We start from the raw sequence: 57,671 nt of genomic DNA on the forward strand, positions 1-57,671 counted from the left end.
CTATATATATTTGCTTATGCATTAAATTGTGTTTATCATAATCCTTCAAAAATAATTGCAATGATTGATTGTCATGCTTTTTCTGTTGGTATTGTTGATAAAAGATTTCTTGTTCGTTATATTCTCTTAAATATTGCATCACTTCATGTTTTTCAAGTTTATCTTTTTCCATCTACATCCAAACCTCTAGTTTATTTACTGCAACCACCAGGGCCTTCACTGTTGCTTCTATAATATCTTTATCAATTCCAGCACCCCAATGCATTTTTCCTTGATATGAAATTCCAATCTGTGCACAGGCTTATGCTTGAGAATCCTTGCCCAAAGAATTCTGTTCATAGACTTCCAAAACATACTCGAGATGAAAATATGCTTTTAATGCATTACTGATTGCATCTAAACTTCCAGTGCCAGTTCCTTGTATTTCAATTTGTTGATCATCTCTCAGCAAAGTTAAGGTGACTTCCTGCTTCTCTCCTTTATGATATTGATAATCAAGCAGCTGGAAATGAGGGTGAAAATCAACATACTGTTCTTTAAAGACTTGATATATTTCTTCGACAGACAATTCCTTACTTGTCTGATCAGATACTTTCTTCGCTTCATATCCCATGGCTTCATTCATTTTATAAGGAAGTTGAATGCCATAATTTGTTTCTAGTATATAGCCTATGCCGCCTTTTCCAGACTGGCTATTGATTCGAATCACATCCGTTTGATAATTCCTTCCCAAGTCAACTGGATCTACTGGGATATACGGAACGTCCCATTTATCAACATGATTTTCCTTTCTATATTTCATACCTTTAGATATAGCATCTTGATGTGACCCAGAGAATGCGGTGAATACCATCTCGCCAGAATATGGCTGTCTCTCATGAACAGTAATTTTGGTTAGTTTTTCATATTTTTTACGAATAGCTTCTAGGTTATTGAAATTCAATTTTGGATTATAACCTTGTGAATACATATTCATCGCCAAAGTAATCAAGTCTACGTTCCCTGTACGTTCACCGATACCAAATAATGTACCTTCGACTCTTTCTGCGCCAGCTAGAACACCAAATTCTGCATCACTCACCCCAGTGCCACGGTCATTATGAGGATGAACAGATAATGTCACACTATCTCGGTAAGACAGATTTTTGTGTATATACTCAATCTGACTTGCGAAGATATGAGGCATTGAATATTCAACTGTTGTCGGAATATTGATGATCGCTTTATGATTTGGTGTTGGTTTCCAAATATCTAAAACACTCTTACAAATATCTAACGCATAATCCACTTCTGTTCCTGGAAAGCTTTCAGGACTATATTGAAAATAAATATCGCTTTCTGTTTTTTCGGCAAGTTCCTTTACTAAAATAGCTCCATCAATTGCAATTTGTTTAATTTCATCTTTTGATTTCTTAAATACTTGTCTGCGCTGCGCTTCTGAAGTCGAATTATATAAATGAACAATCGCTTTCGGTACCCCCTTAATTGCCTCGAAGGTTCGGCGGATAATATGCTCTCTCGCTTGCGTGATAACCATAATCGTTACATCGTCTGGAATCATATGATGATCAATCAGTGTCCGTAATAGCCTAAACTCCGTATCAGAAGCAGCTGGAAATGCGATTTCAATTTCTTTAAAACCTATCTCTACTAGTAACTGAAACATTTCCAATTTTTCTTCTAAGTTCATAGGAATAGGTAATGCTTGATTTCCATCCCGTAAGTCCACACTGCACCATATCGGAGCACTTTCTAAAGTTTCGTTCTTCACCCAATCATAAGTAAGGTTCGGTGGCAAAAAGTATTTCTTTTCGTATTTTTTGTGGTTAAACATAATCGATTCCTCCTGTAATTGGAATATAAAAAAAGCCTATCATCTCCAAGATTGAACTTGGAGACGAAAGACTTCTTCTTACGCGGTACCACCCCTGTTTCATGATAACCATACATTATCATGCCCTTATTCGGATACAGAGTGTTATATCTTATATCCTTCCCATATAACGGTGGGGTGCCGACCTTAACTACATCAATCCTTTTCATTTCACTAAGGCTACTCTAAGGTGAGTTCCCTGCCTTCTTGTTATTGCTTCTCATCAACCAGCAACTTTCTGAAAACATTTCGGCAAGTACTATTCCTTATCATCGCATTCTAATTTTTCTGATTTTTTCTATTATACCAAGATGACAAAAAAGAGATAGTGGTAGGGATATCTTTTTCAATTGATTTTTTTTGTCCTTATGAGGGATTAAAAATAAACAATCTTGTATTTATTCTACAATCATCAATTCTTCTATTAGCCCTCAAAATTTAAATTGACGGGTTCATCCTCTAAATCATCCACAGTATTTTGTTCTGTCACTGGCACACTTTCATCTACAATTTTAAAACTAAGTTCGTCCATCCAAATTTGACCTGGACCTTGTAGTAATATGCCAAACGCAATGACTTCACTTTTTACTGGAACATCTAGTACTACACTAAAATGATTCCATCCATTTGTTCCTGTAATTGGACGGTCCATCATGTTGTCAAACGCAAGAACTTCACCTGAAGAATGGTCAATTCTCATCCATAAACCAGCTGAGCCTTTCACATCTTCGCTTTTGACAAAAGTAGAAAATTGAAGGCGTTCTCCTCGGTAACGTTCTGACTTAATTTGCTGCATCAATGTTGCGAAACCTCCAGCTTTTTCATCTTTTGATTTCAAATAAGCGGAGTTAGTCCCACTGTGTACAATTCTGTTATCCAAACCTGTTTCATAGTCAGATGGGGTATCCCCCGTCATAATCCAGCCAGTAGGTGTGTTCTGATGATCAGCCATATTTGTTTCCTCCTCAATAATTACATTTCTTAATAATTTCCGATAACGTGCGGGTGACATGTCATATATCTTTTTAAAGGCTCTAGTGAAGGATTCCTGTGAACTAAAACGATACTGCAGTGCGATATCAATCGCCCTTTGGTCCGTATGAATTAAATCCTTCGCCGCTTGGGTCATTCGACGTTCCCGTATATAATCAACCACTGATTTCTTAATCACTTTTTTGAACATACGGTGAAAGTGAAACCTAGAATAACCAGCGTGTTTCGCTAGAGTTTGAAGCGGTAAATCATCTTTCAGATGCTGTTCAATATAATTTAATGTGTCTTGAATCGTTTTTTCATGTTCTTGATAGGACAACCGTGCACCTCCTTGCCTTACGAGTTTAGTATAGCGGAAATCATCTTTTAGAAACTTGACTTTTTGTGCTATGTTGTAATTTTAGAACGGAGCTTCTAGCCCTAGGTATCCGTGTACTGGGTGAAATTTCTGAAGAAAAACTAGAAATCGTCCGTGAATCGGATACGATTCTACGCAAAGAAATTGTTAGCTTCGGCCTTGAGCGCGACATCTGGAAAAGAACTAACGGTTCCCCCAGACATCCGCAGCGTAGGTGTCATGGATGAAACAAGAAAATACGATTATATATTCGGCATCCGTGCAAATTTTTTTATTGATAGTATGACGAGTGACTGGGCAAGAATCTCTTGAAGAAGTGCTTTAGAAGATCCCAACCCGTTTCGTGAATGAAGTGAAGTGTGTTAACCACAGGTATTATGATATTACATTACGAGTAAGCTACCTGCTACGACTTAGTGCGAATAATTTCAATAAGGATAAAAAATCTTAACCAATAAGAAAACCGAACTATTTAGGAACCACTTTAAAGTGTGTTTCCAATAGTTCGGATTCTTTTTTACATTGCTATGCTCATTTTAAATTTTTTCGATTTTATAATTTGTAAATAAGTAAAGAATTATGATTTTGATTTTAAAGATATATGTGACTAACTGATTTATTTAATTATTTTCCTCTTCATCCATTTCAAAAATGATTCATTATCAAGTTTATTTATATTGTTCTTGAGGATATCATTTTCTTTTTTTAATTCTCCAATTTGTTGTTCTTTTTGTTTCAATTTTGAGACTAATTCATTATTTTCTTGAGAAGCTAATAGTAATTCTTGATTAACTTCAACTTTTTCTTTGAGAGTGTATAAATCTTTGTTTAGCTTATGAATAATTTCAGATAAATGTAGCTTATGTTCTTCAGATTTCTGTATTTCTTCAGATAATTTCTTTTTTCTTTTTTTGTATTTATCTAGTTCAATTTCAGCTTGGGATAACAATAGATAATTCTCCTTATTTTCATCTTCTACTTTAGAGTTTACAATAAAGTCTCCAAATAAAGTCCAATTGTTTTTGCTATAAATTTTAGTTAGTTTGTCAATTTCTTTTTGTCTAAGCTTTTTATTCTTTAATATTTCGTGAGCTTTTGGAATCAATTTTTTAATAACATTAGGAACAGGCGCTTCGTAAGTTGAAATATTATTATCAAGTAATATACGCTTTTTCTTTGGATCAACAGCATGAGTTACTTTAATTTCAATTGCCAACTTTTTATTCCATAGATACTTGTAAGAGTATGGATCAGTTTGTTTGACGCACAATAAGATATCAATTAATATACCTTTTTTATCATTATATTTAATATAAGATTCTATTTCTGCTGATTCAATAGCTACTCTAATTCTCCCTTTTTCTTTGTCTTCAATATTGAATTGAGTAAGTTGTGAAAACATCATTTGAAAAAGGAAATGAGCATTTGTCATTTTTTTCGAATAAAGAATCTGTTTCATGTCTTCTTTATGATAATATCGAAAAAATGGGTCTTTAATCTTTTTTCCCCCTCTAAAAGTAGGGGAAACTGGTAATACTCCGCTTCGAATAGAGGGATTTTTGAAGTCGAAAAATGCAGGATTTTCTCGATTTATTTCAATTTCACCTTGATTTCTCAGCCAAAGAGCTTCCAATATATGTATTTGTCTATCCTGAAATGGAAAATAAGCAAAACTTTTTGTTTGTTCATTCATATGCAACCACCTAATAATCAATATTTTTTGAAGTTATGCTCGTTCATTGTTACTTTTAGACCATGCAAATTAATACAGTTATCTACTTCTCTTTAATGCGAATTTAGCAAAGTTACTAAATGAAATTTGTAAATGGACTTAATCTATTTGTTGTGTGACAGTCTCTACGTGCCACGACGTGTGTGAACTGCTTTTGGTTGATTTGACATGAAATAAAAGTTACTTTTTCTTTAGGTAATGAATCTATTAACATTAATCCATTAGAGTATTTAAAGACTTCTGGATTTTTTTGTTGATTTTCTTTTGGTGGTTTTTAATTTGTTCTTTCATTAAATTTGTAGTAAGCGGCGAAATCTCATTAAATATTTTATTGCACTTATTTGCGTATGTGATAAATGTTCCGAATTCTCTTTTCCTATAGTTATATTTTATGTCAGTTCTTTCTCCGAACTGATGATAATGTTGATATAATTTTCTCTTATAAGTTAAGCGTATTCGATCTTTAGTAAAGCCCTTTTTTCTTGAAACAATTTCACCTTTCTTTATTAACTTATAAACAGTTCTATAGTATTTATAAATGCTCTTTTCTCTTATTCTAACTTCATTACCATCAAAAATGAATCCTAGATAATCAATTTTAGAAAGTCTTTGAGATTTAATATCAAAAATTTTTCTCCCGTCAAATGTTAAGGTTTGCGTTTTTTGGGGATGAATTAATAATTTGTATTTTTTGATTTGATTCTCTATTTGATTTTTAATAGTGTGAAATTTTTTTTCGTTTATATTAGTTAAAACCAATATGAAATCATCAGAATATCTTCTATATAAACCTCCTATGCTAGCTAATAAATTAGTAATATATTCATCGATCTTTATCATATATATATTAGAGTAAATAGCGCTCATAGCTGTTCCTTGAGGGATACCTTTTATATCCGTATTTACTTTTAGAATTTTGCTGTTATCATTTGTAATTAAGCTTCTATCATTTTTGAATTTTCTAAACTCTTTAAATGAAGTGAAATAACAGGTTTGGTTAGTTCTAAATATTTCTTTATCTTCACCTAATCTTAAATTGATCTCTTTTTTATTAATGTATGAATATTTAGTGAGACTCTTGAAGATTTTATATTGATGCGTTGGCATTTCACTTCCGTAAATCAAGTTAATCATTTCTTTAAGTAATTTATGATCTAAAGTGTCGAAAAAGTTTTGGTAATCTCCTATGTATATATAGCAATCTGGATTCTTCGCAATGAAGTTAATTACTTCAGCTGCGAAATGTATATTGTTTTGCCTTTTTTTGTTGTTTCTATAAGCAGTAACAGATTCATCAATTTGTTTATCTTTAGCATACCTATTATATAAGTCATTTAACTCTAAACTGTAATGTTTGTATATAAAGTTATCAATATGAGCAGCATACATAATCGGTCTTTTTTTTTCTTTAATAGGTACTAATTGACCGTTTCTCTTCATAGCAGTTTCATCTTTAATATCGTTAAATTTCTCAAAGGTTAACTCACTAAAAATTAAAGGTAGAAAACTATGTGATGGGTTTTGTTTAAAACCCAGGACGTAGTTTTCTACCTTTTTATTAAAAGACGCAATTTTATCAAAATGCAAGTAAGGTTTAGATGGATATTTATGTACCATTTAAAACTCACATCCCTTTTTTATTGTTGGAGCAAGTACAGACCTAGTCCCGCTACTATATTTCTTCTGACTTGCACTCTGCCTAAAGCGCCGCGATCCTTAGGCTCTACTATACCACGCGGCATACTATATGGTATGGCGGGGTGAGTTTAATACTCACAAATACAAATAATGTATAATATAACAAGAAGACAAGTTCTGATGGTGAGGTGTTCTATGATGATAGATATAACTTTGGTATGCTACTTATCTAGTATGCTGATCTTAAGATTAGCATACGGTATACAAGTTTCAACTTTCACAGTAATATCTCTTGACATTGTTATACAACATACCCAGTACTCTAATAAATGATAATAGTACTAGCAATATAATATTAACATAAATTACTTTGGAAGGAAAACAATAACTTTCTTGGTCCATTAACTTGTAATTAAGAAAAGTAATAGTCTATTTTTTCTCGTAATCCCTCTTCAAAATCGAATACATAAACACATCATCAAACCCATTCTGACCAAGATCATACTCCCGCAATAAACCTTCTCTTACAAAATTAAAGTTCTCCAATAATTGAACAGAAGACGTGTTTGTTGGATCAATAATCGCTTCAATCCGGTTCAGACTCATCTCCTGAAACCCATATCGTAACACCGCAGCGATCGCTTCACTCATAATGCCTTTTCTCCAATGATCGTGATGCAATTCATAGCCAATTTCCGTGCGGCAGTGCTGTTTTTCCAAATGAAAAAATCCACAGCTGCCGATGATCGCAGGATCATCTTTTAAAGAAATGCCCCACCGGATGCCTGTTTGTTCTTTGAAGATATTGTCATACCACTTGATTTCTCCTCTTGTGTCTTCGATGGATTCATGTGCATCAATGCCCATGTAGCGGCACACGGTTTCATTGGATAAGTAGATGTGCATATCCTCAGCATCTTCGATTGTTGCTTGTTTTAAGATTAGTCTTTCGGTATGTATTGTTGGAAATGATTTTGGATAGGTGATTTTGTTCATTTTTTATCCTCCATGTGATGTCTTTTGTTCTGTACATGCCTGACAATAAAAAACCCCTTCATTCCTCAGCCAAGCCTTCACCTCTGTCATTCCTCGTCTCTTTGGATAGACCAGCTTGACGTACACTTCTTCGTTTCCTTCTATCTTTTTCTGACAGCTAGCACATGTAGGTTCTTCAAATCGAAACAATCGACATACTCCTTTTTGTACATATTTCTTCCATTATATCAAATGTTCAACTTATTCTTTCGACTCTATTCTTCACTTTCTCTATTTTTATCCGACATATGCTAAGTAAAATAAATTTTCATTTGTTGAAACCGTTTGAGAGAAAGCTTGCTCTAACAGGTGTAGGAGGTGTGAGTGAGATGAAGCAAGTGCGTCTAATTAAAAAAGCACAAAAAGGGAATGTCCTGGCATTTGAGAAATTAATGCTGATGTATCAGGAGCGTTTATATAAAACGGCTTTTCTCTACACAAGAAATAAAGAGGATTCATTAGATGCTGTTCAAGAAACGGTCATTAAAGCGTTTAAGCATCTATCTGGATTAAAAGAACCAGCTTATTTTTCTAGCTGGCTGACTCGGATTTTGATCAATACAATTTTTGCGATGAAGAAAAAGCAGCAAGATGTTGTTCCGTTTGAACAGCATCATGAGAGCGTTGAACGACATGATTTTTTAGAAGACAAGCTTGATTTAAAAAATGCACTTGAAGTGTTAGATGAGCAATATCAGCTCGTGATTCAGCTATTTTATTTTCAAGATTATTCGATTTCAATGATTTCTCAGCAGATGGGTGTGCCTGAAGGAACGGTTAAAACTCATTTGTATCGAGCAAGAAAGCTATTAAAGCAAACATTGGAGAAGGAGGAGAGTGTCGATGGAACGAAAAGAAATGAAAAAGCTTTATGATGAGATTGATGTACCAACGGTTGAAGTAACCTCTGCGATTCGCCAAGCAATAGGAGATGTGAAAGCGGAAAAGAAAAGACTTTTGTTCACATGGAATTGGAGAACGCCAATATATTCTGTCATCATACTAATCGTTCTTTATTTTTCATCAGGCTTTCTTTTTCCTTCTCTTAATACAGCGATGGCACGTGTCCCGATTATTGGACAGTTTTATATGATGTTTCACGATAAAGTAGGAATGTCTCTTTTTCAGAGTGATTTGGTGAAGCATGTCAATGAGGGGGCTGAATCAAGAGGGGTTACTGTGAAAGTAAATAGTGTGTATTATGATGCCGGGCGGCTTGTTTATACGTTTACTGTGGAGAATTTCCATACAAACGAAGATGTTGTATCGTTTAGAGTGAATCCAGAAAAAATCGATGGAAACTTTCAACTGAATTTTGATAAAACAGAGTTGAAAAAATTAAAAGATGGCCGCTATGTTGGGCAGACGGAAGTCTATACAAATGGACAAACGATCAAACAAGGTCAGCAAGTGCCACTTGTTATTTCGAAGATTGGGGATATTGTAGGGAATTGGCGCTTCAAGTTACCTGTGGTCAAGCAAAAAACCACTTTATTAGCGGGACAAAAAGACGTGTCTATTTTAAATGGACGGTATCAAATAAGAAACGTAAAGGTAGAAAATGGAGTGAATGGCTCTGCTATTCAATATGCCATTGATTACAATGGTTTTGCCAAAGATGATAGAGTTAGTATTGATGGAATGAAGGATAATTTAGGGAATGAGTATGAGCTTGAGATTGGAACCGTTTTAAGAAAAAAACAACTGACTTCTGACAAAACTAGAAAAGATCATTTGACAATTTTGAATCAGCCGATCAATCCAAAGGCGACTGAATTGACATTTTACACGAATGTGAGAAACGAACGAGAATACAGCCACATTATTCCTCTTCAGACAAAGCTGCCTGTTCAGTTCAAAACAAAACACCATGGCATCGGAATCAAAATCAATAAGATAGAGCAAAAAGACCGATCTGTGATTGTTGATTATCAATTTACTGGAGTAGATCAAAAAGAATTAGATCAGGATGTGATGGAGAATATAGGTGAATTCATTGGATTAGGCGATGTTGAAAAGATGAAATCATGGCCCGATCCACAAGCAGACTATGAAAGCGGATATTACTTGAAGGGGAACCATGCGAAGATGACGAATGTAAAGACAGCTTCCATGCAATCCACCTTTGAATTTGATGATAAGAATCTAGAGACTTTATCATTAAACCATTTTTCTTTTAAAGATTATGGGCTTTATCTTGATTTGTCAGAACTGAATATGTTGGCACCACAGAAAGCGATAAAGGTAACCATTCCAGTCAAAAAAGAAACTTCAAAAGCTAGTCAATAAATAAGAGAGCGAACATGATTATACATGTTCGCTTTTTGTCTGCTTTTGGACCAGTCGATTACGATGGAACGAGTACCAAATCAACATGAATGCAACAAAACTGGCTAAACCGCCAATCCAGCTTAAGTTCATGACATTTGTATATTGTATAATCACGCCGCCCATTGACGATCCAAGCATCATGCCGATGTTCATTATCGCTGTATTAAAGCTCAGCACGGTTTCTGATGCTTGGGGTTTAAGGGAGATCAGATAAAATTGCTTCGCTGGTGTTGTTGTCCATGTAGCAATGCCCCAAATGGCGAGTGTAATTAAGACCCCGATAGCGGAGAATTGCGTAAAGAAGAGCATAAATAAAGACAACATCTGGATCATGATGCTGATCGAGATGGTTCGGTTTGGTCCCCATTGATCAACGGCGAAGCCGCCAAATCGTGAGCCTATAAAAGCAGCGATTCCTAAAATGAGCAAGGCGATACTTGTCATTTCAAGAGAGAAGCCAGCAGTCTGTCGTAATAAAGGCGAGATATAGGCGAATACCATTGTGTAGCCTAAGATCCAAAAGACGGTTGTGGCTAAGCCGCTGATCACTCTGCTATCTTGAAGGAGATGTAATTGCTGCTTCAATGGCAGGTGTGAATGTCCCTCCATGCGTGGCAGTAATTGATAAAGCAGTAGTAAAAGACAAGCAGTACCTAGTGCAATGATGAGAAAAATATAGTGCCAATCCACATGACCTGATAAAAATGTGCCAATCGGGACACCAAGTACGAGTGAAACGGTAAAACCAGTAATGACCGTTGCCATCGCGCTGCCCTTTTTTTCTGGAGGGGCGATCTGCGCTGCATAATTCGTGGCAACGACAATATATAAGCCGCCACTCATCGCCATGATGACTCGGGATAGCAGGAGTAGCACAAAGTGATGGCTAAAAAAGGCGACCACATTGCCTAAAATAAACACAAAAATCGCCGATAACAGAACCTTTTTTCGGTTCAATTTCGATGTTGCCATCACTAAAAAGAGAGCACCTACTGCATAAAAGAGAGAGTAAACGGTAATAAGCTGCCCGGCAGCAGGAATGGAGATGTTTAAATCAACAGAAATCATATCTAGAATGCCTGACACGACGAATTCTGACGTGCCTGTGACGAATGAACCGACAGCTAAAAGAATAATCAATAACTGATGTGATGTGTTTTTCATTTTTGAACCCTTCCTTCAATTTGATACGTTGTATTTAGTTTAAATTCCGTGCTAACATAAGTAAAATTGATGTTTTTCATGAAGGAGATGAGTGAATACTCATGAGCTTTGTTCGCTTTGATATTGTTGCAAAAGTGGTCGAGCTTGGTAGTTTTACCGCAGCAGCTGAAGCATTAAATATGACGCAGTCTGCGGTCAGTCATGCGGTGGCGAGTTTAGAAACGGAGTGGGGTGTGTCTTTATTCATTCGTGATCGAAAAAAGGGTATTATGCTGACAGATATCGGTCAAACGCTTCTCCCGCATATTAGAGAAGTGTTAAATAGGGTGGAGAAGATCCAGCAAGAAATTGCGTTAACGAAAAATATCGAAACGGGCTTAATTCGTATCGGAACTTTTGCCAGTGCATCAGCTTGTTTATTGCCTAAGCTGCTTGTGAGCTATCAGAAAAAGCATCCGAAAATCGAATTTAAATTTTATGAGGGAACGTATGAAGAAATATTGGAGTGGCTGGATTCTGGCATCATTGATGTTGGTTTTGTTGTGAAAGGCCATGCAGATGAAGCCTTTGATTTACTGCCGCTGATCAAAGATGAGATGGTGGTCGCCTATCATCCAAATCATCGCTTTCACCAGCAGTCCATTGTAGATATCACAGATTTGGCGGATGAACCATTTATTATGCCGACTGGCATGTATCAATCACATGTAGAGGATATTTTTGCTGAGGCTCAATTGAAGCCAGCTACTTTATTTGAAGTACACGATTGTACGACCATTGCTCGTATGGTTGGGGAAGGGCTTGGTGTCACGATAGGTCCTGAGCTGTTTTTAAAAACGCAGCAGCTTGTGCACATTCGAAAGTTGAATGTGTCTCATCACCGCGAGGTTGCGCTCGCCTGTCCGTCTCTCTCCCAAGCTTCTCCGGCAGTGAAAGAGTTTTTCTATGTAGCCGAGGCAGTTTTTGCAAAAGAGAAGGATTTGGATAAGGGTGTATAAAGAACTACATGCGATTTTCCAAATTCGTGTAATAAGACGAATGAAGCGGACATTTCTTTGAAAAATGTTCGCTTTTCGTATTGTGTTTTAAAAATGAAGTTGGTACAATAGACACAGAAATCAAATAGATAGAAGTCGTATAATAGCGGGGATATGGCCCGCAAGTTTCTACCAAGCTACCGTAAATAGCTTGACTACGTCAATTCACACTCGTTTGATATAAATCATGCATTGTTCTTGTTTTATGTCACCGTCTGAATTCACATATGTAGTCAAGCGTCCCAAAACTGTTGGGGCGTTTTTTATTTGACTTGTGAATGGGGCAGACTAAAGCAAAAGGACATGAAGGGAGTCAGTTGGCTTGAAACAGTTTTTTCAGTTTGATGAATTAGGAACGAATTACCGCAGAGAAATCATCGGTGGTTTAACCACATTTTTGGCGATGGCTTACATTTTGTTTGTCAATCCGATCACACTTGCTTTAGTGTCGGTACCGGATTTTCCAGATAAATTACGAATTGATCAAGGCGCTGTCTTTACAGCGACGGCGCTAGCCTCTGCCGCAGGGTGTATTCTGATGGGGCTAATTGCTAGGTATCCGATTGCGATTGCTCCAGGTATGGGCTTGAATGCCTTTTTCGCCTTCTCGGTTGTTCTTGGCATGGGCATTACATGGGAAGCAGCGCTTTCTGGTGTATTTGTTTCAGGATTGATTTTCGTTGCTCTTTCTTTAACAGGTTTCCGTGAAAAAATTATCAATGCCATTCCGGCTGAGCTAAAGCTAGCGGTTGGTGCAGGTATTGGCCTATTCATTACGTTTGTCGGTCTGCAAGGCTCTGGCATTATTGCCAATAACGATAATACGCTCGTTTCGATTGGAAACATTCATAGTGGTCCTGTCTTATTAACGGTGTTTGGTATCGTGGTGACTGTTATTTTAATGGTTCTGCGAGTGAATGCAGGTGTCTTCATTGGGATGCTTGTGACAGCTATTGCAGGAATGATTGTTGGTCTTGTTCCAGTACCGACGCAAATTGTGGGAAGTATTCCAAGCTTATCTCCAACCTTTGGACAAGCCTTGATTCACTTGCCAGACATCTTCTCGATTCAAATGCTTGTCGTGATTTTAACGTTCTTATTCGTTGGGTTCTTTGATACAGCAGGAACGCTTGTGGCTGTTGCAACCCAAGCTGGTCTAATGAAAAATAATGAGCTGCCGCGTGCAGGAAGAGCACTTCTAGCGGATTCATCTTCAATTGTTGTAGGTTCTATTCTTGGAACATCGACGACAACATCTTATGTTGAATCTAGCTCAGGTGTTGCTGCTGGTGCACGTTCTGGATTTGCATCTGTCGTGACAGGTATTTTCTTCTTGCTTGCGATGTTCTTCTCGCCGCTTTTATCCATCGTTACAAAGAATGTGACAGCACCTGCTTTAATCATTGTGGGGGCACTGATGGTCGCTCCGCTTGCGAAGATTGCATGGGATCGTTTTGAAATTGCCGTACCAGCGTTCTTAACGATGATTATGATGCCACTCACATACAGTATTGCAACAGGGATTGCGGTTGGCTTTATTTTCTACCCGATTACGATGATCTTTAAAGGGAAAGCCAAAGAAATACATCCGATTATGTATGGATTGTTTGTGATCTTTATTCTCTACTTTGCTTTCTTAAATCATTAATTGTTGACAAAGGGTTAAAATGATCTTTATTTTAGCCCTTTGTCTTCTTTCAGCGTGATAGAAAACCTTTGAAGTCTATGAAGGACGGCTACTTTTGCGGAGCGAATTTGATATTCGTGAGCACCAGCGCGCAGGACTGACAACGAATGCGAGGGTTTGTCTACACGCTGAAACAGCAGCTCATGGAAGCTGCTGTTTTTTAATTTTCTTGGCATTTTAAAACCTCTGCTGCCCTTTATCCGTCTATTCGTATGAACGTCAAGGAATCTTGACTGAACAGAGAGACTCCGCTACTTTAAGAGGAGTCATCCGAATAGGTCATTCGTATGAGCCTATAAGGATTGTGCTGGATAGGAGTTGATATGAGATGTTAGAAAAAGATGAAGAGCAAAGTACATCAGACTTAAAAAATGAAGAGCCATCAATAGATCAAGAAACGAGGCAGTCCCGCCTTAGCAGAAGCGCCGCAAAACGTGGAAGAACGTCGAAAGCAAAAGCAGCGGATGATGAGCGTTCTGCCATTCAGCGTATGCTGCAAGGTGTAGGAGGCGCGTTTAAGCGCTATGGCTCATATGGACTTGCGATGTTAAAATCACCGAGCCGGGCCATCAATCAAGCGGAAACATTACGGATGAAGTACGCCTGGATCTCGATTGTGTTATTCAGCGTGTTTTTTGCTTTAGGCAACTATGTTCAATTAAAGGCGTCCAAGACTCGTTTATTAGGCTTTGGCATTCATTACTCTTTTGGTGACGCCTTTTTGAGGGTAGCGGTCTTTACACTCATTCTGCTCACATTGATGATGCTGACCGTCTGGTTACTCGGAAAGTACATGCTAAAAGGAAACATATCACTGAAAGAAGTGATCATGAAGTTTGGTGCCGCACTTGTACCGGTTTTGGTTTTATCCATCCTTTGGCTTGTATTTGCCATGCTGAATATTCCATATGTGACGGTCATTTTATCTGTGATGATGTTTTTTGGTCTCCAGTTGATTGCGGTCGTGCTGTTTCGTTCGATTCAATCGGAGCATGAAGCGGTGCGCGGTGATTTAATGTATGCCAGCTGGATCTTTTTATTGGTGGAGCTTGTCATCATTGCACTGCTTTGGAGCATCGTCGGAGAGTATTTGATTCCATCACTTGTGCCTGTTCGATTTGGATAATACACACACTGAAAACCTCCTTTTTTGAAAAAGGAGGTTTTCATGTTGAGAAGAGAAAAAAACGGGTAAACTCTTGGTAACAAAGACCACCCTTGTTGTCGAAAGATATATGTGTTTTTCTCGCGCAAATTTGATTGTATCAAGGTTTGTTCTCTAGTAGAATATGGGGTGCTTTATTTGATTTTTAGTGCAGGGGGTTCGAATCGTGCTTCAACAACTTTTATCCAATGCGTTCACCATGGTTTTGATCATTTTAGTCATTAATATTGTCTATGTCTCTTTTTCCACCATGCGTTTGATTTTAACAATGAAAGGAAGACGGTACGCAGCTGCATTTGCTGGTACGATTGAAATGCTTATTTATGTGATTGGATTAAGTATCGTACTTGATAACTTAGATCAAATCCAAAATGTCATTGCGTATGCGCTAGGTTATGGGATGGGGATCATTGTCGGGATGAAAATTGAAGAGAAGCTGGCACTTGGCTACACAACTGTTAACGTGATCACAAAAGAATTAGATGTCGATCTCCCAAGACAATTGAGAGAAAAAGGATATGGTGTCACCACCTGGGCAGCAGGCGGCCTTGAAGGAGACCGGTCAGCAATGCAAATTTTAACACCGAGAAAATATGAACTGCAATTATATGAAACGATTAAAACGCTTGATTCAAAGGCGTTTATCATTTCTTATGAGCCCAAATCAATTCACGGCGGTTTCTGGGTGAAGGCTGTGAAGAAAAGGAGAATTAAAGAATGACCGCAAAACCAAAGAAGAAAAAATTCTATGTGGAAGACAACATGTCGATCGATCAAGTGTTGTCCCAGATGGCAACGGAAGGCTACTCGCCTGTCCGACGAATGGAGGAGCCGATTTTTCAAGAAAAGAAGGAAAATGGGTCGATTCAGATCATTCCGGTTGGGAAAAAAATCGTATTTGAAGGAAAAATAGTCTAAATCCGAACATTAAAACGACGACTTCATAGATTGTTCGATAAATCCGTTGACATCATGAACATCCGTTGTTAAGATAAACATGAATTCAAAACACGAACCTCATATAATCTTGGGAATATGGCCCATAAGTTTCTACCCAGTTACCGTAAATGACTGGACTATGCAGGATAGTGAACAAAACTGACATGGCGTTTCAAAAGCGAACAGCGCTTACCATGGCCCGGTTTGTGTTGCTTCCTAACAATGCAATGCAAATCGGGTCTTTTTGTTCGGCGTTTGACAAGCTACTTAGGTTTGGGAAGCGTGTCAAACGATACAAAATCGAATATCAGCTTAAAGGTGGGGACAAAATGAAGCCGCTTGTAGGTGTCATCATGGGAAGTACATCTGATTGGGAAACAATGAAAAATGCGTGCGATATCTTAGAGGAATTAGACATTTCGTATGAAAAACAGGTAGTATCCGCACACCGGACACCTGACTTGATGTTTGAATATGCGACAGAAGCAAGAGGTAAAGGACTAAAAGTCATCATTGCCGGTGCTGGAGGCGCAGCACATTTACCGGGGATGGTCGCAGCGAAAACGACACTGCCGGTCATTGGTGTGCCCGTACAATCAAAAGCACTAAATGGACTGGATTCCTTATTATCCATCGTTCAAATGCCAGGCGGTGTACCAGTTGCGACAGTGGCGATTGGCAAAGCTGGTGCAACAAATGCAGGCCTTCTAGCCGCACAAATGATTTCAGCATTTGATGAAACAATCGCTGCTCGCCTTGAAGAAAGAAGAGAGCAAACAAAACAGACTGTACTAGAAAGCAGTGATCAGCTTGGCTAAGCAGACCATTTTTCCAAACGCAACCATCGGTATTATCGGCGGAGGACAGCTTGGCAGATATATGGCCGTCAGCGCAAAGCAAATGGGATACCGGGCAGCTGTCTTAGACCCAGTCGCACAATCTCCTTGTGGACAGGTTGCTGATACAGAAATTACAGCTGCATATAGTGACCTGGATGGAATCAGACAGCTCGCAGAAATCAGCGATGTCGTGACATATGAATTTGAAAATATTGATTATGATGCACTTAATCAATTGAAGGAAGAAGCCAATTTACCGCAAGGAAGTGAACTTCTTCTTTTAACTCAAAATCGTGAAACGGAGAAAAAAGGGATTGTAGATGCAGGCTGTGAAGTCGCGCCTTATCGCATCATTCATGATGAAAAAGAGCTGGAAGACGCAGTAACCGTACTTGGTTTGCCAGCCGTTCTGAAAACATGCAGAGGCGGCTACGATGGAAAAGGGCAGTATGTGATCAAGGAAATAGGACAGCTTCATGAAGCAGCTGCATTGCTTACACATGGGACATGTATTTTAGAAAGCTGGGTCCCATTTCAAATGGAGCTCTCGGTCATCGTCACTCGTTCTATTCATGGGGAGATTGCGGTATTCCCTGTCGCTGAGAACATTCATAAGCACAACATTTTGTTCCAAAGCATCGTGCCTGCAAGGGTAGATAAAAGCATTCAGGAGAAGGCAAAAGTGTTGGCAACGACACTGGCTGAAAAGCTGGGGCTAGTGGGTACACTTGCTGTAGAACTGTTCCTGACAAACGAAGGAGAGCTGCTCGTCAATGAACTGGCGCCTCGCCCGCATAATTCTGGTCATTATACGCTCGATTTATGTGAGACGAGTCAGTTTGAACAGCATATTCGCGCGATATGTGGTTTGCCGCTTGGCGGTACAGCCCTTTTATCAGAGGGCATGATGGTGAACTTATTAGGCGATGAAGTAGACATCCCAAAAGAGCATCCTGAGCTTCTCAAAGAAGCGAAGCTTTATCTATATGGAAAGCATGAAGTGAAAACCGGCCGCAAAATGGGGCATATGACTTTTATGAAACAGCTTGATAATGAATGGATGACAAACATCACAAAGATATGGACTGAAAGAGATGGAGGAAACGGGAAATGATCGAACGTTACGCACGACCAGAAATGTCAGCAATCTGGACAGAGGAAAACAAATTTAATGCATGGCTTGAAGTAGAAATTCTCGCTTGTGAAGCTTGGGCAGAGCTTGGTGTTATTCCAAAAGAAGACGTTGTGACCATGCGTAAGAATGCAAGCTTTGATATTGATCGTATTCTAGAGATTGAACAAGACACGCGCCATGACGTGGTTGCCTTTACGCGTGCTGTATCTGAATCTCTAGGAGAAGAAAGAAAGTGGGTTCATTACGGGTTAACCTCTACAGACGTAGTGGATACGGCACTTTCATATCTATTAAAGCAGGCGAACGATATCTTGCTCAAGGACATTGAGAGATTTGTTGACATCCTAAAAGAAAAAGCAAAAGAGCACAAATATACCGTCATGATGGGCCGTACACACGGTGTACACGCTGAACCGACAACATTTGGCTTGAAGCTTGGTCTTTGGTACGAAGAAATGAAGCGTAACCTAGAACGTTTTAAACAAGCAAAAGCTGGCATCGAATACGGTAAAATTTCTGGAGCTGTTGGCACATATGCGAACATCGACCCGTTTGTTGAGCAATATGTATGTGAGAAGCTTGGCATCAAAGCTGCACCAATCTCCACCCAAACCTTGCAGCGTGATCGTCATGCAGATTACATGGCAACTCTTGCACTCGTCGCAACAAGCATTGAGAAATTTGCTGTTGAAATTCGTGGACTTCAAAAGAGTGAAACACGTGAAGTAGAAGAGTTCTTTGCAAAAGGACAAAAAGGATCATCAGCAATGCCGCATAAACGCAACCCAATCGGCTCTGAAAATATGACGGGAATTGCCCGCGTCATCCGTGGATATATGCTGACAGCTTATGAGAATGTACCACTTTGGCATGAGCGTGATATTTCTCATTCGTCTGCTGAGCGCATCATTTTACCAGACGCAACGATTGCACTGAACTATATGCTAAACCGTTTCTCAAACATTGTGAAAAACTTGACGGTCTTCCCTGAGAACATGAAACGCAACATGGACCGCACACTTGGCTTGATTTACTCACAGCGCGTTCTTCTTGCATTAATCGATACAGGCATGGCACGTGAAGAGGCATATGATACGGTTCAGCCGAAGGCAATGGAAGCGTGGGAAAAGCAAGTCCATTTCCGTTCATTAGTAGAAGCGGAAGAAAAAATCACATCACGCTTAACACCTGAACAAATCGCTGACTGCTTCGATTACAACTATCACTTGAAAAATGTCGATATGATTTTCGAACGTCTAGGTCTTGCGTAAGAAAAGGGCCACCTGCTTGTCAGGTGCCCAATCCTGAAAATTGCCAACATTCAAATTAGGAGGCCAACCTGAATGATTGTGAAACAAGAACTTCTCTACGAAGGCAAAGCGAAAAAAATCTATCAGACCGATGACGAGCAAATTTTATATGTCGAATATAAAGACTCAGCGACAGCATTTAACGGCGAAAAGAAAGCTGAAATCGAAGGCAAGGGCAGACTGAATAACGAAATTTCAAGCTTAATCTTTCAAATGCTACATGAGAAAGGGATCAACAATCACTTTGTGAAACGACTTTCTGAAACAGAACAGCTCATTCAAAAGGTGCAGATTGTGCCGCTTGAAGTCGTTGTACGAAATGTGGTGGCAGGCAGTATGTCAAAGCGCCTTGGCATTCCAGAGGGAACAAAACTGGATACACCATTGATCGAGTTTTACTACAAAGATGATGCACTCGGCGATCCGCTCATTACAGAAGATCATATTCGCATTTTAGATGCAGCGACACCAGAGCAGGTCGAGGAAATGAAGCAGATCACAAGACAAGTAAATGAAGAGTTAAAGCAAATCTTCTCAGACTGCCATGTGAATTTAATTGATTTCAAGCTTGAATTCGGAATAGATCACGAGAATCGTATTTTGCTAGCTGATGAGATTTCACCTGATACGTGCAGGCTTTGGGACAAAGATACAAACGAAAAGCTTGATAAAGACGTGTTCAGACGAAACCTGGGCGGCTTAACAAATGCATACGAAGAAATTTTCAAAAGACTTGGAGGCCATAAACATGTATAAAGTGAAAATTTTTGTCAGCTTAAAAGAGAGCGTTCTTGATCCACAAGGAAGTGCCGTGCAGCACGCCTTGCACAGCATGTCTTATCAGGAAGTAAAGGATGTCCGTATCGGGAAATACATGGAGCTTGTCATTGAAAAATCAGATCGTGATTTAGACACAGTCGTCAAAGAAATGTGTGAAAAATTACTGGCCAACACGGTGATTGAAGATTACCGCTATGAGGTGGAGGAGGTTGTCGCACAGTGAAGTTTGCAGTGATCGTCTTGCCTGGCTCTAACTGTGATATCGATATGTACCATGCGATTCAAGATGAGTTAGGTGAACAAGTTGAATATGTATGGCACGACGAAACAAATCTTGACCGATTTGACGGTGTACTCATACCAGGCGGTTTCTCTTATGGGGATTACTTAAGATGCGGTGCGATTGCTCGCTTTTCAAACATCATGCCGGCGGTGAAAAAAGCAGCTGCGGATGGAAAACCTGTTCTCGGTGTTTGTAACGGGTTTCAAATTCTTCAGGAGCTTGGTATTCTTCCAGGTGCGATGAGACGAAATAAAGACTTAAAATTTATCTGTCGTCCAGTTGAACTCATTGTAGAGAACAACGAAACGCAATTTACAAGCGGCTATCAAAAAGGCGAATCCATTTCGGTTCCTGTAGCGCACGGTGAAGGCAACTTCTACTGTGATGAAGACACTTTAGCGAAGCTGATTGAAAATAACCAAATCGCTTTCACTTACGGAGACGATATTAACGGCAGTGTCAATCGAATTGCAGGTATAACGAATGAAGAGGGCAATGTACTCGGCATGATGCCGCACCCTGAGCGCGCGGTTGATACATTACTAGGCAGCGCAGACGGACTTAAATTGTTTCAATCTATCGTGAAAAATTGGAGGGACACTCATGTCACTACTGCTTGAACCAAGTCACAAGCAAATTAAAGAAGAGAAATTGTATCAGCAAATGGGATTGAGTGATGAAGAATTCGCTTTAATCGAATCCATTATTGGCAGGCTGCCAAACTACACAGAAATAGGCATTTTTTCTGTCATGTGGTCAGAGCATTGCAGTTATAAAAACTCAAAGCCTGTTTTAAGCAAATTCCCGACAAAAGGAGAGCATGTTCTTCAAGGTCCTGGGGAAGGCGCTGGAATCGTTGATATTGGAGACAACCAAGCGGTTGTATTTAAAATCGAATCACATAACCATCCATCTGCGATTGAACCGTATCAAGGAGCAGCTACTGGTGTCGGCGGAATTATCCGTGATGTATTCTCCATGGGTGCGCGTCCAATTGCTGTACTAAACTCTCTTCGTTTTGGTGAACTGACTTCACCGCGCGTGAAGTACTTGTTTGAAGAAGTAGTGGCAGGGATCGCAGGCTATGGAAACTGTATCGGAATTCCTACAGTCGGCGGAGAAGTTCATTTTGATCAAAGCTATGAAGGCAATCCGCTCGTGAATGCGATGTGTGTTGGATTAATCAACCATGAAGACATCAAAAAAGGGCAGGCAAAAGGTGTTGGCAACACGGTGATGTACGTTGGTGCTAAAACGGGACGTGACGGTATTCACGGTGCAACATTTGCGTCTGAAGAATTTTCTGATGAATCAGAAGAAAAACGTTCAGCGGTTCAAGTCGGTGATCCATTCATGGAAAAACTGCTGCTTGAAGCATGCCTTGAAGTCATCAAAAACGATGCGCTCGTTGGGATTCAAGATATGGGAGCGGCTGGTTTAACAAGCTCAAGTGCGGAAATGGCGAGTAAAGCAGGTTCTGGTATTGAGATGAATCTAGACCTCATTCCGCAGCGTGAAACAGGCATGTCCGCATACGAAATGATGCTGTCTGAATCGCAAGAGAGAATGCTTCTGGTCATTGAAAAAGGCCGTGAGCAAGAAATCATTGATATTTTCGAAAAATACGATCTTGAAGCAGTATCAGTCGGTCATGTGACAGACGATAAAATGCTTCGTTTACTCCATCAAGGCGAAATGGTTTGTGAGCTTCCTGTTGATGCACTAGCGGAGGAAGCACCGGTTTATCACAAGCCGTCAAGTGAGCCTGCATACTATCGTGAGTTTTTAGAAACAAAAGTGGAAGCTCCAGCGATCAAAGATGCAGCAGAGACATTAAAGCAGCTCCTTCAGCAGCCAACGATTGCAAGTAAAGAATGGGTCTATGATCAGTATGACTACATGGTTCGGACAAATACCGTCGTTGCACCGGGCTCTGATGCGGGTGTACTAAGAATCCGTGGAACGAAAAAAGCTCTAGCGATGACAACAGATTGTAACGCACGTTATCTCTACCTTGATCCAGAGGTCGGTGGGAAAATCGCCGTCGCAGAAGCAGCACGTAACATTGTCTGCTCAGGCGCTCGTCCACTTGCAGTGACAGATAACCTGAACTTCGGTAACCCGGAGAAACCAGAAATTTTCTGGCAAATTGAAAAGTCTGCTGACGGGATTAGCGAAGCATGCCGCACGCTAAGCACACCAGTTATCGGTGGGAACGTCTCTTTATATAACGAATCAAATGGAACAGCGATTTACCCAACACCAGTCATTGGGATGGTTGGTTTGGTCGAAGATACTGCTCATATTACGACTCAATCGTTCCAGCAGGCTGGCGATGTCATTTTCGTCATTGGTGAGACGAAGGAAGAATTTGCAGGCAGTGAGCTTCAAAAGATGACAGAAGGTCGTATTTACGGAAAAACACCGGAAATTGATTTGAACGTAGAGCTTTCGCGTCAAGAAGCCCTGCTAGCCGCGATTCAAAACGGTCTCGTTCAATCAGCACACGATGTGTCTGAAGGCGGACTTGGTGTAGCACTTGCTGAAAGTACATTTGGAACTGACGGGCTTGGTGCAGATATCCAAATCGATTTAAACAGCGAAGCTTCATTATTCAGTGAAACACAGTCACGTTTTGTCGTCACAGTCAAACTGGAGCACCGCGAAGCGTTTGCTGCGGCTGTCAAAGATGCGAAAGAAGTCGGAACGGTTACAAATGATGGTGTGTTTACTGTCAAAAATCAAGAAGGACAACAATGGATTCATGCAGCGGTCAACGAGCTTGAACGTGCATGGAAAGGAGCGATCCCATGCTTGCTGAAATCAGAGGCTTAAATGAAGAGTGTGGTGTCTTTGGGGTTTGGGGACACGAAGAAGCCCCGCAAATCACATATTACGGATTGCATAGCCTTCAGCACCGAGGACAAGAAGGTGCGGGAATCATTGCAACAGATGGTGAGAACCTCACATCACACAAAGGCCTTGGACTGATTACGGAAGTCTTTCAAAACGGTGAGCTAAAGGATTTGAAAGGAAAAGGTGCGATCGGACACGTTCGATATGCGACAGCAGGCGGAGGCGGCTTTGAAAATGTGCAGCCCCTCTTCTTCCGTTCGCAAAACAATGGCAGTCTTGCCCTTGCTCATAATGGAAACTTAGTGAATGCAACGCAGTTAAAGCAGCAGCTAGAGAACCAAGGGAGCATTTTCCAGACCTCTTCTGATACCGAAGTGCTGGCACATTTAATTAAGCGCAGCGGGCATATGGAATTGAAGGAACAGATCAAAAATGCGCTGTCCATGCTTAAGGGAGCCTATGCTTTCTTAATCATGACGGAAACAGAAATGATCGTGGCGCTTGATCCAAATGGCTTACGCCCGCTTTCACTTGGTATGCTTGGGGATGCTTATGTTGTCGCTTCTGAAACATGTGCATTTGATGTTGTCGGTGCCACGTATTTACGTGATGTGGAGCCTGGCGAAATGCTGATCATTAATGATGAAGGCTTAAAATCTGAGCGCTTCTCGATGAATATTAACCGCAGCATGTGCAGCATGGAATACATTTATTTCTCAAGACCTGACAGCAATATCAACGGCATCAATGTGCATAGTGCGAGAAAGAGTCTTGGCAAAAAGCTTGCTGAGGAAGCGCATGTCGAAGCAGATGTTGTGACAGGTGTACCAGATTCCAGTATTTCTGCAGCGATTGGATATGCCGAAGCAACAGGTATTCCGTATGAGCTCGGTTTGATTAAAAACCGTTATGTTGGCCGGACGTTTATCCAGCCGTCTCAAGCATTGCGTGAGCAGGGCGTACGGATGAAGCTGTCTGCTGTACGCGGAGTTGTCGAAGGAAAGCGTGTTGTGATGGTGGATGATTCCATCGTACGCGGGACAACGAGCCGCAGAATTGTCACGATGCTAAGAGAAGCGGGTGCGACGGAAGTCCATGTACGCATTAGTTCACCGCCAATCGCACACCCATGTTTTTATGGAATTGATACATCCACACACGAAGAGCTGATTGCTTCTTCTCATTCAGTGGAAGAAATTAGACAGGAAATCGGTGCGGACACCATTGCATTTTTATCTGTAGACGGTTTAATGGACGGGATTGGCAGGAAGTATGATGATCCGCAGCGCGGTCAGTGTTTAGCATGCTTTACTGGGAAATACCCGACTGAAATATATGAAGATACGGTTCTTCCGCATGTGAAGGAAACGGTCTTGACGAAATAATCGAATAAAGGAGCAGCAGTCAAGATGAGTTGATATGCTGCTCTTTCATTCTGCCGAAAATACATGGAAAGCAGCAGCTAAAAGGAGTGAATGGGATGTCAGAAGCATATAAAAACGCCGGTGTCGACATCGAAGCAGGGTACGAAGCCGTCAAACGAATGAAAACACACGTAGAACGTACAAAACGAGCAGGTGTCATGGGCGCTCTAGGTGGATTTGGCGGTATGTTTGATCTATCTGAGCTGCCATACAAAAAGCCCGTTCTTGTTTCAGGAACAGATGGTGTCGGAACGAAATTAAAGCTTGCCTTTTTAATGGATAAACACGATACGATCGGCGTCGATGCCGTGGCCATGTGTGTCAACGATGTGCTTGCACAAGGGGCAGAACCGCTCTTTTTCTTAGATTACTTAGCCGTTGGAAAAGCAGATCCGGTAAAAATTGAATCCATTGTCAAAGGTGTGGCTGACGGATGTGAGCAGTCTGGTTCAGCACTTGTCGGCGGTGAGACAGCCGAAATGCCAGGTCTTTACACAGAAGAAGAATATGATATTGCTGGTTTTTCAGTAGGTGTAGTTGAAAAGGATGAAATCGTAACGGGAGAGGGCATCAAGGAAGGGCATTTGCTTATTGGACTCAGCTCAAGCGGAATTCATAGCAATGGATACTCTCTCGTTCGTAAAGTCTTGCTGGAAGACGCTGGTCTTGACCTGCATCAAACGTATGAACCTTTTACAAGACCGCTCGGAGAAGAGCTTCTTGAACCGACAAAAATTTATGTGAAGCCCGTACTCAAACAAGTGAAAGCCGGCAAGGTTGACGGCATGGCACATGTGACAGGCGGCGGTTTTATTGAGAATTTACCACGTATGCTGCCTGAAGGTCTTGGTGTTGAGGTAGATAACGGCTCATGGCCAGTTCCCCCTATTTTCTCCTTTATTCAAGAAAAGGGTCAGTTGAAGGCAGAAGAGATGTTCAACGTGTTTAATATGGGCATTGGCTTTGTCCTAGCTGTCAAAGAGGACGATCTTGTGGATGTGATTAGCGGACTTGAACAGGATGGAGAGAAAGCATTTCTCATCGGACGTGTTCAAAAAGGAGAAGGTGTCACATTCGGCGGTGGAAGCCTCTCATGAAGAAGTTTGCGATCTTCGCCTCTGGAAGCGGGACGAACTTTCAAGCCATTATAGATACGTTAAAAGAAGAAAAGTGGCAGGCAGAGGCCGCCATTGTGATTTGTGATAAACCGAGTGCAAAGGTGCTGGAGCGTGCTGAGAAAGAGGGCATTCCCTCCTTTGCTTTTACCCCGAAGGCTTTTCCGAATAAAGCCGCTTTTGAACAAACAATCATCGAACAACTGAGGCTTCATGAAGTAGAATGGGTTTTCCTTGCGGGGTATATGAGACTAATCGGCCCGACATTACTTGAAGCATACAAAGGGAAAATCGTGAATATCCACCCATCCTTGCTGCCAGCTTTCCCTGGTCTTGATGCCATCGGACAGGCGCATCAAGCAGGCGTCAAAGTGGCAGGCATCACCGTCCATTTTGTTGATGAAGGGATGGATACAGGTCCGATTATTGACCAAGCCGCGATCTATATTGAACAAGGCGAAGAGCTTGAATCAATTGAAAAAAGAATGCATGAACTAGAACACACACTATATCCAAAAGTGATCAAATCACTTTTAGAATTATCTTAATGAGGTGACGAAGGCATGACGATCAAACGCGCATTAATCAGTGTTTCTGATAAAACGAATCTTGTACCTTTTGTGAAAGAATTAACAGAACTTGGTGTTGAAGTCATTTCAACTGGAGGTACTCATAAGCTTCTTCAAGAGAATGGCATTGATGTCATTGGGATTTCTGAAGTCACTGGATTCCCTGAAATCATGGACGGACGACTCAAAACGCTTCACCCGAACATTCATGGTGGATTATTGGCTGTGAGAGAAAACGATGAGCATATGGCACAGATTGAAAAGCATGGCATTCAGCCGATTGATCTTGTTGTCGTGAATCTCTATCCATTCAAAGAGACGATCTCAAAAGACGATGTAACGTATGAAGAAGCAATTGAAAACATTGATATTGGCGGACCGGGAATGCTTCGTGCGGCATCGAAAAACCACCAAGACGTCACAGTGATTGTCGATCCTCGTGATTATGATACAGTCGTTCAGCAAATCAAAGAAGGCGGCGTGTCACTTGAGAAAAAACGTGAGCTTGCGGCGAAGGTATTCCGTCATACAGCTGCTTACGATGCCCTCATTGCAGATTATTTAACGAACTTTGTTGGCGAAACAGAGCCAGAGCAGTTCACCGTCACGTTTGAGAAAAAACAATCCCTTCGCTATGGAGAAAACCCGCACCAAGCGGCGACTTTCTATGAAAATGCTCTTCCAAGCAAAGGCTCTTTAGCTACTGCAACGCAATTACACGGAAAAGAGCTTTCCTACAACAACATCAAAGATGCAGATGCAGCTCTTCAAATCGTGCGTGAATTTACGGAGCCAGCGGCTGTGGCTGTAAAACATATGAACCCATGCGGCGTTGGTACTGGAGAAACGATTGCAGAAGCCTTTGACCGTGCATTCAAAGCAGATGAAACGTCTATTTTTGGCGGCATTGTGGCGCTTAACCGTGAAGTAGACAAGCAAACGGCCGAGGTGCTCCATACGATTTTCTTAGAAATCGTCATCGCTCCATCGTTTAGCCAAGAAGCGCTTGACGTGTTAACAGCGAAAAAGAACCTTCGTCTATTAACATTAGATGTAGAAGCAGATCTTGAGAAAAAAGAAAAGCAGCTGACAAGTGTTCATGGCGGACTGCTCGTGCAGGATATTGATACGTATGGCTTAGAGGAAGCAACGATCTCTATTCCAACGAAAAGAGAACCTACAGAAGACGAATGGAAAGACTTAAAGCTTGCTTGGAAAGTCGTCAAGCATGTGAAATCAAATGCCATTGTCCTTGCAAAAGATCAAATGACAGCAGGGATCGGCGCTGGTCAGATGAACCGCGTGGGCTCAGCAAATATTGCGATTGAGCAAGCAGGTGAAAAAGCGAAAGGAAGCGCACTAGGCTCTGATGCATTCTTCCCGATGGGCGATACAGTGGAAGCTGCTGCAAAGGCAGGCGTCACAGCGATCATCCAGCCAGGTGGTTCCATTCGTGATGAAGAATCAATCCAAAAAGCAGATGAATACGGCATCGCCATGGTCTTCACTGGCGTTAGACATTTCAAACATTAAGGGGATGACAGTGTGAACGTATTAATTATCGGCAGAGGCGGAAGAGAGCATACCATCGCATGGAAAGTGAACCAAAGTGAACTTGTCAGCCAAGTATTTGTCGCACCCGGCAATGATGGAATGACAGATGCTGCGAAGCTTGTACCGATCGACGAAGGTGATCATGAGGCATTAATTCGTTTTGCAAAAGACAATGAAATCGGCTTAACGATTGTCGGTCCAGAGGTTCCTTTAATTGCAGGTGTCGTCGATGCATTTGAAGAGGCAGGTCTAAAGGTATTTGGACCAAATGCAAAAGCCGCAGTCATTGAAGGCTCAAAGGAATTTGCAAAAGACTTAATGAAAAATTATGAGATCCTGACCGCCGCTTATGCCACTTTTACATCGTTTGAAGAAGCGAAGGCATATGTGGAAGAAAAGGGTGCGCCGATTGTCATTAAAGCAGATGGTCTCGCAGCAGGAAAAGGCGTGACAGTTGCGATGACACTTGAAGAGGCGATCGACTGTCTGCACGACTTTTTAGAGGATGAAAAGTTTGGCGATGCAAGTGCATCGGTCGTCATCGAGGAATTTTTAACAGGCGAGGAATTTTCACTGATGGCCTTTGTCAATGGAGAAAAGGTGTACCCAATGGTGATCGCGCAAGATCACAAACGGGCATTTGAAGATGACAAAGGACCGAATACCGGCGGAATGGGCGCTTATTCACCAGTTCCGCAAATTTCAGATGAAGTTGTCCAAAAAGCGGTGGAAGATGTCGTCAAACCGGCTGCTCGTGCCATGGTGCAGGAGGAGCGTCCGTTTACAGGCATTTTATATGCAGGCTTAATGCTAACACCAGAAGGCTCAAAGGTCATTGAATTCAATGCACGCTTTGGCGATCCCGAAACGCAGGTTGTTCTCCCTCGTCTTGAATCAGATCTAGTCCAAGTATTCCTCGATATTCTAGATGGAAAAGATGTGGACTTACAGTGGAAAGACACTGCGGCTGTCAGTGTGGTTCTTGCTTCAGAAGGATACCCGGAGGACTACGCAAAAGGCACACCGATCGGTGCTTTGCAAACAACTGTTTCTGATGTCGTGACCTTCCACGCAGGAACAAAAAAAGAAAACGATCAATTCGTCACAAATGGCGGCCGTGTAGCAAATGTGACGGCATTTGACGAGACATTTGAAGCGGCAAGATCAAGAGTGTATGAAGCGGTTGAAGAAATTATTCAGCCAGGTCTATTTTATCGCCGTGACATTGGAGCCCGTGCGCTGAAGGCTGCGGGGAAATCCGTTTAATCAAAACACCTTTCTATCTGATGAGATGGAAAGGTGTTTTTTGTTCATGAGAAGGGATGCCGATTGAAAATGAAGAAGTAGTATGGGATCACGAAAAGATATAGGGAGGAAACATGGAAATCAAAGCATTTATTATCTTTGCAATCGTCATGCTCATTTTATTTTTAGTCACTTCAAATCACATCATGCGGGTAGCAATCAAGCAAAACAAAGTCAAAAAAGGTTCAGCCCTTCGTTATATGGTCATTTCCATTTTTTCTGGCATTGTCATTGTTTCGTTTTCTATTTGGACATTCTTTATTAACTGATTCATTAGAGAGGAATGAGTGTATGGTGCAATTGAAGAAACTTGCAAACGAGCGTTTTTCTGCCTTGATCTGTATTGATTCATTTAATGAGCGAATTCGTTTGGACGACTATAGTGGCAGGGTGCGGGATGTCATTCAGTCCGTTCTTCAGGAAGCGGCGGCCTGTAAGGCTTCTAAGGTCATTGTGAAAGTAAGACGTGAGCATGTGCCGCTTTTTTTAGAGAAAGGCTTTCGGCTTGAAGGCGTGTTTTCTCATTATTTTCTTGGAAGTGATGCGTACGGCATGTCTCTATTTCTCACTGAGGGGCGGATGAACAGTCCATATTGGCTGAAGGAAGATGAAATAGTTGCGTCTATACAAGAAAAGCCGATTAAAAAAGACCAAGGCACGTGGCAGGATGAGTATGTGATGAGGAAAGCCGATCTGAAGGATGTGCACAAGCTGGCAAAGCTCTATGATACGGTCTTTGAAACGTATCCTACGCCAATGAACGAGCCAGATTATATTCAAAAGGTAATGGAGGAAGGGACGGTCTTTTATGCTGTTGAACACAACGGACACATTGTGAGTGCAGCATCCGCTGAGATCAATGCGCCGTATGGTCATGCGGAATTAACAGATTGTGCGACCCTTCCTTCATATAGAAAACTAGGATTCATGCATCATTTAATTCTAGCACTTGAAAAAGAACTCCAGTCGATGCATATCTATGTCTTTTATTCACTTGCCCGTGCACTGTCCTATGGAATGAATCAAGTGTTTTATCAGCTTGGTTATACATATACCGGGCGCTTCCAAAACAACTGCTATATTTTTGACAAAATTGAAGATATGAATTTATGGGTCAAAACGCCAAATGAATCATGAAATGGTTCTCATCTGATCAAGCAAACCAGAAAGGCGGTACGCCATGATACTGAGCTGCAGCTTCATCCGATCATCTGTTGATTTGAGGCTGCAGCCTGTTCTCGTTTCAATTTGTTTCAGCCGGTAGCTTAAGGTATGTCTGTGAATAAACAATTCTCCCGCAGATTTTTGAATATTTTCATTGTGTGCCAAATACACTTCGAGTGTATGGATCAGGTCAGCCCCTTGTTTTTTCGTATAAAGCAAAGGGCTTAACAGCTCCACGTAAAAATCATGCAAATTCATACCCGCTTCATTCATTTCAAGAAGCATCCCATATAAGCCGAGCTTTTGATAATGAATGATGCTTTCGTCTGTTTTTAAAAGCGGAAGAAGCCTTGCTGCATACTGCGCTTCCTTCGCGCTTTTAGAAAAGAGACTGATCTGGTCATAGGCTCTCCCAATACCAATGACAATCGGATGGACGGGGAAAAAATAAGACCAAGTGCTCCGGCACTCCTCTGCTGCGCGATACCATTCCGCTTCTTGAAACGCTTTTTTTCCTGCGGGTGTCAGGATAAAAATGGAATCAAGCCTTGCCTTTAGTAAAAAGGGAATATGTCTGCGTTCAAAGATCGACGTGAGTAATTGAGAGAGGCGCTGCATCATTTGGTGATCGAGCTGTGTGTGCTGATGCTGAAATTGAAAGTAGATCACCACCTGCTCCTCGCTCATATCATATTGCAGCTTTGTTGCTTGTTCGACCACGTAGCTTTCTTCTGTATATTGCTGCTGCAAAATATCATCTAACAAATGTCCCTGCATTTGGTTTTCTGTATCTTGAATGGCTTTTTGCTTTAGCCATTCAATCGCATACACTGCCCCAGCATGCTCGATCGCAATCGCGTCGAGATGATGCCACGTATCCTTTTTCTTTAAAGACACAATAAACCCGAAAATATCACCCATCGCAATCACCGGACATGCGGCGAGGACAAATGCTCCGCACGTGTCATAGACGAGCCGCCCTTTTTCCTCTGCCTGCTTGAGAAGGGGCATGGTTTCAATTGGTTCATGATCTGTCAGAAAGCCAAAAGCAGGAGAGTACGTCACTTCATCTTTGATGAGGTGAGCCGCTGTTTGATGTAAAAAGACATCAAGAACGACAATGTTCGCTGCAGTGAGATGTGCCAGTTCCTCTGTAATTTGCGTCACATTTTTATTCCTTACATTTAATTGGGTCAGTCTTTGATGAATCGCGGATGAATATTTAAGCTGATGAAGCTGGCTACTCACGATTTGTTCTAACACGGCTTTTGTAATATCTGAGAAATTGATGTGTGGCGGAATCTCGATGAGCGGAATGCCGCTATTTTTCGCCGCTTGAATGAGTGATGTTGGAATGTCGCTTAAGTACACACCTTTATAAATGGCGATAGCTGATAGCCTTTGAGATTGAATCAATTCCTCAAGCCGGGCGCGTCTTTCTTGATTGTCTGCGAGCCCAAATCCGGTTGTGACGAGTAATTCCCCTTCGGAAAGCCTCGACGTGTCCTCGATGATTTCCACGATGGTCACCCACTGAATGAGGCGATCCAGTCCATTTTCTCCAGCAAGCAGCTTTGTTCCCTTCATGATATCGAGCGAGAGTGCATCTTTGACGAGAATCGCCATAGACTCATGACCTCCTTTTGAACACTCTTATACACGATGTATAAAAAATGCGTCTGAAATTCGGGCATGTGGCGAATGGAGGATGACTGCCCTCTTGATTAAGCTAATCTTATAACAAGTATACAAAATTTTCTTGCGATTCATGAAAAAGAAAGAGGCAGCTGCTGACGAGAGAGGGAGGAATGGCAAAGTGGAAACCCGGGATTACTTAATCAAACCAATGTTGAATCAGCATTATCCTGTGGCTGTGAAAGGAGAGGGAATTTATTTATATGATCGGGACGGAAAAAAATATATAGACGGCTCATCGGGGGCCGTCACGGCAAGTATTGGACATGGCATACGTGAAATCATTGATGCCATGACCGAGCAAGCGGAAAAAGTGAGCTTTACGTACAGATCACAATTCACAAATGAACCAGCAGAAGAACTTGCCTATGAATTGAGTACGCTTTGTCCAGGTAACCTGAACTGGTCTTTTTTTGTCGGAAGCGGATCAGAGGCAACAGAAACGGCTATGAAAATTGCTATTCAGCATTGGCAGGAGCAGGGAAAGGCGGAGAAGAATCACATTATTTCTCGATGGATGAGTTATCACGGCATCACCCTCGGTGCGCTGTCGATGTCCGGACATATTGCAAGGAGAGAGCGCTTTGAACCATTGCTCGAAAAGAACCCAGTGCTGTCTCCGCCATATAGCTATCGTTCATGGCTGCCGAAGGAAGAGGGCAAGCAGGTTGAATGGTATGTCCAGGAATTTAAAACCGTCATTCAGCGTATAGGAAAAGAGAGGATAGCCGCTTTTATTGCAGAGCCGATTGTCGGAGCATCGGGAGCGGCTCTAGTACCGCCAGACGGATATTTTGAAGCAATGAAGCGTGTCTGTGAGGAAAACGATATTTTAATGATTGCAGACGAAGTCATGACAGGCTTTGGACGAACTGGGAAAATGTTTGCGATGGAGCATTGGGGCGTCGTACCAGATATTATGGTTCTCGGCAAAGGGATGAGTGCTGGCTATTCACCGATTGCGGCAGCCGTCTCAGCGGATCATGTCATCGCGCCAATTCTGAGTGGTTCCGGATCTGTGATGGCAGGTCATACCTATAGCGGCAACCCGCTTTCAGTAGCCGTCTCACTGGCTGTCATTCGATATATGAAAAAACATCAGCTTCCTGACCGAGCGGATCTGTCTGGCCGCTATTTAATGAATGCTTTAAAGGATGTGCAAACAAACCATTTCATCATAGGAGATGTGAGAGGAAAGGGACTACTCATCGGCATTGAGTTTGTCGCAGACCGTTTATCGAAAACACCATTTCCTGCCCATGCTCAAATGACGCATTTAGTCGTTGAGACAGCGAAGCAAAATGGCTTGCTCGTATACCCAGCAAGCGCCGGCGAGGATGGATTGGGAGGTGCAGCGGTCATGATTGCACCGCCGCTTTCTATCACGCAGCAGGAGATGGATGAACTTATTCAATTATTTGAGCAGACCATCACGCAGGTCGAACAAGAAGTCATCAACCGAGGGTTTTTCCCATCTGCGATGTAGGGAGGAAAGATGATGAACAAAACAGTGAATGTAGATGAAGTGATCACGCATTTTAGGGACGGCATGACCATCATGTTTGGCGGGTTTGGCGGCGTAGGGTCGCCGCCATCATTGATCGACGCCATTCTAGAAGCGAATATTAAAGATCTGACATTGATCGGAAACGATGCAGGCTTCCCGCAAATAGGTGTTGGCCGGCTGATCACAGAAGGAAGAGTCAAGAAGATCATTGCTTCTCATATTGGCTCAAATCCAATAGCCGGACAGAAAATGCAATCAGGTACACTAGATGTTCATTTTTACCCGCAGGGCATTCTAGCAGAAAAAATACGAGCTGGCGGGATGGGCTTGGCAGGCATTGTAACAGATGTCGGCATGGATAGCCTCAATCTCGATGAGAAGCAGCTCGTGCCGCTAAACGGAAAGACATATATCCTTGAGCCTGCGCTGACAGCGGATATTGCCATTGTGAATGCCTTCAAAGCAGATGAAGCAGGAAATCTGATATTTGATAAAAGTGCACGGAATACAAACCCGATTGTGGCGATGGCAGGAGACTGGACCATTGCGGAAGTGGAAGAGATCGTGCCTGTAGGCAGTCTTCATCCAGAGGAAATCGTGACACCAGGCGTATTTGTGAACCAGATCGTGCAATCAAAAGGAGTGAACTGGACATGGGCATGGGAGACATCGATTTAAGACACCGCATAGCCAAACGGGCGGCGCAGGAAATTGAAGATGGCATGATCGTCAATCTTGGGATCGGCATCCCAACCCTTGCGGCTGATTACATTCCAGCGCATTACAACGTATGGCTTCATGCAGAAAACGGCATTATGGGGGCAGGCGCCTCACCAGCACAAGGAGAAGAAGATCCGAATTTGTGCAATGCCGGTGGTTTTCCTATTACGTTAACAAAAGGCGGCTCATACATGGACAGCACGACCGCTTTTGGCATCATTCGAAAAGGCATGCTGGATATGACCATTTTAGGTGCACTTGAAGTAAGCAGTCAGGGTGATCTTGCGAATTGGATTGTGCCAGGCAAACGAGTACCCGGGATGGGCGGAGCGATTGAGCTTGCGCAAAAGGCGAAAAAGGTTGTGGTGGTGATGAGCCACCTCGATAAACACGGTGAGTCAAAGGTGAAATCTGCCTGCACACTGCCCTTAACTGCTAAGTCTTGTGTGGATCTAATTATTACGGATATGGCAGTCATTGAGGTCAAATCACAGCTGCTCATTTTACGTGAAGTCATGCCGCCGTATCAGCCGGAAGATGTCATAAGGGCGACAGAGGCACCTTTAATTTTAGCGCCTGATGTCAAATCTGTTGTGTAGAAAGGATGAATGACTTGCAGCCAATCACACGTATCAGAAGCTGGATGAGAGAGCACCAAGATGAAGCGATTGCGCTTCTTCAGCAAATGGTGCAATGTGAGAGCACCCAAGGGAATGAACAAGGTGTGCAGCAAATCGTAGCAAATAAGCTGTCTGCCATTGGTTTTGATGTAGATGTATGGGACATTGGCGGAGAAGACTTGCTAGAACACCCGTATTTCTATTCCCCGAGACGTTCCTTTAAAGGAAGTCCCAATGTCGCCGGACGATTGAAGGGAAAAGGGGGCGGCAAATCCATTTTATTAAATGGGCACGTCGATGTTGTGCCAGCAGGAGATGCGAAACAATGGACATATCCGCCCTACAGCGGGCATATCATAAACGGGAGACTTTATGGACGCGGGGCAACAGATATGAAAGGCGGAAATGTTTCTTTACTCTTTGCACTAGAGGCACTGCATGCGCTTCAGATTCCGCTGAAAGGGGATGTCGTGTTTCATAGTGTCGTCGAAGAAGAGAGCGGCGGCGCCGGTACTCTTGCAGCCATACTGAGAGGGTATACAGCAGATGCGGCGATCATTCCAGAACCAAGTCATATGAAAATCTTTCCGATTCAGCAGGGATCTAAGTGGTTCAGACTGCATATTAAAGGAAGGGCAGCTCATGGCGGAACAAGATATCATGGCGTTTCCGCTATTGAAAAGAGTACGATCGTTCTTTCGCATGTAGCGGCACTTGAAGAAGAACGAAATCAACGCATCACCGAACCATTATTTCAGCATATCCCCATTCCAATCCCCATCAACATAGGGAAAATTCAAGGTGGTGATTGGCCGTCCTCTGTAGCAGATCTAGTCACAATGGAGGGAAGACTTGGTGTGATGCCAGGTGAGACGGTTGAGCAGGCAGAGAAGGAACTAGAAAATTGGATGATGAGACTTGGGGAAGAGGATGAATGGTTCAAAGAGCATCCTGTTGAAGTCGAATGGTTTGGTGCTAGATGGCTTCCAGGCTCAATCGATACGGATCATCCACTTTTAGGTCTATTGAAGGAACAATATGAAGCGGTCAAGAAGGAGCCCCCAAAGATCGAAGCTGCTCCTTGGGGAACAGACGGCGGATTACTGTCACAGGCGGCAGGTATCCCGATCATCGTCTTCGGACCTGGAACAACAGAGCTTGCCCATTTTCCGAATGAATCTATCGACATTGAGCATGTCATTGAAGCCGCAGAAATTATCGCAGGTACGATGGTGGAATGGTGTGAAGCAGCGGAGTGATATAAAAACGATCACAAAAAAGAAGGCTGTTCACTCAGCCTTCTCTTTATGTGTGTCTTGCTGCTCACACATATACGTCACTGGACAAAAACGAAGAATGCCAGATGCCAGTTTCATTCCGCCGAACATGATGCTGAAAAGCAGCATTTTACTCCATGGTTTTCTAGCATATAAAGAACCAGCCACAGTACATATTGTCATTCCACAGGCAATTCGAATGAGCGCTTCCATTAAGCCGAGATTAGGTTTCATTGAAGGTAAATCTCCTTTTTTAAATATTTTAAGTGTGATTTCAAGAAATTGTAACGTTTCATTAATGCGTAACGTGGTTCGTTATGTTACGATAGGGCTAATACAAATGAAGGAGAGTATGTGAATGTCCGAACGTACTTTTAATTGGAGAAACAATGACATCCGCACACAAATCGATGTAGTCGACTCAAAAATAGTTCCAACACTCCTTTTAACGAATGGACTCGTGCTAAACCCGTTTTTAAAACAATGGGTGAAGGCAAATATTTGGATACATGATGATCGAATTGTTTATGTCGGAGCAGAGCTTCCTCAAAATAAATCAGCTAAACGTGTGATTGATTGTGAAGGGAAATACATTGTGCCTGGGTATATAGAGCCTCACGCGCACCCGTTCCATATTTATAATCCCCAATCACTTGCAGAATATGTGTCTCAATTTGGCACAACAACGATGGTTAGTGATAACTTATTTCTTCTTTTGCAGAGCAATGAAAAGAAAGCGCTTTCCACTCTGTGTGAATTAAAACAGCAGCCATTTCAGTATTTCTGGTGGTCTAGATACGATCTTCAAACTGAAGTCAGATATGAAGATGAAATGCTTCCTATCAACTACCGGAAGGAATGGATTGATCATCCTGATGTCCTTCAAGGCGGCGAATTAACAAGCTGGCCAAGATTGATGGACGGTGATGATCTCATTTTATATTGCATGCAAGAAACGAAGAAGCAGCGGAAACGAATTGAAGGGCATTTCCCCGGAGCTTCTGAGAAAACGCTAACAAAAATGAAGCTGTTTGGCGCGGACAGCGATCATGAAGCGATGAATGCAGACGATGTGCTAAAGCGCTTGTCCCTTGGCTACCATGTCTCACTTCGTCATTCTTCCATCCGCCCAGATTTAGTGAACATTTTAAGAGAGCTGCACGAGCGTGATTTTAGACACTATGATCACTTCTTCTATACAACAGATGGAGCAGCGCCTCATTTTTATGAGGAGGGTATGATTAATCGTTTGATTTCAATTGCCCTTGAAGAAGGCGTGCCTATCATCGATGCATACAATATGGCGACCTTTAACATTGCGAAATACTATCAAATTGATGACTTATTAGGTGTTGTCGGTCCAGGACGTCTGGCTTCTTTGAATGTGTTAGATGATCCAATGAATCCAAATCCTGAAACGGTGATATCTAAAGGGGTTATCCTCAAATTAGATGGAGAGAACCAGCATCAATTTCAAGAAACAAAATGGGAAAATGGCGGGCTTGTTCCATTAGATCTAGGCTATGATCTGACGACGAGTGATTTGCAATTTTCCATGCCACTAGGTGTCAAAATGAGAAATGCTGTCATCATGGAGCCTTATACAGTGGAGATTGATAACTCTGTGAACCAGCTGTCATGTGATCATGATCAAAGTTTCTTTAGCCTGATTGACCGAAAAGGCGAGTGGCGTGTGAATACGATGCTCAAAGGCTTTGCAAACAAAGTGCAAGGGTTTGTCAGTTCATTTTCGCTCACGGGTGACATTTTAGTGATCGGGAAAAATAAAGAGGATATGATGCTGGCACATAAGCGAATGAAAGAAATCGGCGGGGGAATCGTCCTCACAGAGAACGGGAAAATTTTGCACGAAATCCCGCTGCAATTATCAGGCTGTGCCTCTGCTGAACCGTTTGAGACAGTTCTTCAGCAAATACAAACCTTGCGTGAGCTACTCATTGAGCGAGGCTATCCATTTGATTGCCCAATTGATACACTTGTCTTTTTCCAAAGTACCCATTTGCCGTATATTCGAGTGACACCAAGAGGAATATTTGATGTCATGAAAAAAACTGTACTCTTTCCGTCTATAATGCGTTAAAATATAACAGAGTGGAGCTGTATCATCTTTGCCACATTTCTGACAACTGTTATAGGGCAGACGTGAGCAATGGATCTCTTCACTGCCATGTAAGTGAAAATACTTATGTGGAGTTGTTGAAGCAGAGGGCTTTGACATGACGAGTGAAATGGCCTGATTGAAAAATGAATTTGTCGGTTACGCTGGCCGACCAACATATTTTGAATAATTGAGCGAGGCGGGGCGCATGTTTGTGGTCTCGCCGAGCTTTCCGCACAACTGTATTTTTAGGGCAGACCTAATCAAGCAGAAGTGATCTTGATATCGGAAGCAAACAAGTTTGTCAGATTGTCGAACAAGGAAAATGACAGAACTTGTCGATTTTGTATACGATAAAGAAGCTTCGGCTTACGAAAGAACTGACGGCATTTCCAGCGTATAACCAAACCTGTCATGATTCGTTCAAAGCTCATTGCTGAGGTTGAAAAAAATAGTCAGAAAAGATACCGCTTTCTCCGCAGAATGTCGTGCGAAGCGGTGCCAATAGTAAAGGAGAAGATGTATAAAGATGCAAATTGATAAATTAAGGGGCAAAAGCTTAGATCAGTTATTCAACTCCATCTTATCCCTTAAAGACCTGGAAGAATGCTATCGATTCTTTGATGATTTGTGTACCATCAATGAAATCCAATCTTTATCACAGCGTCTTGAAGTAGCACGTATGCTTCGCGAGGGGAACACGTATCATAAAATTGAGACGGAAACAGGTGCGAGCACTGCAACCATCTCACGTGTCAAACGCTGCTTGAACTACGGAAATGATGCCTACACAATGGCACTTGACCGCGTAGCAGAACAGCAGGCAAATGACGAAACAAAATAAAGCAGACTTCACTGTAAACAATCCTATTCAACAAGAATGGCGTTGTTTACAGTTTTTTTATGAAGAGCGCTGAAAAGACAAGCAAGGACTGGCTTGAAAGAAGCAACAAACGGGTCATTTAACCGAATAACTTTATCAGAAGGTTGTGGAGAAGAAAAAATGAGATTCAATGCTTTGATACCAGAGTTATCTGTAACAGCCATCGAAAAGTCTAAATGGTTCTATATAGAATTGCTTGGTTTTAAATTGGAATATGAGCGTGAAGACGATAAATTTATATTTGTTTCGTTGGAAGAGGAAACACAAATGATGTTAGAAGAAATCAATGGCCATTGGGACACTGGGGAGTTAAAACACCCATTTGGACGGGGAATCAATTTTCAAATAGACATTAAAGACGTACAGCCTGTCATTGACCGTTTAAGAAAGCAAAACATTCCACTATTCAGAGAGCCAACTGTTAGCAAATATAAAAGTAATGATACTACGTTTATACAAAAGGAATTTCTTGTTCAAGATCCTGATGGATATTTACTTAGGTTCTCGCAAGAAATGGCAGGTTAACATGAAAGTCTCTTCCAGAATAGGGCGCGATTGTTGAATAAGTAAAATTAAGAGTGGCTGCGGCTACTCTTTTTTATTTTGAGATACATGAGTACAGATACAAAAAATTGACTATTGCCGAAAAGGACAACGGTTATTTTAAAATTTGTGTTACTGCCATTCCCTTTGAATGTTTCTCGCATCGGAAAGAGGCAGCCAACTCTGATCATCATCATGTCTATTGAAAAAGTCTTTAACATAGGAATCTCCTTTAAACACAATGATTTGTGAACCCTATCATTCAGTGGCATCTACTACAACCACGACACGATATACTTCTCCATCAAGTGGCTTCAAATCAATGAGATGTTCAGCTCTATTTATCAGTGTCTGGATGGACAATTGCTTGATTTTTTGAGGTGTTTTGTTTGAACAAATAAAATCATAAGCAACTGGTAGAGGAAGATGCCAATACCCTTGTTCAATATCTGCCGGGAACTCTCGTGTACTTTCCTCAATTCTTGTAACTATCTCATTCGTCTTCCGTTTCATCCCGCGAACCTTTTTCTCACGCATCCTCCATCTCTCCACTTCCTGGTCATTTGTCTAAGTTCTTTATACGTGATTGAGCCAAAATGTCAATTGAAAAAAAGGTGCAAAAACGCACCTTTCTCAAACTAGACGGATGGCTGTGTCCCTGTAAAAATAGGCACTTCACTTGTCTGACCATTTTCTTGTCTATAGACAATATGTTTCTCATTAAAATGAATGGGAGATTCAATACCAGCGGCTGCGGATAAGTTAAACAAGCCTTCTCTTAGAGAAAGGATATAATTGCAGACTCGGTATTTCTTTTCTTCAATTGATAAACCTTTTTGCAGTTTTGGATCAGTTGTGGCGACCCCGACTGGGCATTTATTCGTGTGGCACACTTGGGCGCGAATGCATCCGACTGAAAACATGAGTCCCCGTGCGATATTGACAAAGTCAGCACCCATGGAAAGGGCAATTGCAATTTTATCTGGTGAGAGAAGTTTGCCAGAGGCAAAGAGTTTGACCTGATCTCTGACACCGTATTCCTTCAATATTTGATGAACCATTGGGAGTGCCGTGAAAATCGGCAGCCCTGCGGAATCTGCCAATTCATGAAAAGATGCGCCAGTGCCGCCTTCTCCGCCATCCACTGTTATGAAATCAGGATGCTTTCCGCTTTTTTTCATGTACGCTGCAAGTTCTTCAATGTTTTCTTTATGTCCGACCACAAGCTTGATGCCGACAGGCTTTCCGCCTATACTTCGCAGCTGTTCAATGAAATCAAACATATCCGGAATGGAGTGGAACATCTCAAATCGGTTTGGGCTGTCAATGGATTGATGGGGCGGCAATTTACGGATGTTCGCAATTTCTTCGGTGACCTTTTCGCCGTCAATATGTCCTCCGCGTGTTTTTGCTCCTTGAGCCAGCTTCAGCTCAAAGGCTTTGATTTCCTCATGCTCGCTTTTTTTCTTAAATTCTTCAAAGGAAAAAGCGCCATCTTCTGTTCTCACGCCGAATAGACCGGGTCCAATCTGGCATATGATATCGGCTCCGCCTTTGAGGTGATAGGGAGAAAGCCCGCCTTCACCTGTGTTCATCCACGTACCGCCAGCCATTTTTAATCCCGAGGATAGTGCTGTAATGGCCCTGTCGCCTAAAGAGCCGTAGCTCATGGCAGACTGCCCAATCAGGCCTTTTACACGGAATGGCTTTTGACATGTGTGCTCGCCAATCACTTGTATATCGTCTTGATGGAGATAGTAAGGTTTTGCTTCGACCTCTTTGGTATGTTCACTTCTTCGTAGTAAATTGTCTTGATCAATCTGATACACTTTTGTTTGGATTTTTTCAGATTGATCGATGCGTAACTCATCTCGCTGCTTTGGAAATAGGACGTTGCGAATGTAGTAACCAGGCTTGTCAAAATCACGTTTTGATCCAAAGCCCATCGTCCGGCTTTTGTACTTCCCAGACATGACAGCTTGCTCGTATTCTCTTCTTGAGAAAGGAAGCTCCTCACGATCATTCAGAAACAGATATTGACGAAGCTCAGGTCCTATTTTTTCAAAAATAAACCGCAGCTTTCCAATGACCGGATAATTTCGCAGGACAGAATGCTCTTCCTGTTTTTCATCTCTCATCCAAATCCAGATGAATAAAATGATTGGTATGATGAAACAAATCACTAATAGTGCGCCAACAATGACAATGAAAGTTGTTGTCACGAAGATCCCCTCTTTTCTCTATCATTGTTGTTGTTATTCCACTTTTCATTGAAAGAGAAACCACTTCAACATATTGTGACGTTTAGAAATGAAAAGCCGGGGTAACTTACAAATAAGATCATAAGGGGAGGGAACTTACATGAATAAGCGTCCGAATGCGTATGTACTTGCAGGATTAGGGGTTGGTGGTGCTGTGTTATTAGCAGTGAAAAATAAACAGCATCTCAAAAAATGGGCAAGCATGTTCCGCTCAGATGAAAAGATTCCTGAAAAAGCTGGACATCCTGATCCATTAGATATTCAAGACAACAAGATGGTCGATGAAGGGGCCATGACATCCGTCCATTATTTCAATGAAGTGAGACAATAGCTTGGAAAAACCGTTTTGACCATTCAAAACGGTTTTTTCTTGTCTTTCTTTTGACGTTATATCGATGAGGATCGACAATCGTAAAACCGATTAGCCCTTTGTGATCAGGCGTCGAGAAATGAAATTCAATGCCTGATAAATGATAGGTTGAGAGAACGTCCTGATCTGTAAAACGTAAAGAAAGCTCGTCCTCATACACGGGTGCATGCTTCAAAACTTCGGCTTCTTCTGCAAATAACTCCAGACCAGCTACTCGTCCCTCTTTGTCGATATCTGCGTTCATACATTCATTCACATCTAATTCAATGGTTTCTTTGATTGTCCCGATTCCCACAGGCAGGAGATAGATGTATCCGATGTCGATCGTTTGATCATATGTGATGGTTCTTTTCATGTGGGTCACCTGCTTTATGTATGGTTTTTTGATCAATAGTAAAATGTCCCTTTATTGTATAATAACATGTGGTGATACAAAGCTCTTCTATCAGTGAACGGTCAAAGATCATCCCTCTCAGCTCCTAGATGGTTTCAGCATTCTAACCTAAAGTCACGAACACCATTTTCAAAAGAATGAAACTTTTAGCTGAAGGAGGTTACCCATTTTTTGCGGTCACTGATTTTGTTATAATATTTAAATGGAATGAAACGAATGGAGGAACGTTTTTCATGTATGATGTTACCGAGTGGAAGCATGTCTTTAAACTCGATCCAAATAAAGAAATATCCGATGAACAGCTAGAGGCAATTTGCGAATCTGGTACGGATGCTATATTGATTGGCGGCAGTGACAATGTGACAGAGGACAACGTGCTTCAATTGATGTCAAAGGTCCGCCGGTTTCTTGTGCCATGTGTACTCGAAATCTCAACACATGAAATGATTGTGCCGGGCTTCGATCTGTATTTCATCCCGACCGTCTTAAACAGTTCTCATCCTGATTGGATTGTTGGGCTTCACAAGGATGCGATGAAGGAATTCGGTGATTTGATGTCGATGGAAGAGATCGTGCCTGAAGGCTATGTTATTTTAAATGAAGAGTGTAAAGCGGCCAAGCTCACAGAGGCAAATACAGCACTGGACATCGATGACGTAAGAGCATATGCAAGAGTGGCAGAGCATTTGATGAAGCTGCCCATTTTTTATCTAGAATACAGCGGAACGCTTGGAGATATAGAGCTTGTGAAAGAAACGAAAGCAGTGCTTTCTGATACGGTTCTTTTTTATGGTGGGGGCATTGAAAACGCAAAGCAGGCGGAAGGTTTTGCGCAGCATGCGGACGTGGTTGTTGTAGGAAACGTCATTTATGACAATTTCAAAGAAGCATTAAAGACAGTGAGCGCAGTCAAAAAGTCATTATAGTCAAACAAGACGAAACGAGTTAAAATAGAACATAAGTTCGAATTGGCGGTGAATGGAATGAATGAAATATCGAATCATCTATTAGAAGGGCTAAATGACGCGCAAAAAGAAGCGGTCAAAGCAACAGACGGTCCGCTACTCTTGATGGCAGGAGCAGGAAGCGGGAAAACGCGGGTGCTCACACACCGAATTGCCTACTTAATGGCAGAAAAGCATGTGGCTCCGTGGAACATTTTAGCGATTACGTTTACAAATAAAGCAGCACGTGAAATGCGTGAGCGTGTCCAAGCCATTTTAGGGCCTGGTGCGGATGACATTTGGATCTCTACGTTCCACAGCATGTGTGTGCGTATTTTACGACGCGATATTGACCGTATTGGTGTAAATCGCAACTTCTCTATATTAGACACATCTGATCAGCTTTCAGTCATTAAAAACATTTTAAAAGAACGAAATATCGATCCTAAAAAGTTCGATCCTCGCAGCATTTTAGGATCAATCAGCAGTGCAAAAAATGAACTCATTGACGCAGAGGAATACGCCAAAACAGCCAGTGATTTCTATGATCAAGTGGTTAGCGACGTCTACACAGATTACCAAAAGCGATTACTTAAGAACCAATCACTCGATTTTGATGATCTTATTATGATGACGATTCGTCTGTTTGAGCGCATCCCTGAAGTATTAGAACACTATCAGCGAAAATTTCAATACATTCATGTCGATGAGTATCAAGATACGAACAGAGCGCAGTACATGCTTGTGAAACTGCTTGCTCAGCGTTTTCAAAATATATGTGTGGTCGGTGACTCGGATCAGTCCATCTACCGCTGGCGCGGAGCGGATATTACAAACATTCTCTCCTTTGAAAAAGATTATCCATCCAGTGAAGTGATTCTGCTTGAGCAAAATTACAGATCGACGAAACGTATACTGAATGCCGCAAACACGGTGATTCAAAACAATTCAAACCGTAAGCCGAAAAACCTTTGGACAGAAAATGATGAAGGGGCGAAGATTGCCTATTACCGTGCAGATAATGAATTCGGCGAGGGACAATTTGTTGCTGGAAAGATTCATCAGCTTCATCAGAGCGGTAAGCGTAAATTATCCGATTTTGCGATTCTTTATCGGACCAATGCCCAGTCTCGTGTCATAGAGGAAACATTATTGAAGTCAAACATTCAATACAACATTGTCGGCGGCACGAAGTTCTATGACAGAAAAGAGATCAAGGACATTTTGGCGTACTTACGCCTAGTAGCTAACCCAGATGACGACATTAGCTTTGCACGAATTGTGAACGTACCAAAGCGCGGAATCGGTGCGACATCTGTTGATAAAATCGCAGCATACGCGGAGATGAATGACCTGTCTATGTTTGAAGCGCTTGGTCAGGTAGATTTCATTGGACTCAGTGCAAGGGCAGCCAATGCGCTTGATGAGTTCAAACAGCTCATCGATCAATTGACAAATATGCAGGATTATTTATCTGTCACAGAACTAACAGAAGAAATTTTAGAGAAAACAGGCTACCGAGAGGCACTAAAGGTTGAAAAAACGATTGAGGCACAAAGCCGTCTAGAAAATATTGATGAGTTTCTCTCTGTGACTAAGAACTTTGAAGAACAAAATGAAGACAAGTCCCTTGTGACCTTCCTGACAGATCTCGCTCTTGTCGCAGACATTGATAAGCTGGATGAGAATGAGGAAGAAGATCAAGATGCGGTCATTTTAATGACGCTTCACGCCGCAAAAGGTCTAGAGTTCCCGGTTGTCTTCTTAATGGGCATGGAGGAAGGTGTCTTCCCGCACAGCCGCTCATTAATGGAAGATGCAGAGATGGAAGAAGAGCGCCGCCTTGCTTATGTAGGCATCACACGGGCGGAAGAAGAGCTTTATTTATCTAGTGCCAAGATGAGAACACTCTTCGGCCGGACAAACATGAACCTTGAATCAAGATTCATTCGAGAAATACCAGCCGATTTATTGGACAACCTAAATGAGAAAAAAGAAACGAAAACACCATTTGGCCAAACTAGAGAAAGACCACAAAGACGGGGACCTGTCTCACGTCCGCAAACTCAAACCATTCAAAACACAGGCGGCGGAAGTATTGGCTGGGCTGTGGGCGATAAAGCGGCTCATAAAAAATGGGGCGTTGGAACGGTTGTGAGCGTAAAAGGTAGTGGAGACAGCACAGAGCTTGATATTGCCTTCCCAAGCCCTACAGGCATTAAGCGTCTTCTCGCAGCATTTGCGCCAATTGAGAAGCAATAAACCGATAGGACATATAAAACGGATGAATTGAAAGGAAGAAGCAGATGGATAAAGAAGCAGCGAAACGCCGGATCGAGGAACTGCACCAGATTTTGAACCAATACAACTACGAATATCATACACTGGATCGTCCAAGTGTTCCTGACGCTGAATATGATGCGCGGATGCGTGAGCTGATCTCTTTAGAGGAAGAGCACCCTGATTTAAAAGCAGCGGATTCTCCCTCACAAAGAGTCGGAGGCGCTGTGTTAGACGCCTTCCAAAAAGTGCGCCACGGCACCCCGATGCTCAGCCTCGGGAATGCGTTTAATGAACAGGACCTTCTTGATTTTGACCGCAGGGTTCGTCAAGCAGTCGGTGACGATATTGCATACAATGTCGAGCTGAAAATTGACGGACTCGCTGTTTCTCTCCGTTATGAAAATGGCCTGTTTGTCCGAGGTGCCACACGTGGAGATGGGACAACGGGTGAGGATATTACAGAAAACCTCAAAACCATTCGATCCATCCCGCTCAAAATCAAACGTCCTTTGTCAATTGAAGTGAGAGGCGAGGCATTTATGCCAAAACCTTCTTTTGAAGCATTAAACGAAAAAAGATTACAAAACGAAGAAGAGCCGTTTGCGAACCCGCGTAATGCGGCGGCAGGCTCGCTTCGTCAGCTTGATACGAAAATTGCGGCGAAACGAAACCTTGATATCTTCGTCTACAGTATAGCGGAGCTTGATGAAATTGGTGTTGAATCGCAAAGCGAAGGACTTGATCTTCTCGACGAACTTGGCTTTAAAACGAACAAAGAAAGACGGATGTGCCAAACGATTGAGGAAGTGATCGAGCTCATTGAAACACTAAAAACGAAGCGTGCTGACTTTTCATATGAAATCGATGGAATTGTGATCAAAGTCGATTCGTTAGCTCAGCAAGAAGAGCTCGGCTTTACAGCAAAAAGTCCCCGCTGGGCTGTTGCGTACAAGTTTCCAGCTGAAGAGGTCGTGACAAAGCTGCTTGATATTGAACTAAGTGTCGGGCGTACAGGTGTCATCACACCAACGGCGATCCTTGAGCCTGTCAAAGTAGCAGGAACGACAGTGCAGCGAGCTTCCCTTCATAATGAAGATTTGATCAAAGAAAAGGATATTCGCCTTTTTGATCAAGTGATTGTGAAAAAAGCAGGCGATATTATTCCGGAAGTCGTAGGTGTACTGATCGATCAGCGTACAGGAGAAGAAAAGCCGTTTCACATGCCGACTGAATGCCCAGAGTGTCATAGTGAGCTGGTGAGAATTGAAGGCGAAGTGGCTTTGCGTTGCATCAATCCAGAATGCCCTGCCCAAATACGTGAGGGACTCATTCACTTTGTTTCCCGCAATGCAATGAACATTGATGGGCTTGGCGAGCGGGTCATTACACAGCTTTTCCAAGAACAGCTTGTCTCTCGTGTGTCTGATCTTTACCGATTAACGAAAGAAGAGCTCATTCAGCTTGAGCGAATGGGCGAAAAATCTGTCGACAATTTACTGCGTTCGATTGAGCAATCGAAAGAAAACTCTCTAGAGCGTTTACTATTTGGACTCGGTATACGATTTATTGGCTCTAAAGCGGCAAAGACCTTGGCGATGCATTTCGGTGATATCGATCAATTAAAGCAAGCGACGAAAGATCAATTACTCGAAGTCGATGAAATCGGTGAAAAAATGGCTGATGCTGTCGTCACATACTTTGAGAAAGAAGAAATACTCAATCTGCTAAATGAACTAAAAGAGCTTGGGGTTAATATGACCTACACAGGACCAAAACCGGTGAAGGTTGAAGAAAGTGATTCCTATTTTGCAGGCAAAACCATTGTGCTGACAGGGAAATTAGAAGAAATGGCTCGAAACGATGCAAAAACAGCGATCGAAGCACTAGGCGGTAAACTGGCAGGTAGTGTGAGTAAGAAAACAGATTTAGTCATAGCCGGAGAAGCAGCGGGAAGTAAGCTGACAAAGGCAGAAGAACTCAATATTGAAATTTGGGACGAAGCTAAAATGCTCGAGGAGCTAAAGAAATAAGAGGAGTGTTTTCTATTGAAAAAGTTGTTATTGCTGCTGACAATGCTCACACTGATATTGTCAGCGTGTGCACCTTTTGGGGGAAAGGAAGAGGAAGAGGTCACACAAAAAACGGATGAAACGAAGGAAACAGCCATCATCCCGATGTACAATATCTCTGACTCCTATTACAAAATGGTGCTGCCGTTTAAACAAGGGGCTGCGAGAGGATTAACAGCAGAGCGTCTCAACACACGCCTGGACATCGATGAATTTGAAACAGGACTCATGCGCCTTGCAACAGAGTCATTTAATACAAACGACTACCTTTTCCAAGAAGGACAGCATTTTGATGAGGACACCGTTCTTGGCTGGCTGGCGCGCAAAAAAACAGGCAGTGATCTGAAAAAGGCAGAAAAAGAAGATAAAGACTTTAAGAATCTAGGCTTAAACCCTGCTCTTCCGAACTCAGGTTCAACAAAGTCTAAAAATGAAAGTAGTCCAATTTACTTAGCTTCGATGCTAGAGCATAATTACTTAATTCGAAAAGATAAAAACAGCTTACAGCTTGGCGGAGTTGTCATTGGACTTGCGCTGAACTCTGTTTATTATTACCGTGAAAATATCGGTGACCCGCAGCAAGAAGTGACGATCGATTCTTCGAAAAATTCAAAGAAACTTTTGGCAGAAGGCGAAAAAATTGCTGAACAAGTGATCAAACGAATTCGTCAAATGGATGGGCTGCAAAAAGTGCCTGTCATGATTGCCCTTTATAAGCAAGCACCAAAATCATCTATCGTTCCAGGAAACTTTATCGCCAAAACGGATGTGAAAGCGGGCTCAGCTGATATCGGCAATTGGGATACGATCAAAGAGGAGAATGTCTTCTTCCCTTCAGATAATGCGAAAGGCAACTACAAAGATGATTCCGAGCGATTTGACCGCTTCAAAACAAAAGTCGAAGACTACTTCCCGAATTATACTGGTGTCGTAGGAAAAGGGTTTTACAAAGACGGCAACCTGCAAAAAATGAAAGTCGAAATTCCAATGCAGTTCTACGGAAAAACGGAAGTCGTAGCCTTCACGCAATATTTAACAGGTGAAGTCATGGATTACTATAAGAGTACCAATATCGAAATTAACATCACATCTTCAGATCAACAAGAAGCCTTGATCACGAAAAATGCTGAAGACAAAGAACCAACCGTCCATATATATGACTAAATAAAAACCGCCTTTTGGCGGTTTTTTAAATTAGTCATAATGTATCAAATTATGAAAATATTGTTATAAAAAGTAGAAGTGTAGAAAATAATGTATTATTATGGGTGATAATGAAGAGAAAATGGAGATCATTATGAAAAACAAATCATTTTACTTTTTATTAGGGGGACAATCCCTAGCTAATTTTGGGGATTCGCTATATGTCCTCGTTTTGACCATCCTGACATATCAATTAACAAATTCTACACTGATTGCTTCAATGGTGGCTGTCTCACAGTTTGTTGGACAAGCACTTGGAGCGGTACTCATTCCTTTCTTTATGTATCAATTTAAGCTAAAAAGACTCATTATCTATTTACAAATGTGTCAAATTGCTTTCTTCGGTTGCTTAATTTTCATTTATATTCTACAACTATCAACTTTTACTATTCCTCTCTTTTTTATCATTGTATTTTTCCTTTCTTTGATAGATGGAGGAACCATTCCTGTTCGAAATTCGATGATCCCACGTCTAGTAGAAAAGAACTTTTTACTAAAAGCAAATAGCTATATCTTAACTTCTGATCAAATGGTCCTTTTACTAGGCTGGCTGTTAGGAGGGCTGTTTATTGGCATTCTTGGACCACAGTTTCTCCTATTGACGACACTTGTTTTATACAGTTTGTCACTCATATCTATGCTCTTTATCATTGATACTGGGGCTGCAGCTAAACAAGAGCAACAGTCTGAATCATTTGCTACAAGGGTCTTTTCAGGGTGGAAGCTCATGTATGAAAAACCAACTATTCGAACATTAACGATTTTAGAAATGCTATCCATGAGCGGTAGAAGTATTTGGACTGGTGCCATTATCCTTGTGTATGTCACAGAAGTTTTACATCAGCCTGAAACATGGTGGGGCTTTATTAACGCAAGCTATTTTGGCGGAACCATTCTAGGCGGCCTGCTTGTGTTGCGGTTCGCAAAGCATGTGGAACAGCGTTTGTTTGATCACATTTTTTACAGTTCGGTGATCGTAGCTGTGCTAACCCTTTGCTTAGGATTGAATCATTCTGCATGGATGAGTTTGTTGTTTGTCTTTTTATTAGGACCAGCCTTTCAGCTTCGCAGTATTTCCATTCGAACCTATGTACAAGATACACTGAGTGAAATTGAATTGCCCAAAATACTATCAGCTCAACATACACTATCAACTTTTATATACGGAATGTCCATCCTCGTTATGAGCACCATGACCGATCTCTTTGGGGCAAGAGTCGTCTTTTTTATAAACGTTGCCCTGTTTACTGTATCGGCTTTCCTAGCGTCTAGATTAAAAAATGAACAAATTTAGACATTTTATCTCAATTATTTACAAAAATACCATTATGTGATTTAATATGTTGGTAGAAATGTTAACTATATGAAAAGTAGAGGTGGCGTAATTGACTAATAGTTTAGTATATTGGCCATTAACACATCCGCAGCGGCGCGTGATGAACATGGAAACATTTTATCCAGGAACACCGATCAATCATATTGGCGGTATCATTTTCGTCAATGGGCCATTGCAGCTCGATAAACTGAAGCAGGCCATTGCATCTTGTATCATGATGACAGAATCTCTTCGTCTCAAGCTAGTAGAGAAAGATGGTGAAACGCTTCAATACGTTGATCCAAACGCCGATAGCCCTATTCCTACCTATGAGTTTTCCACACATGAAGACATGCTAGAATGGGCCGAAAAAGCCTTTAAAACACCATTTCAATTAACAGAAACCTCTCTCGCCGAATTTGCGGTACTAAAAATCAGTGAACAACAATCCGGTTATTTCATCAAATGCCATCATACAGTAGCAGATGGATGGTCGATGAAAGTAATCATCGATAAAATTAGCCAGCTTTACACTGCTCTTACCCACAGCTCCTCTATCGAACAAGAAGCAGACAATCACTCTGTATTTATTGATAAAGAATCAAAATATATGAACTCCCCAAGATTTAAAAAAGATCAGCAATTTTGGAAAGAAGCATTATCTGATGTGTCTGATAGTTATTTGGTACAGGGAACTGACCAAATCAAAGGCCATCGGCAAAGCCATTATCTTGATCGACAACTCTCAGAACGAATCTATGAATTTATAGATGTCCATCATTGTTCAATCAACTCTTTATTTACTTTAGGACTCTTCGTCTACTTGCATAAAAGATACCAGCAAAAAGATTTTATTATTGGGACGCCAGTTCTCAATCGTTCCGGACAAAAGGAAAAAGCCACGTCCGGTATGACCGTAAGTACAATGCCATATCGAATGAAGATCGATCCTCATCTCTCTTTGTTAGAAAGCTTAACAGACGTTCAAAAAAGCTATAAGGCTTACTTCCTGCATCAGCGTTATCCCTATGATGCACTTGTCAAAGATTTAGAGCTTGCAAAAGCAGGGTATGATCAGCTTTTTCAAATCTATATCAACTCCTACAGCACAAATATGGTGCAGGAGATGGAAGGATACAAGGTTGAATACATAGAGCTTTACAATGGCTTCCAGCCATATGGCTTACAAGTTGCTGTGAAAGAATGGGATGAAAAAGGGCAAATCGAGCTTCAATATGATTACAAGATCTCAGATTACAGCAATGAAGATATCGACTTTCTACACGAAAGAATGCTTCTCTTTGTCGAAACGATACTCGCTCAGCCAAAGCAGCTGTTAAAAGACGTACTTCTCATGACAGAAGTCGAGACACATCGAGAGCTATATCACTGGAACGACACAGGCATGCTGTTTCCACAGAAACAAAAAATCCATGAATTGATCACAGACATGTCAACGTCTTCTCCTGATCGAATTGCACTTCAGGACGGATCTCATAGCATGACATACGGTGAACTTGAGAGAAAAACCAATCAAATGGCGCATTTTCTACAAACACATGGCTTACAAAGACATGACTTTGTTGCCGTATGTATGAATCATTCACCAGAACTGATTGTGCTGCTGCTGGGGATTTTAAAGGCTGGAGGCGCATATGTGCCGATTGATCCTGAGTATCCAGAGGAACGTATTCAGTTTATTTTGGATGACAGCCAGGCAAAGCTGTTTTTCACAGATGACGCATCTGCATACCATTTTAATGGCGATACGTACAATATCTACAACGTGTGGGATCAGTTGGCTCAGTATAATGCGGAACATCCATTCATTGGAGATGCTGAAGATGTCGCATATATGATTTATACGTCTGGCTCTACAGGACAGCCAAAGGGAGTCATGATTGAGCACCGAAGCTTAGTGAACTATATCATGTCTGCCAAAACACACTATACTGATTCATCAGATGATCATTTTGCCTTGTATTCATCCATTGCGTTTGATTTAACCGTGACATCCATTTATACGCCATTGGTCATTGGCAGTACCGTGATGATCTATCGTCAAGAGGATCAGCCAGGCTTTTTATTAGAACATATTTTGTTTGATCAAAAAGCGAAAGTCATCAAGCTGACACCAGCTCATATGGCACTGCTAACAGATGCTGCACTTTCTCAATCAGTTGTGAAACGGATGATTGTGGGCGGAGAACAATTATCGACCGCTTTGGCCAAAAGAATCACAGAGGCAAGTGATGGAAGGATATCTATCTTTAATGAATATGGACCAACTGAAGCAACCGTTGGCTGTATGATTCATCAATTCCATCAAGATGATGAAGGGGCATCTGTGTCAATTGGTGTGCCAATGCCCAATACAGAGATTTACCTTTTAGATGAGCATCAGCAAGCCGTGCTGCCTGGGACAGTAGGAGAAATCTATATTTCAGGTGCAGGTGTTGGCAGAGGGTATTGGCAAAGACCTGATTTGCAGGAATCACGCTTTCTGCCCAATCCATTTGTAAATGGTCGCCGCATGTATCGAACAGGTGATATCGCCAAACGAGCAAATGATGGAAAGATTGATTACATTGGCAGAATTGATCATCAAATCAAGCTGCGAGGCTACCGGATTGAGCTCGGTGAAATTGAACTTGCACTGATGGCACTTGAAGAAGTTGATAAAGCAGCGGTTATTGATCTAACCGATGAATCTGGAGAAAAACAGCTGGCAGCCTATATTGAATTGAAAGAAAAACAGATGACGTCCTTTTTACTTAGAAAGAAATTATCAGATCAGCTTCCAGCTTACATGGTACCTGCCTATTTTGTTGTACTAGACGAGCTCCCGCTCACTCAAAACGGAAAAATCAATCGGACGGCACTGCCTGATCCATTGCTGTCTCAAGAAACAGCTGTTGAGTGGTCCAAGGAAACAGCGGACATTGAAGAGATCATCGTAGATACAGCAAAAGGCATCTTAGGGCATGAAACAATCGAACCGGCTGATCATTTTTATCAGCTTGGCGGAGATTCCATTAAGGCGATTCAATTTATTGCGAAGTTAAAAGACAAAGGACTCTATTTAAAAACCAAGGATCTTTTTACTTATCCCATTTTTAGAGAAATGGCACAAGTCGTTCAGCAGGAACCTGTCATACATATCTCACAAGAGCAAGCTGTGGGTGATGTGAAATCGATTCCAATTATCGAATGGTTCTGGTCCCAGCGGTTAAAAGATGAACATTTCTGGCATCAATCCATCATTGTTCATTCAAAGAAAAAGATGGATGAAGCCATCGTGCAGGATGTTCTCAAAGAGGTCGTCATTCACCACGATGGACTAAGGTTAAAAGTACATGAGGCAACAAACACACTCTATTATGATGAAGACATTCAAGATATTCCGCTGATGATACACGATTTCACGGCATTATCAGAAGAGAATGTGGAAGAAGCGTTACAAGAAGTAGGATATCAGATCAAGCAAAGGACTCATCTTTATCAAGGACCATTGATTCAGGCTGCGCTTTGTCAAACTGATTCTCAATCACATCTCATCTTTGCCGCCCATCATCTATTAGCTGATGGTATGTCTTGGCAAATTCTTGTGGAGGACTTGATTCAATTATTGCATGCAGAGAAGATTACAGCAGAAGTACTTCCGTCTAAAACCCATTCCTATCAAACATTTGCCGAGCGGGTAAATCAGTATGCAGTATCAGAGGGTGTAAAAGAGTCGGTCAGCTATTGGCAAGAAACGGTTCAGAATATTCAGCCTCTGTATCAAGTTTCTTCAAATGAGGGGTATGTCAGAGACGAAATCAAATTAACCAACGCATTATCAGTGGAACTCACGAATCAATTGCTCAATCAAGCGAATCAAGCGTATCAAACGCAGCCGCATGAACTGTTAATTTCAGCCTTGACGCAAGCCTGTTATCAGCAAACGAATCAAGAGCGGATTTCTTTGGAATTAGAAGGTCATGGCAGGGATGCAGTAGAGGATGAGATTGATGTATCTAGAACGTTCGGCTGGTTCACCACCATGTATCCTGTGAATGTTCATGTGTCTGAATCTCTCTCGGATCACATACGAACTGTCAAAGAAACGATACGTGAAGTGCCAAATAAAGGTGCAGACTATGGGCTGTTGTCACTCATCAATAAGCAGCTTCCTCCTCATTCAGCGCCGCAATTACGCTTTAACTATCTAGGTGAAATTGATCAAGTGCTGAAACAATCATCTGATTATGAGATGTCTTACTTTACATCGGGGATGGATTCGTCATTGGATAATCCATTAACAACCGTCATCGATATGGTCGCTACCATCAAGGGCGGTCAGCTGATTTTTCATCTTTCTTTCAGCGATAAACAGCTGTGTGAAACAGACATGATGCAGCTATTGCAAGCGGTAGAGCAGCAAATTGAGCATCTTGTACAGCATTGCTTAGAGAAAGAAGGAATCGAATTTACACCGTCTGATTTTGAAACAGTGGATATGTCTCTTGAAGAAATGGATTCATTATTTACATGACGAAAAATCAGCATGTTATCTACATTTCATTTTTATTAGCGGTCTTATGGATAAGCAGCTTTGCCGATTGGACACATGCAAAAGCAGTGATTTCATCTAAAGCCGTTGATCAAGTGATAGAGGAACAGATGGAGCTTGGACGCATTCCAGGCATGTCCGTTGTGGTTGTGAAAAAAGACGAAGTGGTGTACCAAAAAGGCTTTGGTTATGCGGATCGAAAGAAAAAGAAGCAAGTGACAGCTAGCACTTTCTTTGAAATTGGATCTACATCAAAGGCGTTTACCGCTCTTGCGATTGTGGAGTTAGAGAAGCAAGGGAAACTTCATTTAAAAGATCCGGTGAGTAGCTATATTCCAGGTTTTTTTCCAACATACAATGGAAAGCCTCAGCGTTTAACGGTGGAGCAATTAATGCATCACACAAGCGGCATTCCCTTTCAATCCATTGCGCTTATCCAGCCAGATACTACAAAGGATGCGTTGAAAAAAACAGTTGATCAGCTGAAATCAATCGAGCTTAATCGTAAGCCAGGCAGTTCCTTTGAATATGCGACCATCAACTATGATGTCCTTGGTCTCATCATTGAAAATGTAACAGGAACATCGTATGAGGCTTATATGAAAGGACTGTTTAAAAGGCATCATCTTGACCAAACGGAGGCTGGGCTAAAACGGATGAAATCCGGCGCTGTCTCAGAAGGGTTTAAATTGCAATTCCTTGCTCCGCATGCTTATGAAGCACCAGAATATCGAGGCAATACTCCGGCAGGATATATTGTGATGAATAGTCAGGATGTGGGGACTTGGCTGCAATATCAATTGACCGATTCAACTTGGTCTCGCTTTGTAAAAAATCCTGATCACTTAACTGTGAATGTCCTAGAAGAAGGGAAGCATGTCTATTACAATGCCGGCTGGTATATAGAAAATGCACATGAGCAGGTAGACTCGCTTTTTCATGCAGGCTCTAACCCTAACTATTCATCATTTTTTCTGATCCAGCCAAAAGAAGAGATTGCGATCGGAGTGTTAGCAAATATGAATAGCAGCTACACAGAGCAAACGGTACGTCTTATTGCCAAAACGATCACGGGTACAAATGAAGAAGCAGAGTCATCAATGGATCCTTTTCAGCTCATTGATCAGTTGAGTCTTGGTGCCACATGTCTTTTCATTTTGCTGCAAATAGTGTCTATCGTTCGTTTTATCAAATGGAAAAAGCGTGTAAGAAACGGCGCTTTCGTTCGCAGGGACATGTCACTTCGCGTCTGGCTGAAAAGTAGCGGCTGGGTGCTGCTGCTAATTGGGATATTGCTCCTGCCAATCATTGTTGCGCAGCTAGCCTTTAATGGGCTGCCTTGGAAAATGACTTTTGTATGGGGACCTTCCTCTCTCATTGAATTAGCGATTTCTTATTATTTGTTTTTCATTTGGTTTTGTACGATTGGTTTCATCAAAGGATTTATGGTGACATCTCCTGCTGGAAAGAGAGGAAAAAAAGATGACCGTCAAACAGATTTCGGGCATTCATCCTTATAATGATTTGTTTTATCGTAGCTGTTTTTTCAATTGCTTTTTTCCAATTGTGAAGCTGCATGATCAAGAAGTTTTTCCATACTTATTAAATGATCAATTTGCCTACGGGCTTACAGAGAATGGCTTGCTACAGATTGACTGGATGTCGGCACACGATCCAGAAAAGATTATGAATTTACAAGGCATTCAAGTGGAAAAAATGACGTATTGTCCCAACCTCATTGAAAAGGTCAAACAAGATGTGAGGCGTGACCGCCCGGTAATTGTATGGGTAGACCCCTACGTTCAGCGAGGCAGAAAAGAGTATTTGACAACCCATAGCCGTCATTCCATTTTAATGACTGGATTCGATGAAAATCAGCAAATCTTTCAAGTATTAGAGAATCGGCATTTAGATAATTTGTCTTATGAGCATCAAGTGCTGTCATTTAAAGATGTACAGAAAGGATATGACACCTTTCATGATCATTTTCAGCCGAATGATCAATTTCATTCCTATGCGGCCTTCTACTTTGATCCAGACAAACTCTCGACTGAGTTATTTGATCAAAAAACGACTTATTTCCTGAGAAATATGCATGGTCAGATTGACGTAATAGAAAAAGGAATCACAGCTCTTGAAACATTTTATGAGCAGTTTTCGCAATGGGATGATATCGAGAAGCTCGTGGCATCTTTCAATCAGATCATCAATACGAAGAAAATAGAGCTGTATCGGCTGAATCTCATCAAAGGCGATCTACCTGAGCTGGTGGGATGGATGGAACGTATTTTAGCAGAATGGGAGAAAGCAAGGCATCAGGCAGCAAAACTCCTTTTTTCAGGTGAGATGTCTAGTAGGTACCAAGCCAATATCAAAGCTTCTTTAGAACAGATCATCCATGATGAAAAACACTGGCTGGAAGCGTTGGCAATCAAATGCAAAAGGGAGTGTGGCGTGTCGTGAAGTTATTTTGCTTACCGTACGCAGGAGGAGCCAGTACCGTATTCAGTACGTGGAAATCTTATATAGACCGGTCGATAGAAATTCATGCCCTTGAACTCCCTGGGCACGGGACAAGAATGACAGAGCCTGTACTAACCGATTTACAGCAGGTCGCAGATGATCTT

At 41.7% G+C, this 57,671-nt stretch carries 50 protein-coding genes, 5 pseudogenes, 2 riboswitches and 1 other annotated feature (2 of these 58 only partly in view); of the genes and pseudogenes, 41 read left to right on the forward strand and 14 right to left on the reverse strand.

Going from position 1 to position 57,671, the window contains the following annotated elements:
- The 3 genes and pseudogenes from CKW02_RS03175 to CKW02_RS03185 all read right to left on the reverse strand — a co-directional run.
- On the reverse strand, window positions 1-172 hold the beginning of the coding sequence (locus CKW02_RS03175; RefSeq protein ID WP_003214192.1) for a helix-turn-helix domain-containing protein. It extends 908 nt beyond the left edge of the window; only the first 172 of its 1,080 coding nucleotides appear in the window; it begins with the start codon at window positions 170-172; the stop codon falls past the left edge of the window.
- Window positions 173-1,834: pseudogene (locus tag CKW02_RS03180) on the reverse strand (2-isopropylmalate synthase).
- Window positions 1,835-1,890: 56 nt separating this feature from the next.
- Window positions 1,891-2,155 (reverse strand) — a binding site (T-box leader).
- A 142-nt stretch (window positions 2,156-2,297) separates the two neighbouring features.
- Window positions 2,298-3,185: a helix-turn-helix domain-containing protein gene (locus CKW02_RS03185; RefSeq protein WP_003214162.1), complete on the reverse strand. Its 888-nt coding sequence runs from the start codon at window positions 3,183-3,185 to the stop codon at window positions 2,298-2,300.
- A 101-nt stretch (window positions 3,186-3,286) separates the two neighbouring features.
- On the opposite strand from CKW02_RS03185, the pseudogene CKW02_RS03190 reads away from it, so the two are divergent.
- Window positions 3,287-3,675, forward strand: a pseudogene (locus tag CKW02_RS03190) (GMP synthase (glutamine-hydrolyzing)); the annotation flags it as partial.
- Window positions 3,676-3,840: 165 nt separating this feature from the next.
- On the opposite strand, the gene CKW02_RS03195 reads toward CKW02_RS03190, so the two are convergent.
- The 4 genes from CKW02_RS03195 to CKW02_RS03210 form a co-directional block, all read right to left on the reverse strand.
- On the reverse strand, window positions 3,841-4,917 hold the full coding sequence (locus CKW02_RS03195; RefSeq protein WP_003214486.1) for an SH3 domain-containing protein: 1,077 nt from the start codon (window positions 4,915-4,917) through the stop codon (window positions 3,841-3,843).
- Window positions 4,918-5,169: 252 nt separating this feature from the next.
- Window positions 5,170-6,573: a reverse transcriptase domain-containing protein gene (locus tag CKW02_RS03200; protein WP_003213816.1), complete on the reverse strand. Its 1,404-nt coding sequence runs from the start codon at window positions 6,571-6,573 to the stop codon at window positions 5,170-5,172.
- 450 nt (window positions 6,574-7,023) lie between these two features.
- A complete protein-coding gene (locus CKW02_RS03205) occupies window positions 7,024-7,590 on the reverse strand; it encodes a GNAT family N-acetyltransferase (RefSeq protein ID WP_003214175.1) in 567 nt (188 codons plus the stop codon).
- A 3-nt stretch (window positions 7,591-7,593) separates the two neighbouring features.
- Window positions 7,594-7,779 (reverse strand): hypothetical protein, encoded by a 186-nt coding sequence (locus CKW02_RS03210; protein ID WP_003214201.1) that lies wholly within the window; start codon window positions 7,777-7,779, stop codon window positions 7,594-7,596.
- Window positions 7,780-7,958: 179 nt separating this feature from the next.
- Here CKW02_RS03210 and CKW02_RS03215 point away from each other — a divergent pair, with 179 nt between their 5' ends.
- Together CKW02_RS03215 and CKW02_RS03220 are read left to right on the forward strand one after the other, a co-directional pair.
- Window positions 7,959-8,504 (forward strand): sigma-70 family RNA polymerase sigma factor, encoded by a 546-nt coding sequence (locus CKW02_RS03215; RefSeq protein WP_003214467.1) that lies wholly within the window; start codon window positions 7,959-7,961, stop codon window positions 8,502-8,504.
- Window positions 8,473-9,918 carry a DUF4179 domain-containing protein gene (locus CKW02_RS03220; RefSeq protein WP_003214484.1) on the forward strand — a complete coding sequence of 482 codons (1,446 nt, stop codon included), beginning with the start codon at window positions 8,473-8,475 and terminating at the stop codon, window positions 9,916-9,918. The genes CKW02_RS03215 and CKW02_RS03220 overlap by 32 nt, the downstream gene beginning before the upstream one ends.
- Before the next feature lie 18 nt (window positions 9,919-9,936).
- On the opposite strand, the gene CKW02_RS03225 is transcribed toward CKW02_RS03220, so the two are convergent.
- A complete protein-coding gene (locus CKW02_RS03225) occupies window positions 9,937-11,124 on the reverse strand; it encodes an MFS transporter (protein WP_003214216.1) in 1,188 nt (395 codons plus the stop codon).
- Between the two features lie 101 nt (window positions 11,125-11,225).
- Here CKW02_RS03225 and CKW02_RS03230 point away from each other — a divergent pair, with 101 nt between their 5' ends.
- The gene (locus tag CKW02_RS03230; protein WP_003214033.1) at window positions 11,226-12,122 is read left to right on the forward strand and encodes a LysR family transcriptional regulator; all 897 of its coding nucleotides are present in this window, start codon (window positions 11,226-11,228) and stop codon (window positions 12,120-12,122) included.
- A gap of 115 nt (window positions 12,123-12,237) precedes the next feature.
- Window positions 12,238-12,339: riboswitch (purine riboswitch) on the forward strand.
- Between the two features lie 144 nt (window positions 12,340-12,483).
- Complete coding sequence (locus tag CKW02_RS03235; protein WP_003214014.1) at window positions 12,484-13,809, forward strand: NCS2 family permease; 1,326 nt, start codon at window positions 12,484-12,486, stop codon at window positions 13,807-13,809.
- 26 nt (window positions 13,810-13,835) lie between these two features.
- On the opposite strand, the gene CKW02_RS03240 is transcribed toward CKW02_RS03235, so the two are convergent.
- A complete protein-coding gene (locus tag CKW02_RS03240; protein ID WP_231953218.1) occupies window positions 13,836-14,024 on the reverse strand; it encodes a hypothetical protein in 189 nt (62 codons plus the stop codon).
- Window positions 14,025-14,176: 152 nt separating this feature from the next.
- Here CKW02_RS03240 and CKW02_RS03245 point away from each other — a divergent pair, with 152 nt between their 5' ends.
- From CKW02_RS03245 to ablB, 17 genes are all read left to right on the forward strand, one after another.
- Entirely contained in the window at window positions 14,177-14,974 is a 798-nt protein-coding gene (locus CKW02_RS03245) for a DUF6574 domain-containing protein (protein WP_003214283.1), read from the forward strand.
- 205 nt (window positions 14,975-15,179) lie between these two features.
- On the forward strand, window positions 15,180-15,734 hold the full coding sequence (locus CKW02_RS03250; RefSeq protein WP_003214176.1) for a DUF2179 domain-containing protein: 555 nt from the start codon (window positions 15,180-15,182) through the stop codon (window positions 15,732-15,734).
- Entirely contained in the window at window positions 15,731-15,931 is a 201-nt protein-coding gene (locus CKW02_RS03255; RefSeq protein ID WP_003213949.1) for an NETI motif-containing protein, read from the forward strand. The genes CKW02_RS03250 and CKW02_RS03255 overlap by 4 nt, the downstream gene beginning before the upstream one ends.
- A gap of 79 nt (window positions 15,932-16,010) precedes the next feature.
- Window positions 16,011-16,112, forward strand: a riboswitch (purine riboswitch).
- A gap of 169 nt (window positions 16,113-16,281) precedes the next feature.
- On the forward strand, window positions 16,282-16,770 hold the full coding sequence (purE, locus tag CKW02_RS03260) for a 5-(carboxyamino)imidazole ribonucleotide mutase (protein ID WP_003214022.1): 489 nt from the start codon (window positions 16,282-16,284) through the stop codon (window positions 16,768-16,770).
- Window positions 16,763-17,905 (forward strand): 5-(carboxyamino)imidazole ribonucleotide synthase, encoded by a 1,143-nt coding sequence (purK, locus tag CKW02_RS03265; protein ID WP_003214172.1) that lies wholly within the window; start codon window positions 16,763-16,765, stop codon window positions 17,903-17,905. Before purE ends, purK begins: the two co-directional genes overlap by 8 nt.
- A complete protein-coding gene (gene purB, locus CKW02_RS03270; protein WP_003213884.1) occupies window positions 17,902-19,197 on the forward strand; it encodes an adenylosuccinate lyase in 1,296 nt (431 codons plus the stop codon). Before purK ends, purB begins: the two co-directional genes overlap by 4 nt.
- Window positions 19,198-19,269: 72 nt before the next feature.
- Window positions 19,270-19,992: a phosphoribosylaminoimidazolesuccinocarboxamide synthase gene (purC, locus tag CKW02_RS03275; RefSeq protein ID WP_095117757.1), complete on the forward strand. Its 723-nt coding sequence runs from the start codon at window positions 19,270-19,272 to the stop codon at window positions 19,990-19,992.
- A complete protein-coding gene (gene purS / locus CKW02_RS03280) occupies window positions 19,985-20,239 on the forward strand; it encodes a phosphoribosylformylglycinamidine synthase subunit PurS (RefSeq protein ID WP_003214349.1) in 255 nt (84 codons plus the stop codon). The genes purC and purS overlap by 8 nt, the downstream gene beginning before the upstream one ends.
- The gene (gene purQ / locus CKW02_RS03285) at window positions 20,236-20,919 is read left to right on the forward strand and encodes a phosphoribosylformylglycinamidine synthase subunit PurQ (RefSeq protein ID WP_003214213.1); all 684 of its coding nucleotides are present in this window, start codon (window positions 20,236-20,238) and stop codon (window positions 20,917-20,919) included. Before purS ends, purQ begins: the two co-directional genes overlap by 4 nt.
- The gene (gene purL / locus CKW02_RS03290; protein WP_095117760.1) at window positions 20,903-23,134 is read left to right on the forward strand and encodes a phosphoribosylformylglycinamidine synthase subunit PurL; all 2,232 of its coding nucleotides are present in this window, start codon (window positions 20,903-20,905) and stop codon (window positions 23,132-23,134) included. The genes purQ and purL overlap by 17 nt, the downstream gene beginning before the upstream one ends.
- Window positions 23,110-24,540 (forward strand): amidophosphoribosyltransferase, encoded by a 1,431-nt coding sequence (purF, locus tag CKW02_RS03295; RefSeq protein ID WP_003213939.1) that lies wholly within the window; start codon window positions 23,110-23,112, stop codon window positions 24,538-24,540. The genes purL and purF overlap by 25 nt, the downstream gene beginning before the upstream one ends.
- Window positions 24,541-24,635: 95 nt before the next feature.
- Complete coding sequence (purM, locus tag CKW02_RS03300; protein WP_034620207.1) at window positions 24,636-25,676, forward strand: phosphoribosylformylglycinamidine cyclo-ligase; 1,041 nt, start codon at window positions 24,636-24,638, stop codon at window positions 25,674-25,676.
- Window positions 25,673-26,242, forward strand: a complete 570-nt coding sequence (gene purN / locus CKW02_RS03305) for a phosphoribosylglycinamide formyltransferase (RefSeq protein WP_003214278.1) — start codon at window positions 25,673-25,675, stop codon at window positions 26,240-26,242. The genes purM and purN overlap by 4 nt, the downstream gene beginning before the upstream one ends.
- Window positions 26,243-26,257: 15 nt before the next feature.
- Window positions 26,258-27,796: a bifunctional phosphoribosylaminoimidazolecarboxamide formyltransferase/IMP cyclohydrolase gene (gene purH, locus CKW02_RS03310; RefSeq protein WP_003214148.1), complete on the forward strand. Its 1,539-nt coding sequence runs from the start codon at window positions 26,258-26,260 to the stop codon at window positions 27,794-27,796.
- A 12-nt stretch (window positions 27,797-27,808) separates the two neighbouring features.
- Window positions 27,809-29,083, forward strand: coding sequence for a phosphoribosylamine--glycine ligase (purD, locus tag CKW02_RS03315; protein ID WP_003213839.1), 1,275 nt, complete (start codon window positions 27,809-27,811; stop codon window positions 29,081-29,083).
- Between the two features lie 113 nt (window positions 29,084-29,196).
- On the forward strand, window positions 29,197-29,391 hold the full coding sequence (locus CKW02_RS03320) for a hypothetical protein (protein ID WP_003214038.1): 195 nt from the start codon (window positions 29,197-29,199) through the stop codon (window positions 29,389-29,391).
- Between the two features lie 22 nt (window positions 29,392-29,413).
- Window positions 29,414-30,259, forward strand: coding sequence for a putative beta-lysine N-acetyltransferase (gene ablB / locus CKW02_RS03325; RefSeq protein ID WP_003214347.1), 846 nt, complete (start codon window positions 29,414-29,416; stop codon window positions 30,257-30,259).
- Here ablB and CKW02_RS03330 read toward each other — a convergent pair.
- Window positions 30,254-31,912, reverse strand: coding sequence for a PucR family transcriptional regulator (locus CKW02_RS03330; RefSeq protein ID WP_003213838.1), 1,659 nt, complete (start codon window positions 31,910-31,912; stop codon window positions 30,254-30,256). The two genes, ablB and CKW02_RS03330, sit on opposite strands and share 6 nt — an antisense overlap.
- A 190-nt stretch (window positions 31,913-32,102) precedes the next feature.
- On the opposite strand from CKW02_RS03330, the gene CKW02_RS03335 reads away from it, so the two are divergent.
- The 4 genes from CKW02_RS03335 to CKW02_RS03350 are packed head-to-tail and all read left to right on the forward strand — an operon-like array spanning window position 32,103 to window position 36,087.
- A complete protein-coding gene (locus tag CKW02_RS03335; RefSeq protein WP_095117762.1) occupies window positions 32,103-33,467 on the forward strand; it encodes an aspartate aminotransferase family protein in 1,365 nt (454 codons plus the stop codon).
- A 12-nt stretch (window positions 33,468-33,479) separates the two neighbouring features.
- Window positions 33,480-34,166: a CoA transferase subunit A gene (locus CKW02_RS03340; protein WP_034620204.1), complete on the forward strand. Its 687-nt coding sequence runs from the start codon at window positions 33,480-33,482 to the stop codon at window positions 34,164-34,166.
- Window positions 34,142-34,807, forward strand: coding sequence for a 3-oxoacid CoA-transferase subunit B (locus CKW02_RS03345; RefSeq protein WP_003213973.1), 666 nt, complete (start codon window positions 34,142-34,144; stop codon window positions 34,805-34,807). The genes CKW02_RS03340 and CKW02_RS03345 overlap by 25 nt, the downstream gene beginning before the upstream one ends.
- 14 nt (window positions 34,808-34,821) lie before the next feature.
- Window positions 34,822-36,087, forward strand: a complete 1,266-nt coding sequence (locus CKW02_RS03350; protein ID WP_003214186.1) for a peptidase — start codon at window positions 34,822-34,824, stop codon at window positions 36,085-36,087.
- A gap of 30 nt (window positions 36,088-36,117) precedes the next feature.
- Here CKW02_RS03350 and CKW02_RS03355 read toward each other — a convergent pair whose 3' ends face one another.
- Entirely contained in the window at window positions 36,118-36,339 is a 222-nt protein-coding gene (locus CKW02_RS03355; protein WP_034320223.1) for a YgaP family membrane protein, read from the reverse strand.
- 124 nt (window positions 36,340-36,463) lie between these two features.
- Here CKW02_RS03355 and CKW02_RS03360 point away from each other — a divergent pair, with 124 nt between their 5' ends.
- From CKW02_RS03360 to CKW02_RS03370, 3 genes are all read left to right on the forward strand, one after another.
- Window positions 36,464-38,206: an adenine deaminase C-terminal domain-containing protein gene (locus tag CKW02_RS03360; RefSeq protein WP_003214450.1), complete on the forward strand. Its 1,743-nt coding sequence runs from the start codon at window positions 36,464-36,466 to the stop codon at window positions 38,204-38,206.
- A 547-nt stretch (window positions 38,207-38,753) separates the two neighbouring features.
- Window positions 38,754-39,068: a YerC/YecD family TrpR-related protein gene (locus tag CKW02_RS03365; RefSeq protein ID WP_003214053.1), complete on the forward strand. Its 315-nt coding sequence runs from the start codon at window positions 38,754-38,756 to the stop codon at window positions 39,066-39,068.
- Window positions 39,069-39,161: 93 nt separating this feature from the next.
- Complete coding sequence (locus tag CKW02_RS03370; protein WP_308218264.1) at window positions 39,162-39,632, forward strand: bleomycin resistance protein; 471 nt, start codon at window positions 39,162-39,164, stop codon at window positions 39,630-39,632.
- 150 nt (window positions 39,633-39,782) lie between these two features.
- Here CKW02_RS03370 and CKW02_RS03375 read toward each other — a convergent pair.
- A pseudogene (locus tag CKW02_RS03375) lies at window positions 39,783-40,187 on the reverse strand (DUF3916 domain-containing protein).
- Window positions 40,188-40,288: 101 nt separating this feature from the next.
- A complete protein-coding gene (locus CKW02_RS03380; RefSeq protein ID WP_003213850.1) occupies window positions 40,289-41,872 on the reverse strand; it encodes an FMN-binding glutamate synthase family protein in 1,584 nt (527 codons plus the stop codon).
- Window positions 41,873-42,011: 139 nt separating this feature from the next.
- On the opposite strand from CKW02_RS03380, the gene CKW02_RS03385 reads away from it, so the two are divergent.
- Window positions 42,012-42,242: a hypothetical protein gene (locus CKW02_RS03385; protein WP_003214314.1), complete on the forward strand. Its 231-nt coding sequence runs from the start codon at window positions 42,012-42,014 to the stop codon at window positions 42,240-42,242.
- On the opposite strand, the gene CKW02_RS03390 is transcribed toward CKW02_RS03385, so the two are convergent.
- Window positions 42,223-42,636: a DUF2283 domain-containing protein gene (locus CKW02_RS03390; RefSeq protein WP_003214474.1), complete on the reverse strand. Its 414-nt coding sequence runs from the start codon at window positions 42,634-42,636 to the stop codon at window positions 42,223-42,225. The genes CKW02_RS03385 and CKW02_RS03390 overlap by 20 nt on opposite strands.
- A gap of 272 nt (window positions 42,637-42,908) precedes the next feature.
- On the opposite strand from CKW02_RS03390, the gene pcrB reads away from it, so the two are divergent.
- The 11 genes and pseudogenes from pcrB to CKW02_RS03435 all read left to right on the forward strand — a co-directional run.
- Window positions 42,909-43,601, forward strand: a complete 693-nt coding sequence (pcrB, locus tag CKW02_RS03395) for a heptaprenylglyceryl phosphate synthase (protein WP_003214362.1) — start codon at window positions 42,909-42,911, stop codon at window positions 43,599-43,601.
- A 57-nt stretch (window positions 43,602-43,658) separates the two neighbouring features.
- Window positions 43,659-45,881 carry a DNA helicase PcrA gene (pcrA, locus tag CKW02_RS03400; RefSeq protein ID WP_003213969.1) on the forward strand — a complete coding sequence of 741 codons (2,223 nt, stop codon included), beginning with the start codon at window positions 43,659-43,661 and terminating at the stop codon, window positions 45,879-45,881.
- A 44-nt stretch (window positions 45,882-45,925) separates the two neighbouring features.
- On the forward strand, window positions 45,926-47,932 hold the full coding sequence (gene ligA / locus CKW02_RS03405) for an NAD-dependent DNA ligase LigA (protein ID WP_003214461.1): 2,007 nt from the start codon (window positions 45,926-45,928) through the stop codon (window positions 47,930-47,932).
- 15 nt (window positions 47,933-47,947) lie between these two features.
- Window positions 47,948-49,135, forward strand: coding sequence for a CamS family sex pheromone protein (locus CKW02_RS03410; protein WP_003214281.1), 1,188 nt, complete (start codon window positions 47,948-47,950; stop codon window positions 49,133-49,135).
- Between the two features lie 133 nt (window positions 49,136-49,268).
- Entirely contained in the window at window positions 49,269-50,468 is a 1,200-nt protein-coding gene (locus CKW02_RS03415) for an MFS transporter (RefSeq protein ID WP_034620241.1), read from the forward strand.
- A gap of 91 nt (window positions 50,469-50,559) precedes the next feature.
- A pseudogene (locus CKW02_RS20785) lies at window positions 50,560-51,849 on the forward strand (condensation domain-containing protein); the annotation flags it as partial.
- Window positions 51,850-51,990: 141 nt separating this feature from the next.
- Window positions 51,991-53,121, forward strand: a pseudogene (locus CKW02_RS20790) (amino acid adenylation domain-containing protein); the annotation flags it as partial.
- A 12-nt stretch (window positions 53,122-53,133) separates the two neighbouring features.
- Window positions 53,134-55,026, forward strand: coding sequence for a condensation domain-containing protein (locus CKW02_RS20795; RefSeq protein ID WP_425389301.1), 1,893 nt, complete (start codon window positions 53,134-53,136; stop codon window positions 55,024-55,026).
- Window positions 55,023-56,564, forward strand: coding sequence for a serine hydrolase domain-containing protein (locus CKW02_RS03425; protein WP_003214305.1), 1,542 nt, complete (start codon window positions 55,023-55,025; stop codon window positions 56,562-56,564). Before CKW02_RS20795 ends, CKW02_RS03425 begins: the two co-directional genes overlap by 4 nt.
- Window positions 56,527-57,507 carry a C39 family peptidase gene (locus CKW02_RS03430; RefSeq protein ID WP_034620201.1) on the forward strand — a complete coding sequence of 327 codons (981 nt, stop codon included), beginning with the start codon at window positions 56,527-56,529 and terminating at the stop codon, window positions 57,505-57,507. The genes CKW02_RS03425 and CKW02_RS03430 overlap by 38 nt, the downstream gene beginning before the upstream one ends.
- On the forward strand, window positions 57,504-57,671 hold the 5' portion of the coding sequence (locus CKW02_RS03435) for a thioesterase II family protein (protein WP_003214044.1). Its footprint extends 543 nt past the window's final position; 168 of the gene's 711 nt are visible here — the first part of the coding sequence; the start codon lies at window positions 57,504-57,506; its stop codon lies off the right edge, out of view. Before CKW02_RS03430 ends, CKW02_RS03435 begins: the two co-directional genes overlap by 4 nt.

The organism is Bacillus pumilus, assembly GCF_900186955.1.
Classification (GTDB): domain Bacteria; phylum Bacillota; class Bacilli; order Bacillales; family Bacillaceae; genus Bacillus; species Bacillus pumilus.

What these genes read in the sequence shown, in the direction of transcription:
- CKW02_RS03195 (WP_003214486.1), bottom strand. Translation starts at nt 4,917, where the DNA reads ATGAATGAACAAACAAAAAGTTTTGCTTATTTTCCATTTCAGGATAGA.
- CKW02_RS03200 (WP_003213816.1), bottom strand. Translation starts at nt 6,573, where the DNA reads ATGGTACATAAATATCCATCTAAACCTTACTTGCATTTTGATAAAATT.
- CKW02_RS03205 (WP_003214175.1), bottom strand. Translation starts at nt 7,590, where the DNA reads ATGAACAAAATCACCTATCCAAAATCATTTCCAACAATACATACCGAA.
- CKW02_RS03215 (WP_003214467.1), top strand. Translation starts at nt 7,959, where the DNA reads ATGAAGCAAGTGCGTCTAATTAAAAAAGCACAAAAAGGGAATGTCCTG.
- CKW02_RS03220 (WP_003214484.1), top strand. Translation starts at nt 8,473, where the DNA reads ATGGAACGAAAAGAAATGAAAAAGCTTTATGATGAGATTGATGTACCA.
- CKW02_RS03225 (WP_003214216.1), bottom strand. Translation starts at nt 11,124, where the DNA reads ATGAAAAACACATCACATCAGTTATTGATTATTCTTTTAGCTGTCGGT.
- CKW02_RS03230 (WP_003214033.1), top strand. Translation starts at nt 11,226, where the DNA reads ATGAGCTTTGTTCGCTTTGATATTGTTGCAAAAGTGGTCGAGCTTGGT.
- CKW02_RS03240 (WP_231953218.1), bottom strand. Translation starts at nt 14,024, where the DNA reads ATGCCAAGAAAATTAAAAAACAGCAGCTTCCATGAGCTGCTGTTTCAG.
- CKW02_RS03245 (WP_003214283.1), top strand. Translation starts at nt 14,177, where the DNA reads ATGTTAGAAAAAGATGAAGAGCAAAGTACATCAGACTTAAAAAATGAA.
- CKW02_RS03255 (WP_003213949.1), top strand. Translation starts at nt 15,731, where the DNA reads ATGACCGCAAAACCAAAGAAGAAAAAATTCTATGTGGAAGACAACATG.
- purE (WP_003214022.1), top strand. Translation starts at nt 16,282, where the DNA reads ATGAAGCCGCTTGTAGGTGTCATCATGGGAAGTACATCTGATTGGGAA.
- purB (WP_003213884.1), top strand. Translation starts at nt 17,902, where the DNA reads ATGATCGAACGTTACGCACGACCAGAAATGTCAGCAATCTGGACAGAG.
- purC (WP_095117757.1), top strand. Translation starts at nt 19,270, where the DNA reads ATGATTGTGAAACAAGAACTTCTCTACGAAGGCAAAGCGAAAAAAATC.
- purS (WP_003214349.1), top strand. Translation starts at nt 19,985, where the DNA reads ATGTATAAAGTGAAAATTTTTGTCAGCTTAAAAGAGAGCGTTCTTGAT.
- purL (WP_095117760.1), top strand. Translation starts at nt 20,903, where the DNA reads ATGTCACTACTGCTTGAACCAAGTCACAAGCAAATTAAAGAAGAGAAA.
- purF (WP_003213939.1), top strand. Translation starts at nt 23,110, where the DNA reads ATGCTTGCTGAAATCAGAGGCTTAAATGAAGAGTGTGGTGTCTTTGGG.
- purM (WP_034620207.1), top strand. Translation starts at nt 24,636, where the DNA reads ATGTCAGAAGCATATAAAAACGCCGGTGTCGACATCGAAGCAGGGTAC.
- purN (WP_003214278.1), top strand. Translation starts at nt 25,673, where the DNA reads ATGAAGAAGTTTGCGATCTTCGCCTCTGGAAGCGGGACGAACTTTCAA.
- purH (WP_003214148.1), top strand. Translation starts at nt 26,258, where the DNA reads ATGACGATCAAACGCGCATTAATCAGTGTTTCTGATAAAACGAATCTT.
- CKW02_RS03320 (WP_003214038.1), top strand. Translation starts at nt 29,197, where the DNA reads ATGGAAATCAAAGCATTTATTATCTTTGCAATCGTCATGCTCATTTTA.
- ablB (WP_003214347.1), top strand. Translation starts at nt 29,414, where the DNA reads ATGGTGCAATTGAAGAAACTTGCAAACGAGCGTTTTTCTGCCTTGATC.
- CKW02_RS03330 (WP_003213838.1), bottom strand. Translation starts at nt 31,912, where the DNA reads ATGGCGATTCTCGTCAAAGATGCACTCTCGCTCGATATCATGAAGGGA.
- CKW02_RS03340 (WP_034620204.1), top strand. Translation starts at nt 33,480, where the DNA reads ATGAACAAAACAGTGAATGTAGATGAAGTGATCACGCATTTTAGGGAC.
- CKW02_RS03345 (WP_003213973.1), top strand. Translation starts at nt 34,142, where the DNA reads ATGGGCATGGGAGACATCGATTTAAGACACCGCATAGCCAAACGGGCG.
- CKW02_RS03355 (WP_034320223.1), bottom strand. Translation starts at nt 36,339, where the DNA reads ATGAAACCTAATCTCGGCTTAATGGAAGCGCTCATTCGAATTGCCTGT.
- CKW02_RS03360 (WP_003214450.1), top strand. Translation starts at nt 36,464, where the DNA reads ATGTCCGAACGTACTTTTAATTGGAGAAACAATGACATCCGCACACAA.
- CKW02_RS03365 (WP_003214053.1), top strand. Translation starts at nt 38,754, where the DNA reads ATGCAAATTGATAAATTAAGGGGCAAAAGCTTAGATCAGTTATTCAAC.
- CKW02_RS03385 (WP_003214314.1), top strand. Translation starts at nt 42,012, where the DNA reads ATGAATAAGCGTCCGAATGCGTATGTACTTGCAGGATTAGGGGTTGGT.
- CKW02_RS03390 (WP_003214474.1), bottom strand. Translation starts at nt 42,636, where the DNA reads ATGAAAAGAACCATCACATATGATCAAACGATCGACATCGGATACATC.
- pcrB (WP_003214362.1), top strand. Translation starts at nt 42,909, where the DNA reads ATGTATGATGTTACCGAGTGGAAGCATGTCTTTAAACTCGATCCAAAT.
- pcrA (WP_003213969.1), top strand. Translation starts at nt 43,659, where the DNA reads ATGAATGAAATATCGAATCATCTATTAGAAGGGCTAAATGACGCGCAA.
- ligA (WP_003214461.1), top strand. Translation starts at nt 45,926, where the DNA reads ATGGATAAAGAAGCAGCGAAACGCCGGATCGAGGAACTGCACCAGATT.
- CKW02_RS03415 (WP_034620241.1), top strand. Translation starts at nt 49,269, where the DNA reads ATGAAAAACAAATCATTTTACTTTTTATTAGGGGGACAATCCCTAGCT.
- CKW02_RS03425 (WP_003214305.1), top strand. Translation starts at nt 55,023, where the DNA reads ATGACGAAAAATCAGCATGTTATCTACATTTCATTTTTATTAGCGGTC.
- CKW02_RS03430 (WP_034620201.1), top strand. Translation starts at nt 56,527, where the DNA reads ATGACCGTCAAACAGATTTCGGGCATTCATCCTTATAATGATTTGTTT.